The sequence below is a fragment of the Pedobacter jeongneungensis genome, assembly GCF_000633455.1.
Taxonomy (GTDB): Bacteria; Bacteroidota; Bacteroidia; order Sphingobacteriales; family Sphingobacteriaceae; genus Pedobacter; species Pedobacter jeongneungensis_A.
Map to the genome: position 1 here is coordinate 346,029 of NZ_AYMG01000013.1, position 51,675 is coordinate 397,703.

General features: G+C 37.4%; 42 protein-coding genes. 15 read left to right on the forward strand and 27 right to left on the reverse strand.

Annotated elements, in window-relative coordinates:
• Positions 1-272: 272 nt before the first annotated feature.
• From U859_RS0113565 to U859_RS0113575, 3 genes are read right to left on the reverse strand one after another with little or no spacing between them, the layout of a single operon-like run.
• Positions 273-1,778: a PH domain-containing protein gene (locus U859_RS0113565; RefSeq protein ID WP_025143902.1), complete on the reverse strand. Its 1,506-nt coding sequence runs from the start codon at positions 1,776-1,778 to the stop codon at positions 273-275.
• Positions 1,778-2,326 carry a PH domain-containing protein gene (locus U859_RS0113570; RefSeq protein WP_025143903.1) on the reverse strand — a complete coding sequence of 183 codons (549 nt, stop codon included), beginning with the start codon at positions 2,324-2,326 and terminating at the stop codon, positions 1,778-1,780. The genes U859_RS0113565 and U859_RS0113570 overlap by 1 nt, the downstream gene beginning before the upstream one ends.
• Before the next feature lie 55 nt (positions 2,327-2,381).
• Complete coding sequence (locus U859_RS0113575; RefSeq protein WP_025143904.1) at positions 2,382-3,356, reverse strand: GDSL-type esterase/lipase family protein; 975 nt, start codon at positions 3,354-3,356, stop codon at positions 2,382-2,384.
• 259 nt (positions 3,357-3,615) lie between these two features.
• On the opposite strand from U859_RS0113575, the gene U859_RS0113580 reads away from it, so the two are divergent.
• Complete coding sequence (locus U859_RS0113580) at positions 3,616-4,986, forward strand: dipeptidase (protein WP_025143905.1); 1,371 nt, start codon at positions 3,616-3,618, stop codon at positions 4,984-4,986.
• 482 nt (positions 4,987-5,468) lie between these two features.
• Positions 5,469-6,449: a glycoside hydrolase family 43 protein gene (locus tag U859_RS0113585; protein WP_025143906.1), complete on the forward strand. Its 981-nt coding sequence runs from the start codon at positions 5,469-5,471 to the stop codon at positions 6,447-6,449.
• A gap of 86 nt (positions 6,450-6,535) precedes the next feature.
• Here the strand turns inward: U859_RS0113585 and U859_RS0113590 are convergent, their stop codons facing one another.
• The 3 genes from U859_RS0113590 to U859_RS0113600 form a co-directional block, all read right to left on the reverse strand.
• Positions 6,536-7,081 (reverse strand): hypothetical protein, encoded by a 546-nt coding sequence (locus U859_RS0113590; protein WP_205314396.1) that lies wholly within the window; start codon positions 7,079-7,081, stop codon positions 6,536-6,538.
• A gap of 9 nt (positions 7,082-7,090) precedes the next feature.
• The gene (locus tag U859_RS0113595) at positions 7,091-7,987 is read right to left on the reverse strand and encodes an OmpA family protein (protein WP_025143908.1); all 897 of its coding nucleotides are present in this window, start codon (positions 7,985-7,987) and stop codon (positions 7,091-7,093) included.
• Positions 7,988-8,380: 393 nt separating this feature from the next.
• Positions 8,381-9,598 carry an MFS transporter gene (locus tag U859_RS0113600; protein ID WP_025143909.1) on the reverse strand — a complete coding sequence of 406 codons (1,218 nt, stop codon included), beginning with the start codon at positions 9,596-9,598 and terminating at the stop codon, positions 8,381-8,383.
• 131 nt (positions 9,599-9,729) lie between these two features.
• Here U859_RS0113600 and U859_RS0113605 point away from each other — a divergent pair, with 131 nt between their 5' ends.
• The 3 genes from U859_RS0113605 to U859_RS0113615 all read left to right on the forward strand — a co-directional run bounded on the left by U859_RS0113605 (position 9,730) and on the right by U859_RS0113615 (position 12,696).
• Positions 9,730-10,692, forward strand: a complete 963-nt coding sequence (locus U859_RS0113605; protein WP_025143910.1) for a phytanoyl-CoA dioxygenase family protein — start codon at positions 9,730-9,732, stop codon at positions 10,690-10,692.
• A 21-nt stretch (positions 10,693-10,713) separates the two neighbouring features.
• Positions 10,714-11,676 (forward strand): hypothetical protein, encoded by a 963-nt coding sequence (locus tag U859_RS0113610; RefSeq protein ID WP_025143911.1) that lies wholly within the window; start codon positions 10,714-10,716, stop codon positions 11,674-11,676.
• Between the two features lie 126 nt (positions 11,677-11,802).
• On the forward strand, positions 11,803-12,696 hold the full coding sequence (locus U859_RS0113615) for a glycoside hydrolase family 25 protein (protein WP_025143912.1): 894 nt from the start codon (positions 11,803-11,805) through the stop codon (positions 12,694-12,696).
• A 99-nt stretch (positions 12,697-12,795) separates the two neighbouring features.
• On the opposite strand, the gene U859_RS0113620 is transcribed toward U859_RS0113615, so the two are convergent.
• Both U859_RS0113620 and U859_RS0113625 read right to left on the reverse strand, forming a co-directional pair.
• Positions 12,796-13,893: a mandelate racemase/muconate lactonizing enzyme family protein gene (locus tag U859_RS0113620; RefSeq protein ID WP_025143913.1), complete on the reverse strand. Its 1,098-nt coding sequence runs from the start codon at positions 13,891-13,893 to the stop codon at positions 12,796-12,798.
• Positions 13,894-13,918: 25 nt separating this feature from the next.
• Positions 13,919-14,902, reverse strand: a complete 984-nt coding sequence (locus tag U859_RS0113625) for a YhcG family protein (RefSeq protein ID WP_025143914.1) — start codon at positions 14,900-14,902, stop codon at positions 13,919-13,921.
• A 128-nt stretch (positions 14,903-15,030) separates the two neighbouring features.
• Here U859_RS0113625 and U859_RS0113630 point away from each other — a divergent pair, with 128 nt between their 5' ends.
• Complete coding sequence (locus U859_RS0113630; protein ID WP_025143915.1) at positions 15,031-17,040, forward strand: thioredoxin domain-containing protein; 2,010 nt, start codon at positions 15,031-15,033, stop codon at positions 17,038-17,040.
• A 10-nt stretch (positions 17,041-17,050) separates the two neighbouring features.
• On the forward strand, positions 17,051-17,557 hold the full coding sequence (locus U859_RS0113635) for a peptidylprolyl isomerase (RefSeq protein WP_025143916.1): 507 nt from the start codon (positions 17,051-17,053) through the stop codon (positions 17,555-17,557).
• Between the two features lie 66 nt (positions 17,558-17,623).
• Here the strand turns inward: U859_RS0113635 and U859_RS0113640 are convergent, their stop codons facing one another.
• The 7 genes from U859_RS0113640 to U859_RS0113670 form a co-directional block, all read right to left on the reverse strand.
• Positions 17,624-18,256 carry a Uma2 family endonuclease gene (locus U859_RS0113640; RefSeq protein ID WP_025143917.1) on the reverse strand — a complete coding sequence of 211 codons (633 nt, stop codon included), beginning with the start codon at positions 18,254-18,256 and terminating at the stop codon, positions 17,624-17,626.
• A gap of 10 nt (positions 18,257-18,266) precedes the next feature.
• Entirely contained in the window at positions 18,267-18,896 is a 630-nt protein-coding gene (locus tag U859_RS0113645; protein WP_025143918.1) for a Uma2 family endonuclease, read from the reverse strand.
• Between the two features lie 39 nt (positions 18,897-18,935).
• Positions 18,936-20,153, reverse strand: a complete 1,218-nt coding sequence (locus U859_RS0113650) for a hypothetical protein (protein ID WP_025143919.1) — start codon at positions 20,151-20,153, stop codon at positions 18,936-18,938.
• Positions 20,146-20,730, reverse strand: coding sequence for an RNA polymerase sigma factor (locus U859_RS0113655; RefSeq protein ID WP_025143920.1), 585 nt, complete (start codon positions 20,728-20,730; stop codon positions 20,146-20,148). Before U859_RS0113655 ends, U859_RS0113650 begins: the two co-directional genes overlap by 8 nt.
• A gap of 119 nt (positions 20,731-20,849) precedes the next feature.
• A complete protein-coding gene (locus U859_RS0113660) occupies positions 20,850-21,545 on the reverse strand; it encodes a DUF4397 domain-containing protein (protein ID WP_025143921.1) in 696 nt (231 codons plus the stop codon).
• A gap of 141 nt (positions 21,546-21,686) precedes the next feature.
• Positions 21,687-22,349, reverse strand: coding sequence for a hypothetical protein (locus U859_RS0113665; RefSeq protein ID WP_025143922.1), 663 nt, complete (start codon positions 22,347-22,349; stop codon positions 21,687-21,689).
• An 82-nt stretch (positions 22,350-22,431) separates the two neighbouring features.
• On the reverse strand, positions 22,432-24,054 hold the full coding sequence (locus U859_RS0113670) for an ABC-F family ATP-binding cassette domain-containing protein (protein ID WP_025143923.1): 1,623 nt from the start codon (positions 24,052-24,054) through the stop codon (positions 22,432-22,434).
• Positions 24,055-24,668: 614 nt separating this feature from the next.
• Here U859_RS0113670 and U859_RS0113680 point away from each other — a divergent pair.
• The 4 genes from U859_RS0113680 (at position 24,669) to U859_RS0113695 (ending at position 26,860) form a co-directional block, all read left to right on the forward strand.
• On the forward strand, positions 24,669-25,229 hold the full coding sequence (locus U859_RS0113680) for a hypothetical protein (protein ID WP_025143924.1): 561 nt from the start codon (positions 24,669-24,671) through the stop codon (positions 25,227-25,229).
• 121 nt (positions 25,230-25,350) lie between these two features.
• A complete protein-coding gene (locus U859_RS0113685; protein ID WP_025143925.1) occupies positions 25,351-25,926 on the forward strand; it encodes a nitroreductase in 576 nt (191 codons plus the stop codon).
• A gap of 88 nt (positions 25,927-26,014) precedes the next feature.
• Positions 26,015-26,359, forward strand: a complete 345-nt coding sequence (locus U859_RS0113690) for a DUF1801 domain-containing protein (RefSeq protein ID WP_025143926.1) — start codon at positions 26,015-26,017, stop codon at positions 26,357-26,359.
• A gap of 48 nt (positions 26,360-26,407) precedes the next feature.
• Positions 26,408-26,860, forward strand: a complete 453-nt coding sequence (locus tag U859_RS0113695) for a hypothetical protein (protein ID WP_025143927.1) — start codon at positions 26,408-26,410, stop codon at positions 26,858-26,860.
• Between the two features lie 144 nt (positions 26,861-27,004).
• Here the strand turns inward: U859_RS0113695 and U859_RS0113700 are convergent, their stop codons facing one another.
• The 4 genes from U859_RS0113700 to U859_RS0113715 all read right to left on the reverse strand — a co-directional run bounded on the left by U859_RS0113700 (position 27,005) and on the right by U859_RS0113715 (position 31,463).
• The gene (locus tag U859_RS0113700; RefSeq protein ID WP_025143928.1) at positions 27,005-28,171 is read right to left on the reverse strand and encodes a DUF3298 and DUF4163 domain-containing protein; all 1,167 of its coding nucleotides are present in this window, start codon (positions 28,169-28,171) and stop codon (positions 27,005-27,007) included.
• A gap of 95 nt (positions 28,172-28,266) precedes the next feature.
• Positions 28,267-29,151, reverse strand: a complete 885-nt coding sequence (locus tag U859_RS0113705) for a polysaccharide deacetylase family protein (RefSeq protein WP_025143929.1) — start codon at positions 29,149-29,151, stop codon at positions 28,267-28,269.
• Positions 29,152-29,163: 12 nt separating this feature from the next.
• Positions 29,164-30,525: a M1 family aminopeptidase gene (locus U859_RS0113710; protein ID WP_025143930.1), complete on the reverse strand. Its 1,362-nt coding sequence runs from the start codon at positions 30,523-30,525 to the stop codon at positions 29,164-29,166.
• A 59-nt stretch (positions 30,526-30,584) separates the two neighbouring features.
• Entirely contained in the window at positions 30,585-31,463 is an 879-nt protein-coding gene (locus tag U859_RS0113715) for a polysaccharide deacetylase family protein (protein WP_025143931.1), read from the reverse strand.
• Between the two features lie 176 nt (positions 31,464-31,639).
• Here U859_RS0113715 and U859_RS0113720 point away from each other — a divergent pair, with 176 nt between their 5' ends.
• Complete coding sequence (locus U859_RS0113720; RefSeq protein WP_025143932.1) at positions 31,640-34,147, forward strand: S9 family peptidase; 2,508 nt, start codon at positions 31,640-31,642, stop codon at positions 34,145-34,147.
• A 390-nt stretch (positions 34,148-34,537) separates the two neighbouring features.
• Here U859_RS0113720 and U859_RS0113725 read toward each other — a convergent pair whose 3' ends face one another.
• Positions 34,538-35,374: a M57 family metalloprotease gene (locus tag U859_RS0113725; RefSeq protein ID WP_025143933.1), complete on the reverse strand. Its 837-nt coding sequence runs from the start codon at positions 35,372-35,374 to the stop codon at positions 34,538-34,540.
• A gap of 275 nt (positions 35,375-35,649) precedes the next feature.
• On the opposite strand from U859_RS0113725, the gene U859_RS0113730 reads away from it, so the two are divergent.
• Both U859_RS0113730 and U859_RS0113735 read left to right on the forward strand, forming a co-directional pair.
• Positions 35,650-38,322, forward strand: a complete 2,673-nt coding sequence (locus U859_RS0113730; RefSeq protein WP_162799932.1) for a S8 family serine peptidase — start codon at positions 35,650-35,652, stop codon at positions 38,320-38,322.
• A 764-nt stretch (positions 38,323-39,086) separates the two neighbouring features.
• Positions 39,087-40,739 carry a M28 family metallopeptidase gene (locus U859_RS0113735; protein WP_025143935.1) on the forward strand — a complete coding sequence of 551 codons (1,653 nt, stop codon included), beginning with the start codon at positions 39,087-39,089 and terminating at the stop codon, positions 40,737-40,739.
• An 81-nt stretch (positions 40,740-40,820) separates the two neighbouring features.
• Here the strand turns inward: U859_RS0113735 and U859_RS0113740 are convergent, their stop codons facing one another.
• The gene (locus U859_RS0113740) at positions 40,821-41,423 is read right to left on the reverse strand and encodes an outer membrane beta-barrel protein (protein ID WP_025143936.1); all 603 of its coding nucleotides are present in this window, start codon (positions 41,421-41,423) and stop codon (positions 40,821-40,823) included.
• 316 nt (positions 41,424-41,739) lie between these two features.
• A complete protein-coding gene (locus U859_RS0113745; protein ID WP_025143937.1) occupies positions 41,740-42,297 on the reverse strand; it encodes an NADPH-dependent FMN reductase in 558 nt (185 codons plus the stop codon).
• A gap of 104 nt (positions 42,298-42,401) precedes the next feature.
• Here U859_RS0113745 and U859_RS0113750 point away from each other — a divergent pair, with 104 nt between their 5' ends.
• Positions 42,402-43,604 (forward strand): MFS transporter, encoded by a 1,203-nt coding sequence (locus U859_RS0113750; RefSeq protein ID WP_025143938.1) that lies wholly within the window; start codon positions 42,402-42,404, stop codon positions 43,602-43,604.
• Positions 43,605-43,774: 170 nt separating this feature from the next.
• Here the strand turns inward: U859_RS0113750 and U859_RS0113755 are convergent, their stop codons facing one another.
• From U859_RS0113755 to clpB, 5 genes are all read right to left on the reverse strand, one after another.
• A complete protein-coding gene (locus U859_RS0113755) occupies positions 43,775-44,461 on the reverse strand; it encodes an outer membrane beta-barrel protein (protein ID WP_162799933.1) in 687 nt (228 codons plus the stop codon).
• Positions 44,462-44,613: 152 nt separating this feature from the next.
• The gene (locus U859_RS0113760; protein WP_025143940.1) at positions 44,614-45,111 is read right to left on the reverse strand and encodes a hypothetical protein; all 498 of its coding nucleotides are present in this window, start codon (positions 45,109-45,111) and stop codon (positions 44,614-44,616) included.
• 11 nt (positions 45,112-45,122) lie between these two features.
• Positions 45,123-45,776 carry an outer membrane beta-barrel protein gene (locus tag U859_RS0113765; protein ID WP_025143941.1) on the reverse strand — a complete coding sequence of 218 codons (654 nt, stop codon included), beginning with the start codon at positions 45,774-45,776 and terminating at the stop codon, positions 45,123-45,125.
• Between the two features lie 320 nt (positions 45,777-46,096).
• Positions 46,097-48,391, reverse strand: coding sequence for a M60 family metallopeptidase (locus U859_RS0113770; protein ID WP_025143942.1), 2,295 nt, complete (start codon positions 48,389-48,391; stop codon positions 46,097-46,099).
• Positions 48,392-48,577: 186 nt separating this feature from the next.
• Complete coding sequence (clpB, locus tag U859_RS0113775; protein ID WP_025143943.1) at positions 48,578-51,178, reverse strand: ATP-dependent chaperone ClpB; 2,601 nt, start codon at positions 51,176-51,178, stop codon at positions 48,578-48,580.
• Between the last annotated feature and the right edge of the window lie 497 nt (positions 51,179-51,675).

The window sequence follows — 51,675 nt, forward strand, 5'->3', positions numbered from 1 at the left end:
GTCTGCTGGATTGGCTTGCAGGCCTTACATTAGAAGCAGGTATCGCTTCGCTAAGGTTGAGCTAAGTTTTATGCTACTATAAGGGGTTTAAAAATCAATATCCTCAAAATAAAAGGTTGGATACTAATGCTAAAAAAATACTGTAGGTTTATATGAACTTATAAGGTAAATATTGGGTCTTGGAGACACGAACCACAGCAGATGGAGGGCACGAGCCACGTAATATGAATAATTTTATCTTCTACCTTCCACCTCGAAACCCTCCACCTTACCTACATCCAATCTTCATTTCCACTCTCTACCTGGTATAACCAATAATTTACCAGCTTTTTAATTTCTGTATAATTCCCATATTTAAAATGGATCTGGCCTGCAGCGGTATGTAAAGAAAGATGGCCTACATCAACACCTTTGTGCCATGGATACTGAAAAGTGGTAATTGCCTGGATTTTATTCGGTTGTACAATTTCATTCGAAATATCCCATATCCCACTTGTTTTAATAATGAAATCCTGATTTACCGAAATGCGGTGCCTTTTGTAACTAATGTAAATCATCAGTACACCAATAACGAAGTATGCAATTGCGATACCGATAAAAGGTTTCACCTCAGGGATATTAAAAGCCAATATCAAAAAGATCGAAACGGGTAAAATCAGTTTAAAGAAAATCGGCAGGTTTAAAAAACGCCAGTCGGGAATAAAGGTTTTTCCCTTTAAGGGTGCCTCACCCAATATCATTTTTAATAATTCATCACGCTCAGTAGGGTTACAACCTGGAATTTCTAAAGTATTTCCCTGCATTTCATGGCCTTTTTTACTTTGGCCAAAATGTGCCTGCCGTAAGCTCATGTTCAGCATATTCATCTTCTTCTGAAAATAATTCTGGCTGTATTTGGTAATCTGCACTTTATTTGGACTAATCAGGGTATTTTTCTTTGCAATTAATCCGGAAGAGAGCAGTAGCGCGTCCTGATGCTGGCTGATTTCGAGCTCAAAGTATTTATAGAACGTTCTTATAAGGTTGATAATCAGTAATACAATTAAAAGGCATGCAATTAAAATGAAAACGGTAACTATGGTTAGCATTCCTGTTACTGTACTCTGAATTTCATCTCTGTTGATTTTAAAAGCATCGAGCAATTGTCTGCCTTCATAAATAACCGTATAAAAAAAAGCAGCAAGTAAAGCTAAACTTTGCCCATAATTAGAGGTTAAGCCAACCTTAAATAAGGTCCAGCCACTTATCCTTAAAAAAGGTGCTTCTTCAGTCATATGGTTTTCATGTACCATTTCTGATTGCACATCAATTGTAGTATTTCGGTTTAGCAGATGCGCTTTAAGGTTGTAGGCAGCGGTTTCATCAATAGCTTTTATGCTTACTTCCTCTCCATGTGCACCAGCAGTATCGATCTTTAAGCCGTAAACACCGATAATTTTCTGCAGAATATTCTGGTTAATGTTAACCTGCTGGATTTTATCGAGTTGAATAATGACCTGGTCGCGATTGAATATGCCTTTGTTTACCACAAATTCCTGCTTTTCTTTATCCAGGAAGAAGGTGAATTTTAAATACCATAAATAGGCAAATACGAAGCTAATTAAAATGATTGCCAGGATGCCCATTATCAGGTAGATAAATGAGGTACCCGACATTTTTACAAATGCTATAATAAATAAGAAAAAACTTGCCTTTACAATTTTAACCAGGGTATGTGCACCCATTATAATAATGCCAAAGGCCGATTCGCGTTGTGGTTTACTAAAATCGTTGTCCATTATGCTTCGGTTTCAGTTGCTGTATTTTCGAGCAGATCTAGTTTCTTCAAAAGCAAATCCCTGATGCTTTTTGCTTCCTCAATTGCAATACCTGATATGTGGATATGCCCGGTTTGGCCCCCAGCGGTAAATAGCTGTAGTGATCCTAATTTGTATATTCTCGAAAAAATACCTTCGTTCAATTCGATATGTTGGATCCTGTTTAAAGGAACAATTGTAGTTGATTCGGCTATAATCCCACTTTTATAGATTACATCGTGTGTACGTACAGCATAACCACGTTTTTTAAAGCTTAATCGGAAAAGCAGAAAGAAGATAACACCCAGGATGAAATAAAGAGGGACAATCCAAACTGCATTTGGTCTTAGTTCATCAACAAATAATAAAAGCGAACCAACACCAATTCCTAACAGCACAAAAAAGATTACCAGGTTAATACAGATTATTTTCCAGTAATGGGGATGTGGCTGCTTTAACAAAATTTCTTCGTACTTCGGAAGATGATCAAGATCAACTGTTTCGTTGGTGAAGGATGTATTGGAGGACATAATTAAAGTTATAAAACGTATTAATCAAATATCTGACTAATATTTAATGCTTTTGTTACCTCGCTACAATAAACTTTTTTGCAGTATTATACTGGCCGGAATCGGAAGAGATCTTAAAAAAGTAAATACCCGGTACAAAGGTAGAGGTATTAATTTCTAAAGTATGTTTACCTGTATTCAAATATTCGTTTACCACTGTTTTAATCAAACGCCCCATCAAATCGTATATCTGAATGTTAAGTTTATCAGATTCTGGTAATACTACATCAATAAAGGTTTGCATTGCAGCAGGGTTTGGGTAGTTCTGAGAAACTGTAAACTTTAGGAATTTATCAAAAATAGCTTTGTTAATGGCATCAAAAATTACATAACTTACTAATCTGTAACCACGTGCATTTGGGTGAAAAGCATCTTGATACAAGGTAAAATCGCGCCTCATGGCCGCATTTACATCTGCAAGGTAAATCTTATATTCAGTGGCCAATTTTCTATAAGCCGCATTGATGTTCCTGATATTGGTATTTACGGCAACATAACCTTTATTAGTCCTGTCATCAACAAACTGAAGAGTGCATAAAATGGGCACTAATTTTTGTTTCAAGCTCGAAGTAATAAATACCCGCATGTTGGCCACGGTTTCTGCAACGCTTCCTTTGCCAGCGGCAATAGCAACAGCGTCGTTAATACCCATATCAATCACAATAAAACCTGTTCTATTGGCTATTGCATTATCAATCCTCAGCAAACCTTGAAAAGTAGTCTGTCCACCTATACCGTGATTCGTAATATCGACTATTTTATTGGTATAACAGTTTAAAAAATTATTCTGAAGCATGGTTTGGAAGCCAACACCATTTACACCTTCTACCGTACTGGCTCCAAAAGTCACAATGTTTATACTGTCTTTAGAGTAATATTGGGCTGCTTCAGGGCAACTTACACGCGTAGGGTTTTGAGCTTGTGCGAAAGAATTAATGCAGACAAACAAAAGCAGCAGCAGAGATAAAAATACTTTTGCGCTAAACTTCATTGTTAAAATTCTTTCTTACAGGTTTTAAGGATATCTGTTAAAGGCGCAATTTACAAAAAAGTAAATATAAATGATAGTGTACTTTTCTTTTTTACAAACAATAAACTATTTTTTTGTATTCATTAACAGACGGGCATAAATTTAAAAATAAATGTTCTGCTAAGAGGGGCAGAACGTTAATTATAGAAAGTTATAAATTGTAGTTACTTAGTAGGCCATTTATCTGGTAAAGCCTATATTTGTCCAAATTCATTTTGTTATGCAAGAGATTAAAAATTATGTAGAAACGCACAAACAACGTTTTTTAGATGAGCTGTTTGAGTTATTGCGTTTTCCATCGGTTAGTGCTGATCCGAAATACAAAGGCGATGTTTTAAAAACTGCCGACTATGTTGCGCAGAAATTAAAGGATGCAGGTGCTGATCAAGTTGAAATTTGCCCTACGGCCGGTTATCCGATTGTTTACGGCGAAAAAATTATAGATGCTTCTTTACCAACCGTTTTAATATATGGCCACTACGATGTTCAGCCTGCTGATCCGTTAGAACTTTGGCATACCCCACCTTTCGAACCTACAGTACGTGATGGTAAAATTTATGCCCGTGGCGCCTGCGATGATAAAGGTCAGTTTTACATGCACGTTAAAGCTTTCGAATTAATGATGGAAACCAATACTTTGGCCTGCAATGTTAAATTTATGATCGAAGGCGAAGAGGAGGTAGGTTCTGCAAATCTTGGTATTTTTGTAAAAGATAACGCTGAGCGTTTAAAAGCAGATGTAGTATTGATTTCTGATACTTCGATGATCAGTATGGATCACCCGTCAATTGAAACCGGTTTACGGGGTTTAGCCTATATGGAAGTAGAAGTGGTTGGTCCAAACCGCGATTTACACTCTGGTGTTTATGGTGGCGCAGTGGCAAATCCGGCTACTATTTTATGCAAAATGATTGCTTCATTGCACGATGAAAATAACCATATCACTATTCCTGCTTTTTATGATAAAGTGCTTGAATTAACCGATGAGGAGAAAAAAGCATTAAATTCTGCTCCTTATAATGAAGAAGAGTATAAAAAAGACCTTGATATTGAAGAAGTTTGGGGCGAAAAAGGTTATTCTACTTTAGAGCGTACCGGTACACGTCCAACTTTAGAGGTAAATGGTATCTGGAGCGGTTACATTGGCGAAGGTGCTAAAACCGTATTGCCAAGTAAAGCTAATGCTAAAATTTCGATGCGTCTGGTGCCAAACCAAAGCTCAGAAGAAATTGCAGAAATTTTTACCAAACATTTCGAAAGCATTGCGCCTAAAAATGTAAAAGTTAAAGTTACCCCTCACCATGGTGGCGAGCCGGTGGTAACGCCAACTGATAGTATCGCATACCAGGCGGCAGAAAAAGCAATTGAAGATAGTTTCGGTAAAAAAGCAATCCCAACACGTGGTGGTGGCAGTATCCCGATTGTAGCTTTGTTCGAAGATGTATTGGGCATCAAATCCGTACTTTTTGGTTTCGGTTTAGATAGTGATGCATTACACTCGCCAAACGAGAAATATGATATTTACAATTATTATAAAGGAATTGAAACTTTGCCTTTGTTCCATAAGTATTTTGCAGAATTGAGTAAATAAGATTACCATTATTTGTCAGTCTGAGCGAAATCGAAGACCAATCCCTGCCTATCTATATAAGCAGGGATTTTTTATTGGTTTCCTTTTTTGAAAATGTGCGGACTGTTTTTCATAGGTATTGTAGTCCCGCCATCGCTTATAGTCCTCGTTTCGTTGCACTTCACTGTGGGCTAACAGCTCTGTCGGGTTTATTTACAAACGGGGGCTGGCATTACGCTGAATATGCAATTTGCGGATTAATAGTATTACAGGCCCCGCCACCTAAACCCGACCGTAGTGTAAAACCCACAGCCTGATGTACTAGGGCGAGGATTTTAAACGAAGGGCGGGACTGCTGAAATCGAAAAGCGCTGTTACTGCTTTCCAAACAGGATAAATAAATTTAAACTTATTTGTCAATCTGATTGAAGTATAAGACCGTTTATAAGTACAAAACCATATTGTTAATTTTTAAACCACAGATTTTTTTATAAATTGGTACCATGAAACACCTCATCTCATCTCTTTTACTTTTATCTGGGCTTGCTTCTTTTGCTCAAGATACTAAAACGATTAACCAATCTGGAAATCCGATTTTTCAGGGTTGGTATGCAGATCCCGATGCTGCTATTTTTAACAACAAATATTGGGTTTATCCAACTTATTCAGCTAAATATAAAGAACAGGTATTTTTGGACGCCTTTTCATCTGATGATTTAGTGAAATGGAAAAAACATCCCCATATTTTAGATACTGCAGCGGTAAAATGGGCCAATAAAGCGATGTGGGCACCAGCAATTGTTCAAAAAGACAAAAAATATTACCTGTTTTTTGGTGCCAACGATATTCAGAGCGATAACGAAGTAGGCGGGATTGGCGTAGCCGTTGCTGATAAGCCAGAAGGACCTTATAAAGATCATTTAGGCAAACCTTTGGTAGATAAATTTCATAACGGTGCGCAACCTATTGACCAGTTTGTGTTTAAAGATAAAGATGGACAGTACTATTTAATTTATGGAGGCTGGAAACATTGCAATATTGCCAAATTAAATAAAGATTTTAGTGGGTTTTTACCATTTGAAGACGGCTCTACCTTTAAAGAAATTACACCTGATAATTATGTGGAAGGGCCATATATGTTCATCAGGAACGGTAAATATTATTTCATGTGGAGCGAGGGCGGCTGGACAGGTCCTGATTATTCTGTAGCTTATGCTGTGGGCGATTCACCATTTGGTCCGTTTAAAAGAATAGGAAAAATCTTAAAACAAGATCCTGCTATTGCAACGGGCGCAGGACATCATTCTGTGATCATCAATGAGAAAAAAGGTCAGTATTACATCGTTTACCACCGCAGGCCATTAACCGAAACTGATGGAAACCACCGCGTTACCTGTATCGACGAAATGAAATTTGATGCAGATGGGAATATTCTTCCAATAAAAATTACCAACGAAGGTGTAAAAGCCCAGAAAGTAAAATAAGTTTGTTTATTTAAACTGAACCTTATTATGCCCCCAAATTTAAATCTTTGGGGGCATTTATAATATAGAATTTCGTGATATCTGTTTTATTCTACTTTACCTCCATCAAGTTCATCCTGCCATTTTTTTAATTCTTCCCATTTGCCCTGGTAGGCGAGTTCTGATTGTTTAGCCCATGTTGACGGATCATGAACAGCAAATCTATCTCCTCCCGCATCTAAAATTTGTTGCAGTTGATCAACGCTGCTGGTTGATAACGCTTTCCAGGTTTTTATACCTGCTGCATTAAATAATTCTTCAATTTTTGGTCCGATGCCCTCTACAATTTTTAAATCATCCAGTATTACCGGCTTACCAAAAACACTTGCTGCTAAATCGGCATTAAATGGAAATGTACTTGTTGCTAAATTGAGTTCGTAAGCTTTTGAAAGCTCGGCAAAATAACCATTCTGTTCTTTTAAGTCGGCCTGGCAGTTTTTTAATTTAGCTTTATAGCTTTCTAATTCAGCCTCTATGTTAACTGATAGCGCGTTGGAATCAGGCTTAGAACCCATCTTTCCAATTAAATAGCCCAAAATTCCACATAATATACCTACAATTGCAGGAATTAAGATACAAGGTAAATTCATCATATTTATTGTTTAATTTATAGTTACAACTGTTCTTCTGTTTTTTGCTCTGCCTTCAATACTGTTATTATCTGCAATAGGATCGTTTGCACCTTTGCTTGAAGTGCTGATCCGGTTTTGGGGGATACCGTTTTTGATAAAATAGGCTTTCAAAAATTCAGCCCTGTCTTTACCTAGTTTAATGTTGTTTTTAAACGAGCCTGTATTATCTGTATATCCGGTGATGTTGATGGCACTATTTGGAACATGATCAAGGTATTTTACGATTTCTGATATGTTTTCCCGCTCACTTACCGATAAATTGATTGCAGTTGCTCCTGTTTGGAAATATAAAATCAATGGCTTAGCATTAATGGTGTCTTTTAAAGCGGCCCAGTCTGTTTGCAAGCTGTCGGCCTTTAGGGCAGATAGGCTAAAATTAATAGGCCCTATAACTGTATCGCCAAGTTTTTTCCATGAATCCACAATTTCTCCTTTGGTATCAAATAAATCCGACGAAAAACCTTTCGACACCATATAGTTTTTCACATTAATGGCTCTTGCTTCTCCTAAGTTTGTAAAAGCAGAGTTGTTCTTCTCATCATTTTTGGCAAAACCGGTTATTAATACTTTGATGTTTGGGTTTTTAGATAAAAATGCCTTAAAGCTTTCTAAACCAATATTAATAGAATCGTTAAGGGGAAGCAGCGTATTGAATCCATTGCTAATAAAGTTAAAGTTATCTTCAGCATAGTACCGATAGCCGTTCGTTTCAAGTTTAAATCCATTTGCAGGTAATGCTGGCGTAGGGGGCGCAACCGCAACTTGTGTTGTTTTTGTTCCGCAGCTACAACAAAAACGGCAGTATAATAGGGTGCCGAGTATAATGGTTAATACAATACCCAGTAGATAAATTGTTTTTTTCCTCATTTTGAAATGTTGGTTTATGTTTAGTTATTAATTTCTTTTAAAAAATTATCTGTAAACCGAGCGATTGGATTATCATTAGTTGTGGCATGACTTTCTGCTAAAAGCGTGCATAAACAATCAATGATAGTGGGATGAGGGAATAAATATTGGCTTAAGAACTACGCTAACCAGTTGAGCTGCTCTGCTGCAATATAAATTGTAAAAACCATGCCAGTAAAACCTTTAATGGTAAAAGTGAATGTTAGAAGAAGAAAAGTGCTTGTAAACTAGTGTGTTAAAGCATCAAAAGAAATTTGTATGAATACGTCGATGTATTATCCTTTTTTATAAAGATGGGGATGTGTGGAAATTAATCCCCAAAATGAGGTTTTATTGCATAAAAATCCCCGTTTTTTAGTTTGTTTGGGGGCTGTGTGTCTTATGCAGCCTGTTAAATCCCAAAGTGCATAATAGTAGCATACAGGCAAGTCCTAACCAAAGCCAGTTATAACCAAGGTTTTCTGCTACTAAAAAGCCAATATATGGACCGGCAAGTTGTGCGAAAGACCAACTTAAAGTGTAACCTGCAGCATATAAACCCCTGTTGTGCTCGTTACTCCTGCTAATTACAATGGTATTGATAAAGGGTAAGGTAAGCATCTCGCCACAAGTAAAAACAACAATGGCTAATATGGCCATAATAACATGAAAACTTACCGGAGCACTTAGTATGATATAAGAAAGTGAAAATAGAACAGCACCTATAATAATGAAAAACATAGGTGATCTTTTTGCTTCAATCTTATTGATCATCACCATCTCAAACAGGGCAATTACGGCCCCGTTAATGCCTATGATAATGCCAATGGCAAATTCATCGATATGCCATTCCTGTTTAAAAAACACCGGCACAATCCTGAACATTAAAAAGGCACAGGTAATAAATATGGTTGTAAGGAGGATAAACTTTACATAGAAAGCATCTTTCCAGGGCTTCATAATCATCATACTATTGGCCGTTTCCTTTGCTTTTTTGATGAAACCTTTTACCTGCGGTAAAAATGTGAGGATCAATAAACCCACAATTATGCTTACAACACCCTCCACAATAAAAAGTAATCTATAATTGATAGAGGCAATTATACCTGCAAAACTAATACCTATAGACCAACCCATGTTTGTGGCCAACCTGTTTAAGGAGTACGATCTGGTTAAAGTACCTTCGGCGGCATAGTGGGCAACTGCTGTGAAATTGGCAGGACGGAAAGCCTCAGAGAAAAAACTAATCACAACTGCCAAAATACATAAACTATAAAAGTGTGTTAGGGTAGAAAACAAGATAAACAGGAGGCCACTTATGATGGAAGATAAAACCTGTACAGGTCGGAAACCGATCATATCGGTTAATTTACCACCTGTTGCCGAGCCCAGCACCGAACCAACACCAAATAAAATGATGATTAAACCTGCATCTGTTACCGGTCTATGTAAACTTTGGGTAACAAACAGGCCCATAAACGGAACCGACATGCTTCCAAACCTGTTAAAGAGTATTACAAAACTTAATAACCAGGTTTCCCTGCTTAATCCACTAAAAGAGGTTTTATATGTATTGTAAATTGCGGTAATCATAGATAATGGCGTAGCGTACCAAAAGTAGGTAATGTAGAGGCATCCGCCTTAATTTTTTTGGTAATAGCTTAGCAATTTTTATCATGGATTTAATTAATTTTTATTAGAATTGCTATTAATAAATTAACATCATGCTCATCCCAAACGCTCAACAACTTACAGATTGTTCATTTTTAGGTATTGTAAGGAAATATCATGACATAAAATATCCCAAAAAGGATGTAGAGGAACAATACCAACATCAGGAGAAAGTCTTTTTTAGCATTTTTCAGATCGGGCTTTTCGAAACCTATAATTTTCTATATAGTGAATGCCAGGATGATGACCATTTTAAAAATTGGATTATCCAGTTAAAAGGTGCCGATTTTTATCAACAAGCCACTGTAAAATTTAATCAATGGTATCTGGGTACGGAGCATGTTATAAATATGCCATTTGACAGTATTTTAAGTGAAGCACAACATCAATTTTGGGAAAAAAACGGATATTTAAAAATCGCCAATGTAATTGATACAGAACGATGTAACGCTGTAATTGAACTGATAATCAAGACACTTGGTGTGGATATGGAGAAACCAGAAACATGGTATAATGATCATCAATTATTGCAGGGGCTTATGCTCCAGCTTTATCAGCACAAAGCGCTTGATGATATCAGGAACGATGAGCAGGTAAAATCTGTTTTTGCAAGTTTGTATGGTTCTGGTGCATTATTGCCTAACTGCGAAAAAGTAAGTTTTAATCCACCTGTAAATGGAAATTTTACCTTTAAAGGAAGTCCGCTTCATTGGGATATTGATTTTAACATCGGTCCGCAATATTATATACAAGGACTACTCTATTTAAATGATGTGCCCATAAAACGTGGTCCATTTAGCCTGATTCCTGGCTATCATCATCAAATTGAGGCAGAACTGCAACATAAAAATCCCGAACTATTAATTGAGGAATTGAAAGCGCAAAACCTTGCCATTCCTATTGCTGGAGAACGAGGCGACCTGATTTTATGGTTGCAATCTATTCCGCATGCTGCCACGCCAAATCTTTCTGATATACCCAGATTTGTGCAATACCTTAGTTTTAATAATTTTTAACCTATCCAAAAACTCCTATAAATGGAAACCACGCAACTGAGAGAAGAATTACGCCGAATAAGTGATGAAATTTTAAAACCTGGAGATTTTCACGATCAACTTGCACCTGCTATAACTGACTATGTAGCCTTATTATCCAAAATCGTAAAAATCAATAATGATGATGAATTGAATAGAAAACATGTTCAGAGCGAAATGGGACAAGCTATTGGTACATTTTGGGCAGCACAGTGCGTTAGAGAGGTTTTAAGGACCCAGCGTTTTGTAAGGAGTTTATATTTGGCAATTAAAGAAAAGCTAAATCAAAAATCAGGACCAGTTCGGGTAATGTATGCTGGTACAGGACCATTTGCTGCCCTGGCCTTACCAGTAATGATGCATTTTAGTCCGGCAGAGGTTCAGTTTACATTATTGGAAATTAATGAACAAACTTACAATCTATTGCATGAAGTGCTGGATGCTTTTGATTTAAATCCTTTTGTGTCGAAATGCGAAATTGCTGATGCAACAGTTTATCAGGTTGACAATTCAAACATTGACATTGTTATAAGTGAAACCATGAACAGGGCACTTATAAAAGAACCACAAGTTGCCATTATGCTTAATTTTGCACGTCAACTACCCTTAGATACCATCTTTATACCCGAAGAAATAAATGTGGGATTAAGTACACAGCACAAGAGTGGCACTGAGCCCAAATTAATAAAGCACTTAATGGAGTTTAATACCTCTTTAAGGCAAAAACTTGTTGATGATACTATTGGATTTAACTGGGAATTTGATGAAGTGATTGTTGAAAGTGATATAGAAAAAGGTGAGCAATTCTATCTTTCTACTGAAATTAAAGTGTACAAGGATAATTTTTTAGGTTTTAATGATTGTTCGCTAAACATATTGGAAAGAATTAAAACAGATAAATTAGATCCAAAAAAATTAAAATTCAGATATGTTTTAAAGGAAACACCCGGCTTTATTGTTTATTAGTGGTTGGATTCTTTTACGTTTAATAAGTTGGGCAAGGGATTTATGAAAGTGCCAGCTGGAAGATTAATGTTATTCTTAATCTCAATTTTTATTTCCCTACTTTTTCCTCAACTTTGCTGAATAAGTATGCCGCCAGAGAAAAGAATCCCGAATAAAGCACCAGTTATCAGAAAACCTGGCGTAAAAAAGCCAGCAGTTAGAAAACCTGCAACAAATAAAAAAAAGAAAAGTGTTCTATCAATTCAGCTCAAATTATTTATTGCAGGCTTATTATTGATTTTACTCTCTCCATTTTATTACGGTTACGTTTTAAGAAGTTTTGTGGCTACCTGGCGATGGGTTAAAGATTGGGGGCAAGATCCTAATTATAGAACTTACGAGAGTTTTAATATCAAAATCCCAAAAAAATATACTGTTCATGGAATTGATGTTTCTTATTATCAGGGCAAAATAAACTGGCAAAAGGTAAAGGAAATGAAAGAAGATGAGGTAAATATTAGTTTTGCCTTTATCAAAGCTACCGAAGGCTTATTACTGGTTGATCCATATTTTCAGCGCAATTGGCGCGAAGCACCAAAATCGGGCATTATCTGCGGCGCTTACCATTTTTTCAGACCAAAAAAAGATGGTAAAACACAAGCAAAATTTTTTCTTCAGGTAGTAAGTGTAGAAAAAGGCGATTTGCCGCCAGTAGTGGATATAGAATCTTTAGACGGTGTTTCTCCTTTAAAAATGAGGGCCGAACTGTCTGATTTTCTTAATTATGTAGAACTGAAGACTAAAGTTAGGCCTATCATTTATACCGGACTTAAATTTTATGAAGATTATTTGGTAGATTTTTTTGATGATTATCCCTTATGGATTGCCCATTATTACCAGCCCAGGTTACGATTGGACGAGAGCCGCTGGAAATTTTGGCAACACTCTGATAAAGCCAAAATTAATGGAATTGGGCATGTGGTAGACTTTAATGCTTTTAATGGCGATAGTTTAGCATTAGATAGATTATTAGTTCGGTAGTTGGTTAATTGTCTAAATCTGTTAACTGTGCTAGGCGCTCTATTTTTTAATTCAGCTAATCGGCCCCAAACTCCTAACGGCCAACTCCAAACTATTGAGCTAAACCGTCCAGCTTTCGCATTTTTCTAAGAAAAACTCATCTGCTTCAGCGCCTATTCCAATTTCTTCGGGAACATCAAGAAAGTAGCCATTATAAGTTAAACCACCAACAACAGGATCAACCAGATGGCCTAATAGTGCCGTATCAAGGTCAAAAAACTCTACATTTGGGCTTGCCAGGGCGAAATGTAGATTGGCACTCAGGGCAATCCTACTTTCGAGCATACTCCCGATCATACATTTTACACCTCTCTGTAAAGCTTCTTCGTGGATTTTTTGCGCTTCTAAAATTCCCCCAGATTTTGAAAATTTAATATTTAAATAGGTCGTAGACTGACTATTGATCAGTTTACGTGCGTCATGATGATTGTAACAGCTCTCATCAGCCATTAATTTAATCGGAGAATTTACATTCAATTCAGGAAGTTTATCATCATACCAGGTTCTCATGGGCTGTTCGCAGAATTCAATATTGTACTTTTCCAGTTCACCCAATGCAAATAAGGCATCATCAAAACTCCAGCCCTGATTGGCATCCAACCGTAAGGTTAACTCTTCACCTACTGCCTCACGGATGTGTTTCACCCTTTCTATATCATCATGTACCTTTTTACCCAACTTAATTTTAATAATCCTGCAACCCTGACTTTTATATTTTAATGCCGTTACAGCCATCCCTTCGGGTGTATCAATACCAATGGTCATATCGGTTTCAATTGTCCGTTTTTGTCCGCCGAGAAATTTATAAAGCGGTAAACCTGCATTTTTGGCTGCAATATCGAATAACGCCATGTCAAAAGCACTTTTAATGGTATTATTATGGTCGGCATAACCTAAAAGGTCGTTCATTCGTTCGGGAATTTCTAAAGGGTCTTTCCCTTTTAAAATTGCGGCGAAATCTTTAGCCATGGCAATGCAGGTTTCTTGTGTTTCACCAACAATCATCGGGAAAGCAGAACATTCTCCAATACCATGAATACCTGCATCAGTATAAATCCTGATCAACACATTCTGTGCAAAATGCATGGTTCCTGTGGCAATCACAAAAGGTTCCATCGGTATGCTAAAGCGGTATATTTCGGTATGGGTAATTTTCATTTTTTTAAGGCTGAAGGTGTAAGTTTTATGGGTTGTCTAATTCAAAACGTTGTCTGTCTTGTTCTATAATTGCTTTTAATTCCTCTTCTTTTGGTAAATACAATAGATATTTACTGGCAAACAACTGATTTTTATCACTTAAAACTGAATATTTTACGATTGTTTCATCCTTTTCGGTGCAAAGTAATAAGCCAATTGTTGGATTGTCGCCATCATTTCTTTTCAAATCATCATACATTCTAACATACATATCTATTTGTCCGATGTCTTGATGGTTTAAACTTGTTGTTTTAAGATCAATGATTACGAAGCATTTTAAAATGTAATTGTAGAAAACGAGGTCTATAAAGAAATCTGAAGTATCTGTTACAATATGTTGCTGACGGGCAACGAAAGCAAATCCTTTACCAAATTCCAGTAAAAATTTTTGAAGATGGTTTATAATTGCAGATTCTAAGCTTTTCTCTGTATTTTTAGTATCAGGATCCAATCCTAAAAATTCAAAAATATAAGGATCTTTTATATAGTCTTGAATGTTTGGTTTCGGATTGTTCGTTTTTGGTCCGGTTAAGGAGCGTTCGTATGATAAAGAATTTATCTGCCTCTGTAATTCTCTACTGTTCCAATTCGATGTTATAGATTCTTCTATATAAAACTTTCTTTTTTCTTCAGAATCTAATCTGGATAACAGCCGATAATGTGTCCAACTCAATTCGGTACGCAATGCGTACCAAATTGGAAATGCAGAATAAAAAGATCGCATATTATTCAAATTTCTTTCATCAAAACCTTTTCCAAACTCTAAAGTTAATTGAGTAGAAAGATTTTTTAAAGTCTCTTTTCCGTATGCTGCACGTAATTTTCCCTGCTGTTCATCCTCAATAATAAGTTTTCCAATTTGCCAGTAAGATTCAAGTAATGCAGAATTTGCCGCTCGAAATACTTTCAGGCGGGATTGGCTAATAATCTGTTTTATGGCATTAAATAACTCGTTTTTGCTTAATTCCATTCATCGTATAGATTTCCAACTAAAGTATAAAAACAAAAACTAAATAGAAACAGGTTTGTAGATTATTAATAGATTTACACCTCAAAATTAAAATTCCATTTTCCCGCATACATTTTACATCACCTGTCATGTCAGAAACCAATAATTTAATCCACGCTTCATCGCCATATTTGCTGCAACATGCCCACAATCCTGTTAATTGGTACGAATGGGGGGCAGAAGCGTTAGAAAAGGCAAAAGCGGAGAATAAACTGATATTGGTGAGCATAGGTTATTCAGCATGCCATTGGTGCCATGTAATGGAACGCGAAAGTTTCGAAAATTATGAAGTAGCCGAAGTAATGAACAGGCATTTCATCTGTATTAAGGTTGATCGTGAGGAACGTCCGGATATCGATCAGATTTACATGTATGCTATCCAATTGATGACGGGTAGCGGGGGCTGGCCCTTAAACTGTATCTGTTTGCCAGATCAGCGCCCAATTTACGGTGGAACGTATTTCAGAAAAAATGATTGGATCAACATCCTTGAGAATGTTGCTTCACTTTGGGCAAATGAACCAGATAAAGCCATTCAGTATGCCGAACGCCTAACTTCTGGAATTAAAGACAGTGAAAAAATAATTCCTGCAATTACAACTGAAGAATATACAAACGAGCACCTGACCGAAATTATCGAGCCCTGGAAACGCCACTTCGATATTGGTTACGGTGGATACAACCGTTCCCCAAAATTTCCTTTGCCCAACAATTGGGTGTTTTTACTACGTTATGGCTTTTTAAAAGATGATGAATCTGTTTTTACAGCTGTTTGCCATACACTCGAAGAAATGAGCAGGGGAGGTATTTACGATCAGATTGGTGGTGGTTTCGCCCGTTATTCGGTTGATGATAAATGGCATGTGCCACATTTCGAAAAGATGCTTTATGATAATGCACAATTGATCAGTTTATATGCAGAGGCTTATCAATGTACTAAGTTCGATTCTTTTAAGCAAACTGTAGTTGAAACGATAAACTGGATTTTTGATGAAATGACTTCAGCCGATGGACTGTTTTATTCGGCTTTAGATGCTGATAGTGAAGGCGTAGAGGGCAAGTTTTATATATGGGATAAGACAGAGTTTGATGAGGTTTTAGGTGAAGATGCCCAATTGATTGGTGCTTATTATAATATTACAGAAGAAGGTAACTGGGAAGAGGAGCAGACGAATATTTTACGTAAAACCATCACTGATGATGATCTGCTTTCCCGGTTTAATATCGAAGCAGAAATGCTTTACGATAAAGTAAATTTAGCCAAAGCAAAATTAATGGCCGTTCGGAGCAAAAGGATCCGTCCGGGATTGGATGATAAATGTTTAACCGCGTGGAATGGTATGATGATTAAAGCTTTGGCAGATGCTGCGGAGGTTTTAAATCACAAACAATATTATGAAAAAGCATCAGCTGCAGCCACCTTTATTTTAAATCACCTCAAATCAGAAAAAGGTGGTTTATACCGCAATTTCAAAAATGGGAAAGCTTCTATTACAGGATTTTTAGATGATTATGCTTTCTTCATCGAAGCCTTGGTTGCATTATACGAATATGATTTTGACGAAAAATGGCTGGAAGAAGCAAAATTATTGACCGATTATGTTATTGCTAATTTCAGTGATGCCGATTCGCCGATATTTTTTTATACCTCTGCCGAAAGTGAAGATTTAATTGCCCGTAAACATGAAGTGATGGATAACGTTATCCCGGCTTCAAATTCTACCATGGCACAAAATTTAAAGAAACTGGGTTTGCTTTTTGATATCGATATTTATATCGAAAAAGCTTCAGAAATGCTTGCTGCGGTTCAGGCTAAGATTAAAACTTATGGTTCTGCTTACTCAAACTGGGCCATTCAATTGCTCAACGAAATTTATGGCATAAATGAAATTGCCATTACAGGTTTAGAAACTGATGTTGTTAAATTAGAATTAAGCGGACATTATATTCCAAACAAAATTACATTGGGCGGAACAAAAAGTAACTTACCACTGTTAAAAGGTAAGCAAAGCAATGAAACAAAAGTTTATATTTGCCGAAATAAAGTATGCCAGTTGCCGGTTAACACTGTTGAGGACGCATTAGAGTATTTACAATAAATTAATTTAAATGAATATTTCACCAAACTCTGTAGTAGCGTTAACTTACGAATTGCATACTACTAACGAAGAAGGACAACAAGTTTTTGTAGAAAAAGCTGACGAACAAAATCCTTTAGTATTTTTATATGGCGTTGGCATGATGTTGCCTAAATTTGAAGAGCATTTAACCGGTTTAAAAACTGGCGATGAATATGGCTTTGAGCTATCTGCTGCAGATGGTTATGGCGATATCGATCCAGGTGCTTACGCTGATCTTCCTAAAACGATGTTTACAGAAGCTGGTGGCGAATTGCCTAACGTTGGTGATGTAATTCCTTTGCAGGATAACAATGGTAACCAGTTTAGGGCAGGTGTTACTGCAGTTCATGATGAAACCATTTCAGTTGATTTAAACCACCCAATGGCTGGGAAAAACTTATTGTTCAGTGGTGTTATCTTAAATGTACGTGAAGCTACACAAGATGAATTGGCTCATGGTCATGCTCACGGAGCTGACGGTCATTCAGGTCATTAATCAATTGATATAAACAATTAAAGGGCTCAGGTTTAAAAAACTTGAGCCTTTTTACTATAATATCATTTATAAATCCTGAAAAACTTCTTCTAAAATTAGCGTAAATCCGGGTAAAATCGGTGTGCTAACCTCTTCGCCTTCAGTAAGTAGTTTGGTGGGCTGAAACTTACCCTGATCATCCAGGATATACCTGAAAAAAGTTTTATCCAAAGGACTTACGATCCAATATTCTTTAACACCTGCTTCTTCATAAACCTCATATTTGTTGATCAGTTCTTTTTTGTTGTTGCCTGGCGATAAAATCTCTACAACAATATCTGGTGAGCCGATACAACCGTGTTTATCCAGCTTATTCTGATCGCAAACCACTACCAGATCAGGTTGTACCACAGTGAAAATTTCTTTGTCGGTCTGAGTTTTCTTAGCTAAACGGACATCAAATGGGGCGGTATAAACGCGGCAGGGTTTTTCTTTTAGGGTATTATATATTGGTCCGAAAATATTGGTTAAAACACCCTGATGGATACGTGAAGGTGCAGGGCTCATCCTGAAAATGTAACCTTTGATGATTTCTAACCGTTCCTCAAATTCAAAGCGTAAATAGTCGGCATAACTATATGTTGCAGAAAAATCTACCTCATTAACTGTTCTAATTGGAGGCTGTTCATCCTCAGTTGGATATGGTTTGATATTTTTCATACGATCTATATTAATCATGAAAAACTTCTTCTAAAATTAACGTAAATCCGGGTAAAATCGGTGTGCTAACCTCTTCGCCTTCAGTAAGTAGTTTAGTGGGCTGAAACTTACCCTGATCATCCAGGATATACCTGAAAAAAGTTTTATCCAAAGGACTTACGATCCAATATTCTTTAACACCTGCTTCTTCATAAACCTCATATTTGTTGATCAGTTCTTTTTTGCTATTACCTGGCGATAAAATCTCCACAACAATATCTGGTGAGCCGATACAACCACGTTTATCCAGTTTATTCTGATCGCAAACTACTACCAGATCAGGTTGTACCACAGTGAAAATTTCTTTGTCGGTCTGAGTTTTCTTAGCTAAACGGACATCAAATGGAGCCATATACACTTCACATTTATGACCTTTTAATACATTGTAAATGTGATTATGAATTCTTCCCAATATTTTTTGATGGATCCGGGAAGGGGCAGGACTCATTTGGAAAATACGTCCTTTGATGATTTCCAGTCGCTCTTCAAACTCAAAACGCATATAATCCGCATAACTATAATCCGCAGAAAAATCTACCTCATTGAGTGTCTTAATCGGAGGGAGCTCATCTTCTGTTGGATATGGTCTGATATTTTTCATATTGGTATTTACCAAATATACTAAATATCTTAGTTTTTTTTAAAAATCGATTTTCAAGCGTAATCCACCATTGGTAAGATTGAGGTTTTCTTTTGAGAAAGTTTTCATTGGTAATCTCAAAAACGGCTCTATGGCAATATTATTCTTTTTCGATATTTTTTGTTTATAACCCAAAGAGAAATTGTAGAATCCGATGTATTTATCGGGATCTATACTGGCTTCTGGCTGAGGCTCAGTGGTTTTTTCTTGAACGATAAATGTTTTCGATTCTGCATAGCCGTTTACAGGTGCAGAAGAAACATTTTGTACCTGGTTTACAATATAGTTATTCTGTTGTGAGCTATTTAAAACAGCTAATGCCGAAACCCCGATGTTGGTATACAATTTTTCGCTTATCTTATATTTTAATTCTAAAGGAATATTAATCCCACGGACTTTAGAATCAACAGATTCCAGGTTTCTGCCCGACAAAGTTTGTGGAGCGCCAGCGTTCAGCGATTCTGTAGTGCTGATAGCAGCATAAGAAACACCAGAGCTGATAGACAGTTTATTCGCAATGGCATACGATAATGAAAAACCATAGTTCATATTTACCTTATTATCATTACCCATTGCAGGGGCAACATATACATCAGGTTGCCATTTGGAGTTTTCATTTGTTTTGGATGAGGTTTTTTGTTGGTTAGCACGACTATCTTGCGCTAATAACTCTTCAAATGTTACTTTTTTATTCGGTAAGGATTTTTTCTTTTCGGTTAAAATCTCGAAATTTTTTGAGCTAAAGGTTGAAATATTAGTACCCGCAAGCCTGTTATCCAATAAATTACTATTTACAAGCTGTAAATCATCTGAATTATTTACATAGGTGTAATTCTTATTCTGTTCAACGATCAGGTTTGTTCTTTCCGCGCTTTTATTTGGAAGGTTAGCTGCAGTAAGGTTGTTTAAAATAGTGGTTGTATCATTTAATGGAGCGGAGTTATTTTTTGGAGCTGTATTGCTATTAAGATCTGTGTTTGAGTTTTGCTGCGTTTTAGGTTTAGCTATGGCAAGATCAGTTTTTTGACTGGTATTGTTGAGGGCAAAAAATACCCCGCCGGAAACAAAAATCAGGGCAGCAGCAGCCCATAGCGGCCAAAATGCAATTCTCCGTTTTTTATTCTCTTTTTCCGAAAAGCGCTCCCAGGCACCATCAGGATATGTTTCCTCATGGTTTTGGAGTTTCGCGGTAATATGCTCAATTAATTCCTTATCCATTTTTCTCGTATGAATTGACCATGGTATTTAAGTAAAGGGTACGTAACTTATTTTTAGAACGTGTTAAATACACACGGCTCGAACTTTCGGGTATATTCAGCATTTTCGATATCTCATCGTGTGCAAAACCTTCAATTTCGTATAAGTTAAATACCAGTCTTTGCGTATCTGGTAAGTGATTTAGTAAATTCAAAATATCGTTAACATGAAGTTCCGAAGCAACCGAAACCTGTGTAACCGGATGTTCGTTTTCTGCCAGGTCATCTACATAGAACTGAATTTTCGAACTCCGTATTTTATCTATTGCTGTTCTGGAAGCGATCTGGGCAATCCAGCCTTTAAACGACCGCTGCAATTCTTCCGGGTTTTTTGGCGCTTTAAAGCCGGCCACATGTTTAAAAATTTTGATAAAGCTATCATTTACAAGTTCTTCACTGTCTGAAGTATTCTTGGTGTACCTTAAAATAATGCCCATTAAATAGCCATAAAATGATTTATACATCATTTCTTTACAGCTATTGTCGTTTCTTACACAGCCTTTTAAAATTTCCTCAAAACTGAGTATTTTTTTTATCACCCCTGTAAAGGACTATTTAATAAAGGTTTATCATGATTAATTGCTTTCAAATTTAAGAAAATAACACCACCCAATTTTTTGAGTGGTGTCAATTTTCATTATCACAGGTAGTGCGATTTTTATTTATTTGTCATCACAGATAAACCCAGTCCGGTAGTATCGGTTTTACTGGTTAAACCTTTGGCCCAAATGGTATAAATTTTTCCTTTTTCAATTTTAATAGCCGGTAAGCTAACTTTAACTGTTCCACTTTGCTTTAATTGAAAAGTATAGCTATCGTTAGGTGCAATATTGGTAAATGTTGTAAATTCTTTGAAAGCTTTTGCCGTAAATAATGGAGCATCAGTTCCCGCAACAGCTAAATCGTAAGTTGCAGTTCCGGGGCTTAAGTTTACAAAACGAACTTTTGCCTTATCTGCTTCCGGAGCTTTTAAATCATCTTCAAGAATCAAAAGTTTTGTCGATTTTAAAGTATCAACCACAAATACTGAATAGAAGAAACCTGGTTTTAAACCTGCTGTAGCTGTAGTTACATATTTTAAAGAGTCTTTTTTAGATACTCCAACCAACCTTGTTCCAGGATAAGCTGCATAGTAGCCTAAATCTTTGGTGTAAGTAAAAAAGTTGATTTTTTGGTTATCCAGAATAAAATCAAGAGGGCCTGTTCCTGGCGATGCATGTACAAAACCAATACCAGCTGCTTCTATCGGATCGTTATTGAAATCCTTTTTACATGCAGTGATGGTTAAAGTTATTGCAAAGAGAGAGAGTATAATTTTTGCCGTAGTGCTAAAATTTTTCAAATTCGTTTTCATTTTAATGTTTAAATCAATTTTATGAACAAAATTGGTTAATGGCCATTAACGCTTTTTTCTTGTAAAACGATTAATGGAATGAAAACGCTACAGCTGTATTAATTTTTTATAAGATTAGTTTGCTACGACTGATATATTAGGTTAATTTATTGTAACACTTTCTTTTAAAATCAGTTTACTTTTTACAGCAACCCCATTTACTTTAGCGGAAATAAAAGTTAAGTCGGTGGGTTTGAATTTGGCAAGATCTACCGTTTTACTGCTATTATAAGATGTAGATGCTATTTTTTGCTCGTAGTTTATTAATTTACCTGCACTATCAATAGTAAAGATTAGGAATACATCATGTCTGCCTTTTAAAGACTTCAATTCACCTGGTATTTTAAATTCTCTTTTTAAAAAATGCATACCATAATCAAAACCACCAATTTTACAGGGGTAGGTTACGTTTTTGCTGGTTTCAAATCCTTCTATTTCATAAGATGCATTTTCAGGAGCATTGTTGATTTCCACTTCATTAGTAGTGTAATTGTAAATCTGGTCTACAATCGCGCTATCTGCAAACTTAAAAAAATACCAACGACCAGTCCGCTCCCCGTCTTTGTAGGCACCTGAAGCTACTTTTTTCCGCCCTCCTTTAATTTCAGATAAACCGTTTTTGATGTAACGTTTTGATTTTAGTTCCGTACTGTGCTCAATAAAGCCACCCCTGATGATTTTATACTCGGTACTGGTTGAATCGCTTTTTTGTGCACAAGCAAATAAAGGAATAAGGCAGGAGAGAAGAAGCGTAAGTTTTTTCACTGTTTTAGATTTTGTTTATAAAGAAAAAGAGTTTTGATGTAATATCAAAACTCTTTTAATAATTAAATAATGCTGTTCTTAATTAAGCATACATCTCTTCGCGGAGTTTGGCAACGTCGCTGCTGTTAATGTATTCATCGTAAGTCATCAGTTTATCTATAGTGCCTTTTGGTGTAATCTCGATAATGCGGTTTGCAACCGTTTCTGTTAACTGGTGATCTCGTGAGGTAAATAATATTGCGCCTTTAAAATCTTTCATGCCGTTGTTCAGTGCCTCGATAGATTCCAGATCCAGGTGGTTGGTTGGCTCATCAAACATTAACAAATTGGCCTGTTGCAACATCATTCTTGAGAACATGCAGCGCATTTTTTCACCTCCTGAAAGTACTTTTACGTTTTTAAGTACTTCCTCACCCGAGAATAACATACGGCCTAAGAAACTACGTACAAATTGCTCATCAGCATCAGTTCCCGAATACTCGCGTAACCAATCAACAAGGTTTTCATCTTTTCCGGCGAAATATTCAGAGTTATCATTCGGGATATCGGCAGTGCTGATGGTAACACCCCATTTAAACTCACCTTTATGATCAGTGTCCCTACCGGTTAACACATCGTAAAATGCTGCCGTGGCCAAACTATTTTGCGATATTACTGCAATTTTATCTCCCTTATTTACCATAAAGGTAATTTTGTCGAACAAAACGCCATCATTTCCACTCTTACCTAAAGCATCAACCTGTAAAATCTGGTCGCCAGCTTCACGGCCGATATTGTTGAAGATAATTGCCGGATATTTTCTGCTTGATGCTTTAATCTCTGTAATATCAATTTTATCCAAAGCTTTCTTACGCGAAGTTGCCTGTTTCGACTTGGATGCATTTGCACTAAACCTGCGGATAAATTCCTGCAACTCCTTCACCTTATCTTCCATTTTTTTGTTCTGGTCGCTGCGTTGTTTTAAAGCTAGCTGACTAGATTCGTACCAGAACGTGTAGTTACCAGTGTAGATACTCATTTTAGCGAAATCGATATCTACAATGTGTGTACAAACAGCGTCTAAAAAGTGCCTGTCGTGACTTACCACCAATACAATGTTTTGATAATCAGCCAAAAAGTTTTCTAACCAGGCAATGGTTTCGATGTCCAAATCGTTGGTAGGCTCATCCAGTAGCAAGATATCCGGATTACCGAAAAGAGCCTGTGCCAATAACACACGTACTTTTTGAGTGTTATCCAGTTCCTTTAGTAACTTATAATGGTTATCTTCTGTAATGCCCAAATTGCTCAACATCGTTGCTGCGTTGCTTTCCATGTTCCAGCCGTCCATTTCAGCAAAAAGATTTTCCAGTTCTCCGGCACGTTCGCCATCTTTTTCTGAGAAATCTTCTTTCATATAAATGGCATCTTTTTCTTTCATGATGGCATAAAGCTCTTTATGGCCAATCATTACGGTTTCTAATACCGAAAACTCATCAAATTCGTAGTGGTTTTGCTTTAAAACCGCCATTCTTTCGCCTGGGGTAAAAGCTACACTACCAGAAGTCTGGTTAACTTCTCCCGATAAAATTTTCAGGAAAGTAGATTTACCTGCACCGTTAGCCCCAATAACACCGTAGCAGTTGCCTTGGGTAAATTTTAGGTTAACATCTTCAAATAATGTGCGTTTGCCGTATCGTAACGATAAATTAGAAACTGAAATCATGCTGTAATTGAAATAAGCCGCAAAGATAGGGAAAAAGGTTGAGGGTAGGAAGTTGTTTAATGGTTTGGTTGTTTTATTGTCGAAAGGTTTGGAGGTTGGAAAGTTGGAAGGTGTTCGAATGTTTTAAGGTTGGAAAGTTTGAAGGATCGGGAAATTAAGGGCTTGATTCCTTGTGGCTGATGTAGTCCCGCTTTCACTTCAATCTTTTAAAAATAACTTCTGTTATGCTAAGGTACAAATACCTGTTTCATAGGTTGCAGATGCAGGGTATTTTGGGGTGCCGCAATTTTAAAAGTATTTCCGTTCAATCTGGTTTATTGATGGAAGTGTTGTGCTTTTGGCCATTTTACCAACTTGCAGGTTTATGCATTTATCAAAGGCTACAGGCTTTGTTCATTAAACCTGATCGAACGGAAAGCCCAAAGCGAGGTACGAGCGAGGACTTGCAGGAAGAGCGGGGCTACCCTTAGCCATTAACATCAGACCATTCATTTTCAAAACATTATTGACCAGCTGAAACACCATAGTACACTGAAGCTGATGCCATTTGAAAAGGACATACAAGTTTTAAAAGCCTGTGAGGTTTTATCTGCTAAAAATTTTATTTTAGCCTTATGCAAAACGATCTCTTGCTCGAAACCATTAAAACCACCCTTCAAAAAAGCAAAGTAGAAAAACTGGCTGCAATTGCTTCAGAAGAAACCTTTTCGGTAAAAGACCTGATCGATTTAAGTTTTTATCATGATGAACAGATCGGGTTTCGGGCGGCATGGATTTTGGAGAACGTTTATACCGCCCACCAGTTTCGCTTTTTGCCTCATGCGCTTTATTTCTTAGAAAAACTACCACAACAGCATAATTTATCAGCGTTGAGGCATTATGTTAAAATTCTGGCCTTTATGACGAAGAAAAATACTGCTGAAGCGGTTAAAAAGGTTATTGCCGGTTACGATACCGATCATCTGGTAGAAGTGGTTTTTGCATGGCTGATTGATGAAAAAATTCCTGTAGCCATAAAATCGCACTGTCTTAATATCCTGGCGAATTTAAACACTAAACATAACTGGATCAGGGAAGAACTTTTGCAAACGATGGATTTTCTGGTTGATAAGGAAAGCATTGCCTTTTTTGCAAAGGTGAAACAGATTAGGAAGCAGTTTTCGGTTAGCAATTGATAGTTTTCAGTTACTGGTTTACAATTAACAGTTCAGCATTTTCAGTTAACATAAAGTCAAATCTTTATCGGTTTTTAACCCTAAACCTTCTACCTTACGCCTTAAACCTTATATTTACCGAATGAGTACTACATACGAAATCATCTCAAAAGTTATAAAAGAACGTCGCAGTATTTTTCCTGCTAGCTATATTAAAAAAGAAATTCCGGTTGAGGTGATCAATCAGATTTTAGAAACGGCCAATTACGCGCCAACACATAAATTAACCCAGCCATGGCGCTTTGTTGTGATCAGAAAAGCTGGATTGGCTAAGCTTGGCGAGGAGTTAGGCAGACTATACAAAGCATTGGTTAGCCCGCAACAGTTTTTACAGAAAAAGTACGACAGCTTTGCGGAGAAAACAAGCCAGGCCGATTGCATTATTGCCATCAATATGCAAGTGAGTGGTAAAATACCAGAGTGGGAGGAGTTGGCAGCAGTATCATGTGCTGTGCAAAACATGGCCTTAACTGCCGAAAGTTTAAATGTGGGCGCCTATTGGAGTTCGCCGCCGTTAATTGATGACCTTGGCGAATTTTTAAGCCTTGGCGAAAACGAAAAATGTATCGGCTTATTTTACATGGGCTATCACAACGAAAAACCCTGGGAACCTAATAGAGGGGCAATTGAAGAGAAAGTGAGGTGGATTGAGGAGTAGTCCTTAGTCTGGTTCATTAGTTCATTAGTCATTGGTTTATTGATCATTGGTTCATTGCTATCATCCATTTTCCATCTTACATACACATATGCTTAATCCTCTTGATCACTATTTTGAGCAAAAAGATGAGCCGATTAAAAGTTGCCTGCAATATTTAAGGAAGCTTTTAATGGGGTATGCTGATATTACGGAGCATTGGAAATATGGAATGCCTTTTTATTACCATAAAGGAAAAATGTTCTGTTATCTTTGGATCCACAAAAAACTCCATCAGCCTTACATTGGTTTGGTTGATGGAAATAAAATTTACCACGAAGATCTGTTACAGGAGAAAAGAGCCAGAATGAAAATTTTATTGATCAACCATTTAGAAGATATCCCTAAAGATAAAATCAAACTGATTTTAAAACAAGCTTTTGATCTTCGTAAATAGCTCGGGTTTCCATCTTCCATCAAACACCTTCCATTATCCATCATTAACATGTCTACATTAAAATCTAAACTATATCAGCTTTGCTTAACTTTTATTCAAAACAGGATAGAAAACATTGAATATTCGCTGCAGCAAGCCAGGCAGGCTTCTAATGATGATACGAAAAGCAGTGCGGGCGATAAATATGAAACCACAAGAGAAATGATGCAGCAGGAGATGGACCGCAACAATAAATTACTTTATGAAGCGGGACAACAGAAAATCGCTCTGCAACAGATCGAAAATGTAGAATCGGATCAGGTTATTAAAAACGGGAGCGTGGTATTAACTTCCGAAGGTAATTTTTACATCAGCATCAGTGCTGGAGAATTAAACGCTGAAGGACAGAAATTTTTTGCTGTATCTCAGGCTTCGCCGATTGGCAAATTCCTGATCGGGAAAGCGAAAAACGAAAGTTTTAAGTTTAACGGCAAGGAATATATTGTAAAACAGATATTATAAAAGTTTTCAGTGGGCAGTTTGCAATTGCAGTTAACCCATTAATTTCCGCTGATTTAAGATGATAAGTGCAGAAATATTTTCCAGTTGGCGGTTTTTAATTTTCATTTAACCAGTTTAAACAATTAACCGATTAACCACCACTAACTATTTTATCCCCATCCTTTGTGAAAAAGCTGGTATTAAATAAGTCTTTAAATCTGTGTAAGGCACAAATACTACAATCTGTCCCTGGGCATAACTAGCTACTTCGTAAGGGTTGTACATAAAAGCAATCCCATTGGAGTTGAAATAAAAGTTATTATTCGGTTTTATAAAATCGTCAAATAGCACAGTACTTAGTGCATCTTTGGCTTTAATATTATATTCTTTACGGAGATTACGTTCTAGAATGCCCTGTAAAGTATTAGAATCTATTTTAACAATGTCGCCAAGCACCATTTGTTTTTTGTTCTTTACATCCAAACAATACATTACACTGCTGTAATTGCCATGTGCGCCACCGGTATAAGCATCAGCCAGGAAATCGATTACTACATAGCCATTATCATTATAGCTTATAGATTGCTGACTATTGTTGGTATAATTCATCCAGGCCTGAAAATCATCGCCACGACCATCTTTTGATTGCTCGGCAACCTGCGATTTATAATCTTTAAAATAGTCAGCAGCAATATTTTTAAAACCGATTGAACGGTCAACCTGCGATTTTATTCCCAATATCTTTTTAAGCTCAGTATTTAACCAGTTACCATATTCATCAGTATTTTTACTTTCGAGGTATTCAAAACTAATCTGTGCCGCAGGCGATTTGGCTTGATTGGCAAAGGCCTTAACCGAATCTTCGTAAATACCTGCATTGAACGGATAACTCCCATCTGGATATTTTTCTGTCAAAGCAATCGTAAATTTTTTGGTTTTATCTCCGCTTTCCCATGTGCCGTTAAAGCCATTTCCATTCCATTTTAAGGCTAAATGCGGCGATTTAAAATCCCGAGTAAAGTACGATTCGTAATAACTGTATTCGGTAAGCACAATACTATCTTTACCAATCAGGGTATCGGTTGATAGGTTAAGCCATGAGCCATCGTAATAATAGGCGCCACTCACGTCATCATTAACCTTTTGAAGGTGCACCACTACCTTTTTACCCGCAATGGTACCTTCTAATCTCTTATAAAATTGTCCGGTAAGTTCGGTTTTTACCTTTTCTGTACTGTCAGTTGCTCCGGTGTTATTAGTTCCGTTTTTAGGATTGTTGCAGGCTGATAGTATGGCTATTCCGAAAAGACATAAGAAAAAAGAGTATTTCATAGGGCTGTTGTATAGGGGTTTTTAATGTTGAAAGTTGTAATGTTAGATTTAACTTTTCAACCTTCAAACATTTCAACTTCTTCTAATTAACCTCTTTACTTAGATTTTGTTTTATTAAAGCTCTTGTTAATGCTGTAATATAAATTTTTTGCGGTGTATCTTCCCGGGTCAATAATCCTTCTGATGGTATAAAGCGGATAGTTTTCGTCCCTTGCTGTAGATAAGATAAAAGCTGCCTTAAAGCCATGTTCCTTTAGTTTATGCAAGGTAGATGATTTGAAAACTCCGTAAGGAAAAGCAAAATATTCTACTTTTTTTCCGGTAATCTGTTCCAGCTTTTTGGTCGGTTCATCAATTTGGGTAGTCCAGTCGGCATCCGTAAACTGGGCAAAGTTTTTATGGTCATAGGTATGGCTGGCAATTGTATTTCCTTCATCAGATAATTGTTTAATCTGCTCTTTGGTCATGTAATTAATCCTACCTTTTCTGCCGATGGATACCGTCATGATAAAATAAACGCCCTTAAAGCCGTACTTTTTCAATGTAGCGTTCCCAACGGTAAACTGATCTTCATCGGTATCATCAAAACTGATTATAATTGGTTTTTCAGGCAGTTTTGCGCCATAAACGAGGTAATTGTACAATTGATCGGGCTGAATAGTATGATAACCACTGTCGGCCAGCATTTTAATGTGTTCGCGAAATTTATCGGGGGCGATAATATCATCGTGTGCCCTTTTACTGTCGCTGGCAATATTATTCCTGATCTGGTGGTAACAAAGTACAGGCACCTCTCTGCGGGCCATGATGGTTTTGTTATCCGCAGGTTTTGTGTTTGTCGAGTCTGTTTTAACCACTGCTGTCGCATCTTCTGCCGCGGTTTTTTCGTTTTGCTTATTGCCCGAACAAGCGAATGAAAATGATCCTAAAAACAGAACGGATAGAAGGGTATGGGCTACTGATTTTAATTGTAAATCCAAGGTTTTTATAATTTATTTAATCAAAGATACAGCGTTTTCAGAAAGGATAAAGTCTTTTTCGTAAGCATCCCATTCTTTTTGGGTGATACCCGATTTTAAAGCATTCCTTTTAAAGAAATTATAATCAGTGAGTTCATTTTTAGTATTTAAACAGGTGCTTAAAAATTTAAACATGCGCTTTTCACCAATTATCTGCTCAAGGCCACGAAGCAAAAAAGGACCGTAAGAATAACGGTAAGTGCCCGATATTTCATTGATATCTTTAATGGTGTTTAAAGGTTTTGCCTTAAAATTTTTCAATTGTTTCCCTCTCTCCGCAAAGTATTTGGTGCTGAAAGTTTTTCCGAATTTTTCTTCGGCTGCTTTAACCGATAAATACTCGGCCGTTGATTCTAAAAAGAACCAGAACAAAGTTGAATTTGGCTGTAGCACATTTCCGAAATAATAATGGCCAATTTCGTGTGCGATAAATGGATAATCGGTAGAATCTTTAAGTTTATGATGTTCTACATCAATCATATCGCCTAATTTGATGCCTGCAAAGGCAATTGTTGGGAAAGCCACAAAACCCCAGCTTCTGCCTTTGTTAAATTTTTCTACAGGTGAGTGCTCTATAAATACATTTTTAGTATCATATGGGATCTTTAAAACCTTAAAATAATAGGCTTTCATTTCTGCAATATTGTTTTCAAAAACCTCTAGTTGCCTATCATTCATCTGGCTGTTTAAGAATAATGCGCCATTGGTTTTTTGCACACCGTAATCTCCTGCAAAAATCATAGGCGCAATGGGTACTTCAGATTTAAACCTGGCAACAGGTCCTGGTTTTGGCTGATCGCCGTTGATAAAGATCATTTTGGCATCTTTACTGGTTACCTGAATATCAAAGGTCATCTGTTCAATCTGCCTGTCGTTTTTGATGTCGTAAATGATTGGATACCATTTAGACTGATCAGTAGCCCTCATCGTTTTTCCATTAAAGGCAATCAAGCCTTTAAAATCAATAAAGTTCAGCGTGTCGGTATAAATCGGGAAAGCACCCGTATAGGTAATGTGCAGTTTGCCCGGATTTACCATTGTGCTGTCTTTATACAATGGGGCATAGGTCAGGCCTTCGCCGCGCATGGCACCACCATAAAAACCACTGTATTTTAAAGTTTGATTGGCAGAATCTTTTATGGCTTTAATGTTAAAACCTTTGTTTAATAATATTTGATAGTCCTTCCCTAAGTTAGGAATATTGCTCAACACAAAATCGCACGTAATCTGGCCTGTAGCCATTACCACTTCAACTTTACCACTTAAATGTGGTGTTTGTGCATGGATTTTAAAGATATGGATTAATAAGAGGGCGAGTAACGCTAATTTTTTCATGTTAATTGATGGTTCGGTATAAAAAAGAAAATCCCGATGTAAAAATCGGGATTTTTTGCTTAAAAACTATTTTTAATGCTGTTGCTTAAGGTTTTTGGCGACCAGTAACCGCTGGCAATAATCCTGCGGATGGTAAATAGCGGGTCCTTTTCGTCGCGCTTGGTTGATAATTGGTAAGCCATCCTGAAGCCGCGTTTTTTCAGTTCAGGAATTCCTTCGGCGTTCCATAAACCAAAAGGGTAGGCAAATTCGGTCATTGTTTTGCCCGTAATTTCCTCCAGTTTTTTGGTTGGTTTATCCAACTGTTCTTCCCAATCTTTACCTGCATATTTTTTAAAGTTTTTATGGTCGTAAGTATGGCTGCCGATAACATTTCCCTCATCAGAAAGTTGTTTAATCTGCTCTTTGGTCATATAATCAACAAACTTGCCTTTTCTGCCGATAGAAACCGTCATGATAAAATAAACCGCTTTATAACCCAGTTTCTCTAACGTAGGGCGTACAATGGTAAACTGGTCCATATCCGTATCATCAAAGGTTAACATAATTGGTTTGCTTGGCAGGGCAGCGCCAGTATTAAGATATGCATAAAGCTGATCGGGCAAAATGGTGTGGTAACCACTATCGGCCAGCATTTTCATCTGGTCTTTAAAATTCTGGATTTCTACAATATAATCTTTACCTACTTTTCCATCGGTTGGTTTCCAGTTTCTTACCTGGTGATAACATAAAATTGGCACCTGTTTTCTGGCCAGGATGGTTTTGGCATCTGCAACTTTTATTTTCGAAACATCAACTGGTGTTCCGGTGCTTGCTGTGGTTTTAGCGGTTTGTGCGGCAGAATCTTTATCAGCAGACTTTTCTGTTTGGGATTTAGACTGGCAGCTGGCAAATAAAATTGCGCCAGCAGTTAGGATGGTTAAAAAGCTATATTTCATTATTAGGGATGTATAGCTACAAAACTATAAAATCTGTTAATTATTTAGGTGTTAAAATAAATTGTGTTAATAATTATTTTACATCAAATAAATTGCGCTAACTATCGCTTTTATTACATATTAAAGCCTGTTTAATATCCTATAATTAAATAATTTAGCGGCTCAAACAAATTTTGATGAATAAACTTTATAAACTCCTGCTGTGTGCGCAGTTTTTATCCTTAACTGTTGCTGCACAAACCAAAACATTTACTATAACCGAAAACATTCAGCCACAACCTAAGGCAAATTATCAGCTTGCATCGCGTTTTTCGCCGAATAAGCTAAAGAAAATGGTTTATTCTACTGCTGTTGATCCACATTGGCTAAAATTGAGTAACCGTTTCTGGTACACTTTCGAAAGTCCGAAGGGTAAGTTCTGGTACCTGGTAGATCCGGCTTCGAAAAGTAAAAAGCTGCTGTTCGACAATTCGAAACTGGCTGCAGATATTACACTGATTGTGCGCGATCCGTTTGATGCGGAACATCTGCCACTCGAAAACCTCAAATTTGCTGCAGATGAAAAAAGCATTTCTTTCGAGATCAAAAGCAGTGTTGATGAACTGAAAAAGGACCGGAAAGATAAAAAAGCGGCTGATTCTATGCAGAAGAAAATCTATTCTTTTAAGTACGAACTGGCTACTGCAAAGTTGACCGAAGTACCAAATTTCAGCAAACCAAAGCCGAAACCAGCATGGGGTTCAGTAGCACCAGATTCATCGGCCATTATTTTCTCCCGCAACTATAATCTTTACTGGATGGATAAAGAGAACTATAAAAAAGCGGTTAAAAATGAAGACGACAGTACCATTGTAGAACATCAGTTAACCAAAGATGGCGTTAAATTTTACTCCTACGGAAGCGATGGCGATGGCGAAAACAATGTAGAAAACGAAAAAAATAATAAAAAACGCCGCGGTGCTTATGTGCTTTGGTCGCCTAATTCGAAATATTTTGTGTTGGACAGGACCGACTCACGTAAGGTTAAAGACCTTTGGGTAATTAATAGCGTTACACCAGGCCGCCCGACTTTAGAAACCTATAAATACCAGATGCCAGGCGAGGCCGAAGCGCCTCAGGATGAAGTTCTATTGTTCGATTTTCCTGCAAAATCTTATAAAAAGCTCAATGTTTCAGCCTTTAAAGATCAAAGTATTTCGGTTTGGAGCAAACCTTCTTTAAATAAAGACCGAGATAACGAATTCCGCCCATCTATCTGGTTAGGAAACGATAGCCGCTTTTATTTTTCGCGTACCAGCCGCGATTTAAAACGCATTGATATCGGTACGGTTGATATTGCTACAGGAAAAGTAACGCCAATAATCGACGAACGTTTTAACACCTATGTTGAAGTAAACCGCCCGGGTTTGGTAAACGATGGTAAAGAGCTAATTCACTGGAGTGAACGCGATGGCTGGGCGCATTTTTATCTTTTTGATGAAAACGGTAAACTTAAAAACCAGATTACCAAAGGTGCTTTTCATTGCGAGAGTATTGTAAATATCGACGAGAAAAAACGCATTCTTTATTTTACGGCTAACGGACATGAAGGCAAAGAAGATCCTTATTATCTGCATTTATACAGCATTAATTTCGACGGTTCGAACATGAAATTGTTAAATACAGGCGATTTTGACCATCTGGCCAACATGAATGATAATAATACTTTTTTTGTTGATAATTATTCAAGAGTAAATACACCACCAAAAGCCACTTTGTATGATGGAAGCGGTAAAAAAGTAATGGAGCTTGAAACAACAGATCTTTCGTTATTGATGGCAGCGGGATATAAATTTCCAGAACCTTTTAAAGTAAAAGCAGATGATGGCATTACCGATTTATACGGTGTAATGTATAAACCATTTGATTTTGATCCGAACAAAAAATACCCGATTATCGAGTATGTTTATCCTGGTCCGCAAACCGAAGCGGTAAATAAAGCTTTCAGCAAAAGTATGGACCGTACCGAGCGTTTGGCACAGTTTGGTTATATCGTGATTACCGTGGGTAACCGTGGAGGTAACCCTTCGCGTTCTAAATGGTACCACACTTATGGTTACGGAAATCTGCGCGATTATGGTTTGGCCGATAAAAAAACAGCTATCGAGCAATTGGCGGCGAAATATACCTATATCGACGAATCTAAAGTGGGTATTACTGGTCACTCAGGCGGTGGATTTATGTCTACAGCAGCCATGTTGGTATATCCCGATTTTTTTAAAGCCGCGGTTTCAAATGCAGGAAACCACGATAACAGCATTTACAACCGTTGGTGGAGCGAAAAACACCATGGCGTAAAAGAAACCATTTCTTTAAAAGGCGATACTTCGTTTAAATACAGCATTGATAAGAATCCTGATCTGGCGAAAAATCTTAAAGGTCATTTACTGTTAATGCATGGCGATGTAGATAACAATGTGCATCCGGCAAACTCTATCCGTGTAGCAAATGCATTAATGAAAGCAGGTAAACGCTTCGATTTCCTGATTATCCCTGGTCAGCGCCATGGTTTTGGAGACATGACAGAGTATGCTTTCTGGAAACTGGCCGATCATTTTAATAAATACCTGATCGGCGATTTTTCTGAGCCAAGTGATGTAGACCTGGTAGAAATGGATAGGGATATTGAGCAGAATGGGAAATAATCCTTAAAAAATCCGTGGTTCGTGTCCTAACGAACCTTTTTAGCATAATGATGGCCTATGGAAACATGGGTCATTTTTATACCCTTGCCTTAGCTTCTTATCATTAACCACAGATGAAAAGGATGAACACAGATAAATAAACCATCTGTGCTCATCTGTGGTTAAAAAGCTTACAATATAGATTTACTTTAGTTTAAGGCTTATGCATTAAGGTTTCCAATCGACCCGATAGCTATCGGGTTGGAAATGACGTAACGCGTTAGCAAATTAAATACCTGTGTGCATCAGTGGCCAACCTATTACAATAGCATAAAAAAAGCCTCCCGACTTTTGCGTCAGAGAGGCTTTTTCTTAGGTTTTTAGGTAATCCTTGGGTGTTTTGATCTGATCTTATTTGTATAGGTAGTTGATTGCAATTACGTCGTTTGCATTAAAGGTGCGGTTGCCACCATTAGAACAAGCTAACATAAATGAAGCAGCATCTGGAGCGGAAGGGGTTCCCGGGATTCTTACTGCACCCACATTAGATGCACCCTCGTTTCCTGCACCGCTTGAACCACAGCTAAAAGCACGGTTCATGTAATCTGTATGACGGAAACCGATGCAATGGCCAACTTCGTGCTGAAGAACGGAAGCTAAGTACAATAAATTAGGGTTAGTACCATAAGCTGCAGCATTGGTGTTCATTTTTACCTGGCTGTACGGCGCACCTGATGAAGTAGGGAAGCCTGACGAACCTAAAGTAATAAAGCCACCGCTCGGACCTTCGTTAAAGCCAACAATATCGATGTTACCTTTAGCACCTGCACTTGCCCTTTGGAAAGTAAGGCGTAAGCCTAAAGAGTTATATCTCGAAATCATGGTGTTTACCGCATCGCTGTATACCTGTGGTAAATTTGTAACTGAAACGGTAACTACACGAGGTAAAGATTTTACAACGTTTGTTGTACGGTACTGCTCAGTTTCGGCAATATTTAAATTTGCGCCTGCAGCAGGTTCAGTTAAATTATCATCTGTTAAAAGGATGTCGCCTTCTACCAGATATCCTTCGTCTATCTTACGGACATTGTCTGTACTAAAGCCTAATGATTTGATCTGTGATAATTTGTCTGCTGAAATATCAGTTTTATTTTCTACTGCATTCTCTGTATTATTACTCTTACAAGAGTATAAAGTAGTGAATAAAAGACATGCGGCTGCAATTGATAAAAATTTGGATGTTTTCATCTTGATTTAGGTTTGATTTTTTTAAATTGAATAAGTTAGTTAATAATGTTTGTGGATTACCTAATTAATCCTAATTTAGGGAAGATAATCGATGTAATCAAAATTTTATAATAAAATAATATTTGAAAGTCAGCACTGTATTTTTAGTTATATGTTTTTGTCTGTCTGTATTTCGTTTAAACGCACAGATACAACCTGCAGGAATAGAAAAAAAAATTGAAAAATATATTTCTAAAACTTCAACTTCTTTAAAATTAAGTGGTGATCAACCGGTTTTGGTAAGATTTAACCATGCGTTAAGTCCTGCAGAAATCAAGTCATTAAACCCTAAAAAAAGGCTATCTGGAGATTATTTTATTGTGCAAAAATCTGCCATTTCGAGCCTCTCTAAAAGCGTGGTTTATCAGAAGGAAGCCAACGGGCTCTGGAAGCTGAGTGAACGGCTAATGAAAGTGATGGATAAAGCCGGCAAAAAGAACGATTCTATTCTGATTAGGTTAGCTGTTAAAGATGTCAGTACCTTATCCAATATCGCTCAATCCTTAAGCATAAAATCAGTAGATAAAGTCAATAATATTTATACCGTTTATATTTTACCAGTTGATTTAATGTTGCTATTGGAAAAAGACGACATCTTATATGCCGATGTTTTGCCTGTGGCCAAAGAAGAGGTGGTTATTAACGGACTCGATCTCGGTTTAAACCAGATTTCGAATGCGCACAGCCTTTTTCCAGGTATTGATGGCACAGGCGTTAATCTTTCACTTAAAGAGCAGATGTACGATGCCACTGATCTCGATTTATTAGGGAAAACGCTGCCAGGTGCGCTTACGGGTACAACACCCACCACCCACGCCACCATTATGGCTACTTTGGCAATAGGAAGCGGCAATTCTTTTATCCGCGGTTTGGGCGCTGCGCCTAAGGCGAAACTTGCTTATTCTGATTTTTCGAACCTGATGCCTGATCCGGCTGGCGATTTGAACAAACTTCAGATTAAGGTTCAGAACCATTCCTATGGTACTGATATAGATAACGATTATGGTATGGAAGCAGCTGCTTATGATAAACAGATTTTCGAAACCGATACCCTGATCCATGTTTTTTCTGCCGGGAATAAAGGAACTTCAACACCATCAGTTGGTTTATATCAAGGAATAACCGCCAGGGCTAATTTAACGGGTAATTTTAAGCAGGCTAAAAATTTATTAGTAATAGGAGGGATTAACAGGGAAAATATTTCTGAAAACCTGAGCAGCAAAGGGCCGGCTTATGATGGACGTGTAAAACCTGAGCTTGTGGCCCTGGGAGAAGATGGAACATCGGGTTCTGCTGCCATTACCAGTGGCTCGATCGCTTTATTGGAACAGTTTTATCAGCTGAAATATAAAAAGGCAGCTTCAGCGGCTCTGATTCGTGCAACTTTAATTAACTCCGCAGATGATTTAGGAACGCCACAGGTTGATTTTGTATATGGCTATGGCAAGTTAAATGTAACTCAAGCACTAAAAACTTTAGACGAAAACCGGGTTTCTTTATACAATGTAGCTAAAAATCAGGATCTCGTTGTGCCTTTGGCTATTCCGCCCAATGTGGCTGAAGTAAAACTCACCATCACCTGGAATGATCCGCCGGCAACGGTAAATGCTGCACAAAGCTTGATTAATGGTTTGGATTTAAGTCTCGAAAATCCTTCTGGAAGTATAACCCTTCCATGGGTTTTAAGCACGTATCCTCATTTAGATTCGCTTGCAAAGCCAGCAGTGCGTCAAGCAGACCAGATTAATACGGTACAACAGGTTAGTTTATATAATCCTGATGCGGGTACTTACAATATCCATATTAGAGGCAGCCGGATCACACAAGGAGACAATCAGGCCTTTGCACTGGCTTATCATTATAAGCTTAAGAATACCTTTTCGTTTATCAGCCCTGATCAAAACGGATACTTTTTTGCCAATGAAGGCAATTATATCCGTTGGGAGAATACCTATTCTGCTAAAACCGGAAATTTATCGGTGAGTTACGATGATGGGTCAACATGGAAATCAATTGCCCAGAATGTTGATCTTAGCAAAGGTTTTTATAACTGGACTGCACCGGACCAATTTTCGAAAACGATCCTCAGGATGGAAGTTGAAGGCAATACTATACAGAGTCAATCTTTTGTGATTTCGAGCCCGCGGATTTTAAAAGTTGGTTATGTATGCAAAGATGGTATTGTACTAAACTGGAATCCGCAACCTGGCGCTAAAGATTATACACTATATCATATTGTAGATAATGTACTTGCTCCTGTGTTAACCCTTACCGATACCATTACGAAAATTGACATCAGTAAGATTGCAAGTAAATACTTTGCAGTAGCAGCCAATGGGGTTGGTTTTACAGGTTTAAAAAGTTATACCATAGATTATACCCAGCAGGGAATTGCCTGTTACGTAAAGAGTTTATTTGCTTCAGTAGCAGATGATAACCGGATAAGGGTTGACCTGAGCATTGGAAGTACTTTGGATTTAAAGAATATCATCTGGGAAAAACAGACAGGTGTGAATACATTCAGCATTTTACAGCAAACTAAACCTGTTCAGAATCAGCTTGATTATGCAATTTTTGATGATAAACCTAAAGAAGGTATACAATTTTACCGGGTAACTTTCGAAACGGCCGGCGGGCAGGTGCAGAGCGATCTTGTTTCGGTCGTATTTCTTAAAGCAGATCAATTTTCTTTCTTTCCCAATCCCGTATCCGATTATTTAACCATTTTAAGTGGATCTTTTGAAGATTACAGCCTATCTATCTTTAATATTTTAGGACAAAAGGTTTTCGAAGAAAAAGCAACAAGTTCGAATAAGTTTGCCCTTAATGCACTATCTACAGGTGTTTATGTTGGTGTAATCAATAAAAACGGGCAACAATTGAAGAAATTTAAGCTGATTAAGAAATAACTGGTAATATTATTCTGCGTGAATCTGTGTAATCTGCAGAGAATATGTTATGTATGTTTTTCCCGCAGATTTAAGATGATAAACGCAGATTTTTTTTGTGTTGTCTAAATATATTCTGCATGAATCTGTGTGGGTCAGCAGGAAATATATTGCGTATGTTTTCTTTCGCAGATTTAAGATGATAAACGCAGATTTTTTTTGTGTTGTGTAAATATATTCTGCGTGAATCTGTGTGATCAGCGGGAAATATGTTGCGTATGTTTTCTTTCGCAGATTTAAGATGATAAACGCAGATTTTTTTTGTGTTGTTTAAATATACTCTGCGTGAATCTGTGTGATCTGCGGAGAATATATTGCGTATGTTTTCTTTCGCAGATTTAAGATGATAAACGCTGATTTTTTTGTGTTGTGTAAATATATTCTGCGTGAATCTGTGTGATCTGCGGAGAATATGTTGCGTATGTTTTCTTTCGCAGATTTAAGATGATAAACGCAGATTTTTTTTGTGTTGTGTAAATATATTCTGCGTGAATCTGTGTGATCAGCGGGAAATATATTGCGTATGTTTTTTCCCGCAGATTTAAGATGATAAGCGCGGATTTTTTTGTGTTGTGTAAATATATTCCGCGTGAATCTGTGTGATCAGCGGGAAATATGTTGTGTATGTTTTCTTTCGCAGATTTAAGATGATAAACGCTTAATTCCTAATTTCTTTGTATTTTTCAGCAAATACGATCATTTTATTAAAAATTAATTCTTTATAAATGAAAAAACTCCTAATATTTTCAGGCTGTGCACTCCTTTTCTTTGGTTCCTGTAAACAAGGTACTAAAAGTACCGGTGTAGATACTGATTCTTTAGCCATAAAAGCCATTAACGATTCGAGTTTGACTCAATACCTATCTGTTATTGCTGCTGATAGTTTACAGGGCAGAAAACCTTTTACCAATGGTGAAACCAAAACCATTAATTATTTAAAAGCTCAGTTCGAAAAACTGGGTTTAGAACCGGGGAACGGCAATAGCTTTTTCCAGGAGGTGCCCATGGTCGAAATTAAATCTGTGCCGGAAGATAAAATGGTATTGAAAGGAAAAAATGCCGCTCTAACCCTAAACTATTTAACCGATTTTGTTGCTGGCACCAGAAGGGTACAAAATGAAGTCAGCATCAGCAATTCGCCATTGGTTTTTGCCGGTTATGGTATTGTAGCGCCAGAATATGGCTGGAATGACTATGCCAATCTTAATGTAAAGGGAAAGACCGTTGTTGTGTTAATTAATGATCCAGGCTTTGCCGACTCTACTTTGTTTAAAGGTAAAAACATGACTTATTATGGTCGTTGGACTTATAAGTTTGAAGAAGCTGCCCGTCAGGGTGCTACGGGGATTATCATCGTGCATGATACTGAACCTGCAACTTACCCGTGGACAGTGGTGCGCAGTGGCTGGTCGAAATCTAAACTTACTTTGCAAAGTGAAGATAATGGGATGAACAGGGCAGTAGTGGAGGGCTGGATTACATTAGATAAAGCAAAACAGTTATTTGCAATGGATGGCAAATCTTTTGATCAACTGGCGCTTAGTGCCCATAAAAAGGGATTTAAAGCGGTCGATTTAAATATTACCACTTCTTTAAAGGTGAAAAATGCCATCAAAAAATCAGTGACCTATAATGTAGTGGCTAAAATACCGGGCGATAAACGTAAAGATGAAGCAATTATTTATTCGGCGCACTGGGACCATTTAGGTGTAGGGGAGAAAGTACAGGGCGATTCTATTTATAATGGGGCGGTTGATAATGCCACGGGTGTGGCGGCATTGTTCGAAATTGCCTCAGCATTTAAAAAAATGCCCAAAGCTCCCGGACGTACAATCTTGTTTGTGTCTTACACGGCAGAAGAACAAGGTTTACTGGGGTCGGAGTTTTATGCCAAACATCCCACTTTTCCGCTGGCAAAAACTGTAGCCAACATCAATATGGATATGATGGGTATTGCCGGTAAAACAAAAGATATTGTAGTGTATGGCTTTGGTCAATCAGAACTGGAAGATTACGCTGCTGAATCCGCCAAAAAACAGGGTAGGGTGATCGTGCCAGATCCGGTGCCTTCATCAGGCTTATACTACCGTTCTGATCATTTTAACCTGGCAAAAGTTGGTGTACCCTCATTATTTACAGGTTCGGGTGTAGATAACATTAAAAACGGCAGGGAATGGGGCTTAAAGCAGGTGGCCGATTTTACCAAATTCCGTTACCATTCGCCACAGGATAATTTTGATGCCAAAACCTGGGATTTATCAGGCATTGTAGAAGATGTACGTATGCTTTTTGATTTGGGTTACCACATCAGTAATGAAGATTCGTATCCTAAATGGAAAGACGGATCTGAGTTTAAAGCCATCAGGGAAAAGAAATAAAACAAAAAGCGTCCCGATGTTAAATCGGGACGCTTCTTGAAAAAAAGTCATTTATTAAACATTTCCCGAAGGAAGGTTTAATTAAAAGTAGAACTGAACACCTAATCTTGGTGCAAAAGTATCAGCGTTTAAGCCAAAAGTATTGGTTTTAACTTTAGCGCCAGTTCCTTCAGCTTTAACAGTATAGTTGTCGTAGCTTAAACCTTTAACTGAAAGTTCGATACCGATTTTTTTGGTTGGGAAGAAAGCAAAACCTGGAGCAACTTCTACACCGATTTTGGTAGTAGTACCCAATTTAACTGCGTTATCGCCATTAACATCAGTTGCTTTTAACTGACCGAAAGCCATAGGCACTGATAATTGTCCGAAGAATTTAAATTGATCTGATAAACCAACATAGTAACGTCCGAAAGGAGCAACTTTAAAAGCACCGTTCTCTGTTCTGTTGCTTACTTTTTTATCGTATTCATATCCAACACCTGTACCGATTGCAAAATTGTTGCTGATAAAATATCCAACACTTGGTAATACACTAAAGTTGAAATCTGCTTTTGGAGCGCCATCAACTTTTGTAGAGTTTACACCTACATTACCACCCAACATAAAATTTCCTTTTTCAGTTTGTGCTTTTGCACCATAAACTAAACCTGCTACTGCTACTAAAGATAATAATAGTTTTTTCATCTTTTTTATTATTTATTTGTTATTAAAATATAGTCAATTTTTACTATTTTAATGTCTGACTATATTCGCCTAAAAGTCAACACTTGTGCCAAAAAACTTTGTTTACGTCATCAAAAAATCAGTTTTTGGTTAACTGCTTCACTCACAAATCGATGTAAATTTAATGTTAACTCAATATTATTTTCGTGTGACTTAAAATCAATCGATTGATTAATTTTTTAGGCATGACAAATTGACAATCTGACTTTTTTTGTATAAATGTCAGATTTTAAAGTGGCAGAAATGACAGGTTTTGGAGAAACCTTAGTGCCTATGATTAAACCTTACAGGCCGAAATGAGGTTGTCTATTTTCTTTTGGATAATGGAGATTGTTTTTTCATCAGTTAAATTTCCTTCTGCATCAAATTTATTTTGTGCCTGTGCAATCAATACTTCCGGCTGTAGAACAGGATTCATATTTAAAAAGGTAAAAACGGGTAAAAATGCTGTTTGCATCCTAACTGTTCCCCACATGCCCTGTGTAGCACCCATTACGGCAACTGGTTTATGCATCAATGGCGAATCTTTGCCTCTGCTGGCCCAGTCGATGGCGTTTTTCAATCCGCCTGGAATAGAATAATTATACTCGGGAGAAGCAATGATAAAAGCATCTGCTGCAGCTAAAGCTTCCCTAAATCTGGTTACGCTTGCAGGGCGTTCTTCGGTTTCAGGTAAATCGTGGTCGGCATTATAAACGGGGATGTCATCATAGTCTACAATTTCAAATTCGATACCTTCTGGGATCAATCCACCTGCCACTTTAAGTAACATTGCATTATAAGAGCCTTTACGTAAGCTTCCGCATAAACCAACAATTTTTCTGTTCTTTTCCATAGCTATAAAACCGAAACATTATCAAAATGTTTGGTTTTTGCAAGGACAATATGTGTAGTTTAAAAATTTATAATCCTTATTTTTGATCCTATAAGCTATACGTTATGACTGAAAATACATCTACTACCTCAATTATTGAAAAAACCGTTTTCCCGATACTTTTTGCCCTAAGTTTTTCTCATCTACTAAACGATACCATACAATCATTAATCCCCGCTATTTATCCCATTATCAAAACCAGTTATCATTTAAGTTTTTCACAAATTGGTTTAATTACTTTGACTTTTCAATTGGCCGCATCGTTGCTACAACCATTTGTAGGTTTATATACCGATAAAAAGCCCCAGCCATATTCGTTAGCAGTAGGGATGGGCTTTACCCTGATTGGGCTCATTTCGCTTTCACAATCGGCCCATTTTTATACCATGTTGCTTTCTGTTGCTTTTATTGGGATAGGTTCTTCCATATTTCATCCCGAAGCTTCGAGGATGGCACATGCCGCATCAGGAGGGAAGAGGGGATTGGCACAATCAGTTTTTCAGTTGGGAGGCAATGCCGGTAGTTCTTTAGGGCCCTTATTAGCGGCATGGATCATTGTACCTTATGGCCAGTTCAGCGTAGTCTGGTTTTCGGTGATTGCCCTTTTAGCCATTATTATTTTAACCTATGTTGGTAACTGGTATAAAGGCTTTATGCTTTCCAGAAGTAAAAAGATTAATATACAAACGGTTGTAAATCAATTTTCGAGAAATAAGGTCATCTTCTCGGTATGTATTTTATTGTTGTTAATCTTTTCCAAATACTTTTACATGGCGAGTTTGACTAATTATTTTACTTTTTACCTGATCGATAAATTTCATGTTTCGGTGCAGACTTCGCAGATTTATTTATTTGTGTTTTTATTTTCGGTAGCTGCAGGTACTTTATTGGGCGGCCCAATTGGTGATAAAATTGGTCGTAAATATGTAATATGGGCATCCATATTGGGCACGGCGCCATTTGCATTATTGTTGCCGCATGCCAGTCTTTTCTGGATCGGTGTATTAATCGTTCCCATCGGAATGATTTTAGCATCGGCATTTTCGGCCATTTTGGTTTATGCACAAGAGCTCATTCCCGGTAAGGTAGGTTTGGTTGCCGGGCTGTTTTTTGGCTTTGCTTTTGGTATGGGGGGTATTGGATCGGCCTTATTGGGAAAATTAGCAGATTCTACCAGTATCGAATATGTGTTTAATGTTTGTGCGTTTCTGCCGTTGATTGGCTTGCTAACAGGTTTTTTGCCTAATATAGAAACGAAGAAGAAATAGAAATCAATATGTATTACCGGGGATTTTAGCGAATTGAAGCGCCGCGAAAAATCGTCATTCCCAACCCGATAGCTATCGGGTTGGGAATCTTAATGCAATTAGCCTTAAGATTCCCGCCTGCGCGGGAATGACGACTCGTTTATTGAAATGTCTACGATAGACTCTTAGGTTTAGAAATGGAAATTAAATCCGATACTTGGTGAGAAGGAACTAAATGCAAAGGTAAATGATTCGCTGCTTGATGCTTCAGAATTTACATTAGTGCCATCGTCTTTCTGCTTGAATTTATTATACGAAATTAATGGAAAGGAGAATTCAATAGCCCACTTTTTTGTTGGGAAAAATGCAAAACCAGGATTTACAGATGCCAAATATTGAGTGGTTTTATAACTTGTTGTTTGATTAATGTTATAGCTTGAGTATGCATAATTGTATTTGGTTTTTCCAAAAGCTACTCCAACGGCCCCTTCACCAAAGAACTTAAATTTGTCTGCAACATCAACATAGTATCTTACATAAGGTATAGCATTAAAAGAGTTACTATTTGTTGTTGAATTAGAGAATTGTAATGAGCCATTTCCCTGAATTAAAGTTGATGTTGAATTGGTTTTATTTTTAGCATAACCTACCTGTAATCCTACAGCTAAATTTTTTCCAAAAAAGTGCCCGAAACGGGGCGCAATATTAAAAGACCTGGAGTTGCCGGTTACTAAAGTGTTCCCTGAATTTAATGGTTTCTGGTTATTATAGTTAAATCCTACACTACCTCCAATTAAGTTGTCTCCTTTTTCTGTTTGGGCATTGGCTCCCATGGCGATAGCGCATACCGTTACTAACGTTAATAATTGTTTTTTCATTTTCATTTGTGTTTTTGTGTTTCCAATAATAAAATAAAAAATGAAATAAAACTATGTTGTTAGTTGTTTTTCTGTTAATGGTTTGATTATCAGTTGAAAAAAAATCCAGACTAAATTTTAGCCTGGATTTTTATTGTTTATTATATTCTAAATTACTGACAATTTAGTCTTTCAATAAAGTAATAGGTGTCTAGTGCATCTTCCGATTCGCGGTCATCGTTTTCATTAGTGATTGATTTTACTTTTCCATCACTTTTTTGAGAGTTACTGTTATTGTACTCAAATTTAATATTACCAATCGATTTAATTTTTCCATCTTCCGATTTAAAAACCGAATTATAATATTCAATTTTAGTATCACCGATAGATTTGATTTTTCCATTCTCAGAAGGGAATACACTGTTATAATATTCCACTCTTTTATCGCCAATTGATTTTACCTTTCCATCTTCCGATTTAAAAACCGAATTATAATATTCAATTTTAGTACCATCAATAGATTTGATCTTCCCATCCTCAGAGGGGAATACACTGCTGTAGTATTCTATTTTGCCACGAAAACGTTGAGCGATTGCCTGCTTGGATATACTTAAAAGAAAGAATAAGGTTATACTTGTTAGGCTTAAAATTTTGGTGAATATATTTTTCATGAGATGTAAGATTAGAAGTGAATATTGATCGTGAAAGTAGGGGTAAAGTTATCGAGTGCCAGTCTTAAGTTATTTTTCTTATCGAAATTGTACAACGATTCTTCAGCATAATAATTTTGGTGAAAGAAACTTAAGATAGGAAATGAAAATTCGATACTGGAGTCGTTAGAAAGCATGTAGGCAAAGCCAGGACTTAAACTTGCCCCAAAGCCTTTGGCGCGTGCATCAGTTCGGATGAGATAACCCTCATCGTCAACCCTGTTAAAAGTATTGATTTGGAGCAATAGATTTGCCTGTACAAAAAACTTAAAACGATTTTTAACATCAACGTATTTGCGCACAAAAGGAGAGATGCCAAAACTAAATTCCTTTATTCCATTAACATCCTTATATCTTCCTTCTTCTTCATCCCACCTGGTGTAACTCTCGCCCCTGAGTTTTGAAAGATTTAAGGGAATTTCCAGGCCTATGGCAAAATTATTGGCTAAAAAGTAACCACCCCTAGGCGTTGCGGTAAAGGTATTTAAGCTTGGCGATGAATGATTTTGTTTGGAAGTTCCAAAACTAAGGCTTATTCCGGCAAAGCCATTTCCTTTTTCAGTTTGGGCATAGCTATGCCAACTAACGGCGCACAGGAGCGCAATAATGATTAATTTAGGTTTCATTTTATTTGTGTTTTTGTGTGTAATCAATAATAATCATTATTGAAACAAAATGCAAGAAAATGAACTAGTATGTTAGTTGATTAAATGAGGCATTTTGGAATTGGGCTCACCGCGCGGTCGTCATTTCGAGCGGACCCGATAGCTATCGGGTGCAACGTAGTCGAGAAATCTGTCTAGGCAGATCTCTCCCTTCCACTGCCTTCCATCCGATAGCTATCGGATCGAGATGACGGTTTTTGGTTTTTAAAGTAACCTGTCTTTTAAACAAAAAAATCCCATAGAACTTAATCTATGGGATTTAATATATGACTAATTGTTGCCTAGTGCGGTAGGTAAGTAACAAATTCTTGAGGAATCCAAGTTTTATACTTTTTAGCCTCTGTTTTTGCCTTTTCACTTACTGGTATTTTCCATATTTCAAAAAACGACGATAGATTTGAGTCAGTAGCCCTACATATCGATGTAAACCAAAGATCTATCCGTTGTTCGTTGCTCAACCGGTTTTCGTAATATTTTCTTGGATCCATTTCCCGGTATATTCTGTTCGCTTTTATGATGGGTTCCCAACCAAAATTATCGATAATCTGGATGTACATGCTTAAGGCAATAAACGGATCCTCTCCCCATTTTTTAAAAGTAGGTTGGTTTTGGAGATAATTTTGGATTTTTTTATTTACTTCTGCTTTACTTTGAATTGCATCGTGGTTATAAAGGCCCTTTCTCAACACTTTATCGTATACATACATGGTATAGAGATTAGTAGTTACTTCACTAACTTCATCCATATCAAGATACCAAAATTGATGACGATGGCCTAACTCATGAAAATGGCCCCAGCTTCCTTTTTCTTTGAGGATTTTTTCATCCAGCATCCATTCACAGCTTTGATCATCTGGTGCCACAATTTTATCCCAAACTGTAAACATATAGCCATAAGCAACCTGATTATCAATGATTATTCTTTCGGGATGCGTTCTGGTGTGGTTAATAATCGCCAAATCGGCATCTGCATCCATTACCTGATCCCATAATTTTAATAATGACTCAGGATTTTCTAAGTTTTTAATGCGATAGGTTGGCACGGTGAGTATAATCTTATCAGTAGCCAGTTCGGTCCATGGTGCAGGATTGTTTTTTATGCTTGCCCATTCGGTCAAGTTATTTTTTTCTAACTTATAATAAGGGGCTCTTACCACACCATTGGCCACGATATTTATCGATTTAAGTGTAGAGCTATCCGGAATTCTAATGTATAACAATCCTCCGTAAGGCGAAAAAACAGATGTACTATCTTTATCCAGTTCAAAGGATTTTGTTAAATCAAAACCTGCCCTCACTAAATTATCCATCTGCTGTAAATCATCATTATGGATACCAATTTGTGCCTTTAAATGCTGATTCTTATACTTAGGATCGACTATAATACTAACTTTTTCGCCTGCTGGCACATAAACTCCAGTACTATGTAACCTAAAATAATTAGGGTAAGGATCAGCTAGTCCCTGCGAACCTACTTTAACAGCTATATCGATAAACTCGGTAGTTCGCTTTGCAGTTTTTAGTACTTCGCCGGGAAATGATTTACTTTCTGGGTAAACAAAATCTGTTGACTTCTCTACATTATGGGATTTATCAAAAAGATATTTTGAAAATTTATAGCCTGCTTTTTTTGCAGGTGTTGAAATATCGAGTGGCTTTTTTAAAGTTGGTATAGCAAGCGTATCGCTAATAGAAAGTATTGATTTTATTTTTTTTATGATCTTACTGGTATCTGCATTATTTAAAAAAGCAAGTTCGAGCGTAGGCTCTATAGCATAGGCATACTCAGTTGGTGTAGTTGCTTTTGGGAAAGGTTTTACCAGCTCCCTCATAATATTTTTCAACTGAAGATAAAAGGGTTCGCTTGTTAGTGTCAGAAGATCATTGGTGTTTTCTGGCAGTAATAAGGTATAGGCATTAAATATACCGGCCTTGTTTAAGACGGTATTTATTTTTACGAGATCGTTTAAATAGGATTTATTTGGATCTCTGTGCTTAAAAATGTAAGAATAAGGAGAGCCGTAAACCAGATTGCCGCCATTGGATACGAATTTTTCAATGGCGTGAAGCTCTGTTGTATCTGTTACATCATTGGTTAAAAAGTAAATATCGGTATTAGACTGTAGTTTACTGCTTTCGGCTACATAAACTTTAGCTTTATAGGCTTTTAACAGACTGATTAAAGCAGCATCAGCAGTTTTGGTTACGGCTACTTTAAGTTTTTTAGGGTGAGTAGTTGCATTTTCGAGTACGTTTTTTAATAGTTTTTGGACATTTTGATCAGCGAGTAATTTACGTTCAAAATAGTCTGATGAGCCAATGGCAAAAATCTGTCCTTTACCTAAGGTGCTGGTCATGATTATTGTAGCTGAAACTTCAGCCTGTGGGGCAAGTCGGTGAGTTGCTATGATATCAGGTTCTTCATTGGTGGTGTAAAACACCGAAACAAATGTGCCTGTGTCGGGCATGGGTAAGGTGTTGATGTCCTTTAAAAGCGCTGATTTTTGAAATTTTTGTGAGAAACTTTTGGTCGCAAAGCACACCAAAATAAAGAGCAGATAGGTTTTTAGATTCATTTTCAAGAGGTTGTGTTTACAATTTTAAGCATCTAAAATTGCTGTCGCAACAGGTTATTTGTTAAAAAAAGCTAAAATCCAGGATATTGAACTTTATAAGAAAAGAATCAATAGAGCGCAATGATTAAATATAGCTAAACAAAAAAATCCCATAGAACTTAATCTATGGGATTTTGATTGTTATGTTTAATCTGCTTTTTGGTTCAGAAACACAAAATTATGATCGAACATATCCAGCTTAATTTTGCTGTCTTTATCTATCTTACCCGCCAATATCTCTTTCGACAGCTCGTTTAAGATTCTTTTTTGGATTACTCTTTTCAAAGGTCGGGCACCAAACTGCGGATCGTAACCCAATTGTGCCAGCCAATCTAAGGCTTCATCACTGGCTTCCATTTCTATGCCCATTTCGGCCAGGGTTTGCTGTACATGTTTAAACTGCAAGCTTACAATGTTTCTGATTTCGCTGCGGTTTAACGGGGTAAACATAATCAACTCATCAATCCTGTTTAAAAACTCCGGACGGATGGTCTGTTTCAACACCTCGAACAGTTCATTTTTAGTTTTGGCAATTACCTCATCGCGGTTTTCATCGCTTAAATTTTTAAAATTATCCTGAATTAAATGTGCACCAATGTTTGAGGTCATGATGATGATGGTGTTTTTAAAATTCACCGTTCTACCTTTGTTGTCAGTTAAACGGCCATCATCTAATACCTGTAAAAGGATGTTAAATACATCCGGATGCGCTTTTTCAATCTCATCAAGCAATACCACCGAATATGGTTTACGCCTAACGGCTTCCGTTAATTGTCCGCCTTCATCGTAACCTACGTAACCCGGAGGCGCTCCAATTAGTCGTGACACCGCATGGCGTTCCTGGTATTCGCTCATATCGATACGGGTTAAGGCATTTTCATCGTTGAATAAAAATTCAGCCAATGCCTTTGCCAATTCGGTTTTACCCACACCGGTTGTGCCTAAAAAGATGAAAGAGCCAATCGGTTTGCGTTTATCCTGTAAACCTGCACGCGAGCGGCGGATGGCATCAGAAATGGCTTCAATCGCTTCATCTTGTCCGGCTACACGCTGGTGCAATTCATCTTCAAGATTAAGCAGTTTTTCGCGCTCACTGGCAATCAGTTTGGTAACCGGAATGCCGGTCCAGCGCCCAACTACACCTGCAATATCATCGGCCGTAACTTCCTCTTTAAGCATGCGGCTATCAGTTTGCTGATTTTCCAGATCGGCTTTAAGTTTTTCAACTTTATCCTGAGCCTCTTTAATTTTTCCGTAACGGATTTCGGCCACTTTGCCATAATCTCCGGCACGTTCAGCCTGTTCGGCCTCTAATTTATAATGCTCAATCTGCTCTAATTCGTTGTTAACCGCATCTACCAGGTCCTTTTCTCCTTGCCATTTCGCTTTAAATTCATCACGTTCTGCTGAAAGATTGGCGATTTCTTCTGAAAGTTCTTTAACTTTTCTGTCGTCCTTTTCGCGTTTAATGGCTTCGCGTTCAATCTCCAAACGCATAATCTCACGATCTAACGCATCCACATTTTCGGGCACGCTATCCATTTCCATACGTAATTTCGAAGCTGCTTCATCCATCAAATCGATGGCTTTATCTGGTAAGAAACGATCTGCAATGTACCGCTGACTCATTTCTACAGCTGCAATAATTGCTTCATCTTTAATCCTTACCTTATGGTGCGTTTCGTAACGCTCTTTCAATCCACGGAGGATCGAAATCGCATCCTGGGTATCAGGTTCTTCAACCATCACCTTTTGGAAACGGCGCTCTAAGGCTTTATCTTTTTCAAGGTATTTTTGGTATTCATCCAAAGTGGTTGCACCAATGGCACGCAGTTCTCCACGGGCAAGGGCCGGTTTTAAGATGTTTGCTGCATCCATGGCACCTTCGCCACCACCAGCACCAACCAAAGTATGGATCTCATCAATAAACAGTACAATTTCTCCATCACTCTGGCTAACCTCCTTTACAACGGCTTTCAAGCGCTCTTCAAACTCGCCTTTATATTTCGCGCCAGCAATAAGCGAACCCATATCTAATGAGTAAACTACTTTACTTTTCAGGTTTTCGGGCACGTCACCTTTAATAATCCTAAAGGCTATTCCTTCTGCAATGGCCGTTTTACCTACACCAGGCTCACCGATCAATATCGGGTTATTTTTAGTTCTACGTGATAAAATCTGGATTACACGACGGATTTCCTCATCGCGGCCTATTACCGGATCCAATTTTCCGCTTTCGGCATACTCATTCAGGTTACGGGCATATTTGCTCAAAGCCTGGTAAGTTGCTTCGGCGTTTTGATCGGTTACCCGGTTATCGCCGCGTAGCTCAATAATGGCTTTTTTAAGGTCTTTTTCGTTAACGCCCTGCTCTTTTAATAATTTAGAAGTGCTATCGTTAACGGCCAGTATACCTAGTAATAAATGTTCTACCGAAACAAATTCGTCTTTAAATTCTTTTAAAAACGTTTGCGCTTTCTGCAAAACGCTATTGGCATTTGATGACAGATAGACATTACTTCCACTCACTTTCGGGAATTTGGCAATTTCTGCATCTAAGTTTTGATTTAATGAATTAAGGTTAACGTTTAGTTTCTTTAAAACATAAGAAACCACGTTTTCATCAACAGTAAGCAGACCTTTAAGCAGGTGTGCCGTTTCAATAGCCTGTTGCTGATTGCCTTGGGCTATTTCAGAAGCCTGTTGAACTGCTTCCTGGGCTTTTATGGTAAAATTGTTGAAGTTCATATTTCCTTTTAAGTCAAAACAAATGCCACTGTTATTTTGATTTTACAATCGGAAATTTTGTCGGTAAGTTTTTATTTTTAGTGACTAAATTACTGATTTTTAATGTTTTATGCTGAAAATTTGTCGTGTTGTGGACTTTAAACCTCGCAGGTTTTTAAAACCTGCGAGGTTTGTATTGAGAATTGGTAACTGTCAACTGATTTGGGCGTTACTCAATCCCGTGAAATACGGGAAAGGGTCTGGCTTTTCAGGGCTGCGCTTCGCTTCGGTACCGATGAAGGATCGGTACTGAACCCTTACAATCCCTAACGCAATACTTATCACGTTTAGACTTCGTAGGTTTTAAAAACCTGCAAGGTTTGTACAGCGTTTTACATTAAAGATTCTTCACTGCGATCAGAATGACAAAACCGTTAAAAACCTGCGAGGTTTAGAACGGCGCTATAAAATGCAGAACCATTGTTAAATAAACCCGATAGAACGGAAAGCCCGGAGCG

Bases quoted from the DNA above. Each gene is read 5' to 3' on its own strand.
- U859_RS0113565 (WP_025143902.1), bottom strand. From the start codon at position 1,778: ATGGACAACGATTTTAGTAAACCACAACGCGAATCGGCCTTTGGCATT.
- U859_RS0113570 (WP_025143903.1), bottom strand. From the start codon at position 2,326: ATGTCCTCCAATACATCCTTCACCAACGAAACAGTTGATCTTGATCAT.
- U859_RS0113575 (WP_025143904.1), bottom strand. From the start codon at position 3,356: ATGAAGTTTAGCGCAAAAGTATTTTTATCTCTGCTGCTGCTTTTGTTT.
- U859_RS0113580 (WP_025143905.1), top strand. From the start codon at position 3,616: ATGCAAGAGATTAAAAATTATGTAGAAACGCACAAACAACGTTTTTTA.
- U859_RS0113585 (WP_025143906.1), top strand. From the start codon at position 5,469: ATGAAACACCTCATCTCATCTCTTTTACTTTTATCTGGGCTTGCTTCT.
- U859_RS0113590 (WP_205314396.1), bottom strand. From the start codon at position 7,081: ATGATGAATTTACCTTGTATCTTAATTCCTGCAATTGTAGGTATATTA.
- U859_RS0113595 (WP_025143908.1), bottom strand. From the start codon at position 7,987: ATGAGGAAAAAAACAATTTATCTACTGGGTATTGTATTAACCATTATA.
- U859_RS0113600 (WP_025143909.1), bottom strand. From the start codon at position 9,598: ATGATTACCGCAATTTACAATACATATAAAACCTCTTTTAGTGGATTA.
- U859_RS0113605 (WP_025143910.1), top strand. From the start codon at position 9,730: ATGCTCATCCCAAACGCTCAACAACTTACAGATTGTTCATTTTTAGGT.
- U859_RS0113610 (WP_025143911.1), top strand. From the start codon at position 10,714: ATGGAAACCACGCAACTGAGAGAAGAATTACGCCGAATAAGTGATGAA.
- U859_RS0113615 (WP_025143912.1), top strand. From the start codon at position 11,803: ATGCCGCCAGAGAAAAGAATCCCGAATAAAGCACCAGTTATCAGAAAA.
- U859_RS0113620 (WP_025143913.1), bottom strand. From the start codon at position 13,893: ATGAAAATTACCCATACCGAAATATACCGCTTTAGCATACCGATGGAA.
- U859_RS0113625 (WP_025143914.1), bottom strand. From the start codon at position 14,902: ATGGAATTAAGCAAAAACGAGTTATTTAATGCCATAAAACAGATTATT.
- U859_RS0113630 (WP_025143915.1), top strand. From the start codon at position 15,031: ATGTCAGAAACCAATAATTTAATCCACGCTTCATCGCCATATTTGCTG.
- U859_RS0113635 (WP_025143916.1), top strand. From the start codon at position 17,051: ATGAATATTTCACCAAACTCTGTAGTAGCGTTAACTTACGAATTGCAT.
- U859_RS0113640 (WP_025143917.1), bottom strand. From the start codon at position 18,256: ATGAAAAATATCAAACCATATCCAACTGAGGATGAACAGCCTCCAATT.
- U859_RS0113645 (WP_025143918.1), bottom strand. From the start codon at position 18,896: ATGAAAAATATCAGACCATATCCAACAGAAGATGAGCTCCCTCCGATT.
- U859_RS0113650 (WP_025143919.1), bottom strand. From the start codon at position 20,153: ATGGATAAGGAATTAATTGAGCATATTACCGCGAAACTCCAAAACCAT.
- U859_RS0113660 (WP_025143921.1), bottom strand. From the start codon at position 21,545: ATGAAAACGAATTTGAAAAATTTTAGCACTACGGCAAAAATTATACTC.
- U859_RS0113670 (WP_025143923.1), bottom strand. From the start codon at position 24,054: ATGATTTCAGTTTCTAATTTATCGTTACGATACGGCAAACGCACATTA.
- U859_RS0113680 (WP_025143924.1), top strand. From the start codon at position 24,669: ATGCAAAACGATCTCTTGCTCGAAACCATTAAAACCACCCTTCAAAAA.
- U859_RS0113685 (WP_025143925.1), top strand. From the start codon at position 25,351: ATGAGTACTACATACGAAATCATCTCAAAAGTTATAAAAGAACGTCGC.
- U859_RS0113690 (WP_025143926.1), top strand. From the start codon at position 26,015: ATGCTTAATCCTCTTGATCACTATTTTGAGCAAAAAGATGAGCCGATT.
- U859_RS0113695 (WP_025143927.1), top strand. From the start codon at position 26,408: ATGTCTACATTAAAATCTAAACTATATCAGCTTTGCTTAACTTTTATT.
- U859_RS0113700 (WP_025143928.1), bottom strand. From the start codon at position 28,171: ATGAAATACTCTTTTTTCTTATGTCTTTTCGGAATAGCCATACTATCA.
- U859_RS0113710 (WP_025143930.1), bottom strand. From the start codon at position 30,525: ATGAAAAAATTAGCGTTACTCGCCCTCTTATTAATCCATATCTTTAAA.
- U859_RS0113715 (WP_025143931.1), bottom strand. From the start codon at position 31,463: ATGAAATATAGCTTTTTAACCATCCTAACTGCTGGCGCAATTTTATTT.
- U859_RS0113720 (WP_025143932.1), top strand. From the start codon at position 31,640: ATGAATAAACTTTATAAACTCCTGCTGTGTGCGCAGTTTTTATCCTTA.
- U859_RS0113725 (WP_025143933.1), bottom strand. From the start codon at position 35,374: ATGAAAACATCCAAATTTTTATCAATTGCAGCCGCATGTCTTTTATTC.
- U859_RS0113735 (WP_025143935.1), top strand. From the start codon at position 39,087: ATGAAAAAACTCCTAATATTTTCAGGCTGTGCACTCCTTTTCTTTGGT.
- U859_RS0113740 (WP_025143936.1), bottom strand. From the start codon at position 41,423: ATGAAAAAACTATTATTATCTTTAGTAGCAGTAGCAGGTTTAGTTTAT.
- U859_RS0113745 (WP_025143937.1), bottom strand. From the start codon at position 42,297: ATGGAAAAGAACAGAAAAATTGTTGGTTTATGCGGAAGCTTACGTAAA.
- U859_RS0113750 (WP_025143938.1), top strand. From the start codon at position 42,402: ATGACTGAAAATACATCTACTACCTCAATTATTGAAAAAACCGTTTTC.
- U859_RS0113755 (WP_162799933.1), bottom strand. From the start codon at position 44,461: ATGAAAAAACAATTATTAACGTTAGTAACGGTATGCGCTATCGCCATG.
- U859_RS0113760 (WP_025143940.1), bottom strand. From the start codon at position 45,111: ATGAAAAATATATTCACCAAAATTTTAAGCCTAACAAGTATAACCTTA.
- U859_RS0113765 (WP_025143941.1), bottom strand. From the start codon at position 45,776: ATGAAACCTAAATTAATCATTATTGCGCTCCTGTGCGCCGTTAGTTGG.
- U859_RS0113770 (WP_025143942.1), bottom strand. From the start codon at position 48,391: ATGAATCTAAAAACCTATCTGCTCTTTATTTTGGTGTGCTTTGCGACC.
- clpB (WP_025143943.1), bottom strand. From the start codon at position 51,178: ATGAACTTCAACAATTTTACCATAAAAGCCCAGGAAGCAGTTCAACAG.